Origin of the sequence: Blastococcus sp. VKM Ac-2987 (assembly GCF_026967805.1) — a bacterium.
In the GTDB taxonomy this organism is placed as follows: Bacteria; Actinomycetota; Actinomycetes; order Mycobacteriales; family Geodermatophilaceae; genus Blastococcus.
In genome coordinates this window covers 568,042-623,555 of the sequence record NZ_JAPVBG010000003.1, presented here as the reverse complement: position 1 = coordinate 623,555, position 55,514 = coordinate 568,042, and the positions used below count along the sequence as shown (strand labels likewise).

General features: G+C 76.0%; 57 protein-coding genes, 1 pseudogene and 3 riboswitches (2 of these 61 only partly in view). Of the genes and pseudogenes, 35 read left to right on the top strand and 23 right to left on the bottom strand.

Annotated features, from left to right (window positions below; genetic code table 11):
* The 4 genes from aztD to O2W17_RS18230 all read left to right on the top strand — a co-directional run.
* Positions 1-550, top strand: the 3' end of a protein-coding gene (gene aztD / locus O2W17_RS18245; RefSeq protein ID WP_269193866.1) for a zinc metallochaperone AztD. Its footprint begins 800 nt before the window's first position; only the last 550 of its 1,350 coding nucleotides appear in the window; the start codon falls outside the window, past its left edge; it ends in the stop codon at positions 548-550.
* Positions 547-1,422 (top strand): metal ABC transporter substrate-binding protein, encoded by an 876-nt coding sequence (locus tag O2W17_RS18240; protein ID WP_269193865.1) that lies wholly within the window; start codon positions 547-549, stop codon positions 1,420-1,422. The genes aztD and O2W17_RS18240 overlap by 4 nt, the downstream gene beginning before the upstream one ends.
* A 127-nt stretch (positions 1,423-1,549) precedes the next feature.
* Positions 1,550-1,978: a DUF1622 domain-containing protein gene (locus O2W17_RS18235; protein WP_269193864.1), complete on the top strand. Its 429-nt coding sequence runs from the start codon at positions 1,550-1,552 to the stop codon at positions 1,976-1,978.
* A complete protein-coding gene (locus O2W17_RS18230) occupies positions 1,975-2,322 on the top strand; it encodes a DUF1622 domain-containing protein (protein ID WP_269193863.1) in 348 nt (115 codons plus the stop codon). The genes O2W17_RS18235 and O2W17_RS18230 overlap by 4 nt, the downstream gene beginning before the upstream one ends.
* Positions 2,323-2,335: 13 nt before the next feature.
* On the opposite strand, the gene cobN is transcribed toward O2W17_RS18230, so the two are convergent.
* Positions 2,336-6,043 carry a cobaltochelatase subunit CobN gene (gene cobN / locus O2W17_RS18225; protein WP_269193862.1) on the bottom strand — a complete coding sequence of 1,236 codons (3,708 nt, stop codon included), beginning with the start codon at positions 6,041-6,043 and terminating at the stop codon, positions 2,336-2,338.
* 29 nt (positions 6,044-6,072) lie between these two features.
* Positions 6,073-6,186, bottom strand: a riboswitch (cobalamin riboswitch).
* Between the two features lie 394 nt (positions 6,187-6,580).
* On the opposite strand from cobN, the gene O2W17_RS18220 reads away from it, so the two are divergent.
* The 5 genes from O2W17_RS18220 to O2W17_RS18200 all read left to right on the top strand — a co-directional run bounded on the left by O2W17_RS18220 (position 6,581) and on the right by O2W17_RS18200 (position 11,966).
* Positions 6,581-7,204, top strand: coding sequence for a DUF4383 domain-containing protein (locus O2W17_RS18220; RefSeq protein ID WP_269193861.1), 624 nt, complete (start codon positions 6,581-6,583; stop codon positions 7,202-7,204).
* Between the two features lie 11 nt (positions 7,205-7,215).
* Positions 7,216-8,376, top strand: coding sequence for a precorrin-3B synthase (cobG, locus tag O2W17_RS18215; RefSeq protein WP_269193860.1), 1,161 nt, complete (start codon positions 7,216-7,218; stop codon positions 8,374-8,376).
* Positions 8,377-8,536: 160 nt separating this feature from the next.
* Positions 8,537-9,157, top strand: coding sequence for a precorrin-8X methylmutase (locus tag O2W17_RS18210; protein WP_269193859.1), 621 nt, complete (start codon positions 8,537-8,539; stop codon positions 9,155-9,157).
* Complete coding sequence (locus tag O2W17_RS18205) at positions 9,154-10,686, top strand: precorrin-2 C(20)-methyltransferase (RefSeq protein ID WP_269193858.1); 1,533 nt, start codon at positions 9,154-9,156, stop codon at positions 10,684-10,686. The genes O2W17_RS18210 and O2W17_RS18205 overlap by 4 nt, the downstream gene beginning before the upstream one ends.
* 35 nt (positions 10,687-10,721) lie before the next feature.
* Positions 10,722-11,966: an MFS transporter gene (locus O2W17_RS18200; RefSeq protein WP_269193857.1), complete on the top strand. Its 1,245-nt coding sequence runs from the start codon at positions 10,722-10,724 to the stop codon at positions 11,964-11,966.
* A 7-nt stretch (positions 11,967-11,973) separates the two neighbouring features.
* On the opposite strand, the gene O2W17_RS18195 is transcribed toward O2W17_RS18200, so the two are convergent.
* On the bottom strand, positions 11,974-12,591 hold the full coding sequence (locus tag O2W17_RS18195) for a flavodoxin family protein (RefSeq protein WP_269193856.1): 618 nt from the start codon (positions 12,589-12,591) through the stop codon (positions 11,974-11,976).
* Between the two features lie 43 nt (positions 12,592-12,634).
* On the bottom strand, positions 12,635-13,372 hold the full coding sequence (locus O2W17_RS18190) for a cobalt-precorrin-6A reductase (RefSeq protein WP_269193855.1): 738 nt from the start codon (positions 13,370-13,372) through the stop codon (positions 12,635-12,637).
* A 125-nt stretch (positions 13,373-13,497) separates the two neighbouring features.
* Between O2W17_RS18190 and O2W17_RS18185 the strand changes: the two genes are divergently transcribed.
* Entirely contained in the window at positions 13,498-14,589 is a 1,092-nt protein-coding gene (locus O2W17_RS18185) for a cobalt-precorrin-5B (C(1))-methyltransferase (RefSeq protein ID WP_269193854.1), read from the top strand.
* Here O2W17_RS18185 and cobM read toward each other — a convergent pair.
* Complete coding sequence (cobM, locus tag O2W17_RS18180; protein ID WP_269193853.1) at positions 14,586-15,326, bottom strand: precorrin-4 C(11)-methyltransferase; 741 nt, start codon at positions 15,324-15,326, stop codon at positions 14,586-14,588. The two genes, O2W17_RS18185 and cobM, sit on opposite strands and share 4 nt — an antisense overlap.
* Entirely contained in the window at positions 15,323-16,555 is a 1,233-nt protein-coding gene (gene cbiE / locus O2W17_RS18175) for a precorrin-6y C5,15-methyltransferase (decarboxylating) subunit CbiE (RefSeq protein WP_269193852.1), read from the bottom strand. Before cbiE ends, cobM begins: the two co-directional genes overlap by 4 nt.
* Positions 16,556-16,629: 74 nt before the next feature.
* A riboswitch (adenosylcobalamin (AdoCbl) riboswitch) is annotated at positions 16,630-16,722 on the top strand.
* A 64-nt stretch (positions 16,723-16,786) separates the two neighbouring features.
* On the opposite strand from cbiE, the gene O2W17_RS18170 reads away from it, so the two are divergent.
* The 18 genes from O2W17_RS18170 (at position 16,787) to O2W17_RS18085 (ending at position 35,709) form a co-directional block, all read left to right on the top strand.
* Positions 16,787-18,856 carry a putative cobaltochelatase gene (locus O2W17_RS18170; protein WP_269193851.1) on the top strand — a complete coding sequence of 690 codons (2,070 nt, stop codon included), beginning with the start codon at positions 16,787-16,789 and terminating at the stop codon, positions 18,854-18,856.
* Positions 18,857-18,929: 73 nt separating this feature from the next.
* A complete protein-coding gene (gene cobO / locus O2W17_RS18165) occupies positions 18,930-19,544 on the top strand; it encodes a cob(I)yrinic acid a,c-diamide adenosyltransferase (RefSeq protein WP_269193850.1) in 615 nt (204 codons plus the stop codon).
* 97 nt (positions 19,545-19,641) lie between these two features.
* On the top strand, positions 19,642-21,030 hold the full coding sequence (locus tag O2W17_RS18160; protein WP_269193849.1) for a cobyrinate a,c-diamide synthase: 1,389 nt from the start codon (positions 19,642-19,644) through the stop codon (positions 21,028-21,030).
* Positions 21,017-21,709, top strand: coding sequence for an energy-coupling factor ABC transporter permease (locus tag O2W17_RS18155; protein WP_269193848.1), 693 nt, complete (start codon positions 21,017-21,019; stop codon positions 21,707-21,709). The genes O2W17_RS18160 and O2W17_RS18155 overlap by 14 nt, the downstream gene beginning before the upstream one ends.
* Positions 21,706-22,014: an energy-coupling factor ABC transporter substrate-binding protein gene (locus O2W17_RS18150; protein ID WP_269193847.1), complete on the top strand. Its 309-nt coding sequence runs from the start codon at positions 21,706-21,708 to the stop codon at positions 22,012-22,014. Before O2W17_RS18155 ends, O2W17_RS18150 begins: the two co-directional genes overlap by 4 nt.
* Complete coding sequence (gene cbiQ / locus O2W17_RS18145; protein WP_269193846.1) at positions 22,011-22,748, top strand: cobalt ECF transporter T component CbiQ; 738 nt, start codon at positions 22,011-22,013, stop codon at positions 22,746-22,748. Before O2W17_RS18150 ends, cbiQ begins: the two co-directional genes overlap by 4 nt.
* Positions 22,745-23,590 carry an energy-coupling factor ABC transporter ATP-binding protein gene (locus O2W17_RS18140; protein WP_269193845.1) on the top strand — a complete coding sequence of 282 codons (846 nt, stop codon included), beginning with the start codon at positions 22,745-22,747 and terminating at the stop codon, positions 23,588-23,590. The genes cbiQ and O2W17_RS18140 overlap by 4 nt, the downstream gene beginning before the upstream one ends.
* A 5-nt stretch (positions 23,591-23,595) precedes the next feature.
* Positions 23,596-25,266, top strand: coding sequence for a uroporphyrinogen-III C-methyltransferase (cobA, locus tag O2W17_RS18135; RefSeq protein WP_269193844.1), 1,671 nt, complete (start codon positions 23,596-23,598; stop codon positions 25,264-25,266).
* Between the two features lie 145 nt (positions 25,267-25,411).
* Positions 25,412-25,564: riboswitch (cyclic di-AMP (ydaO/yuaA leader) on the top strand.
* Between the two features lie 14 nt (positions 25,565-25,578).
* Entirely contained in the window at positions 25,579-26,748 is a 1,170-nt protein-coding gene (locus O2W17_RS18130) for a C40 family peptidase (protein WP_269193843.1), read from the top strand.
* Between the two features lie 124 nt (positions 26,749-26,872).
* A complete protein-coding gene (locus O2W17_RS18125) occupies positions 26,873-28,102 on the top strand; it encodes an MFS transporter (protein WP_269193842.1) in 1,230 nt (409 codons plus the stop codon).
* 145 nt (positions 28,103-28,247) lie between these two features.
* Complete coding sequence (locus O2W17_RS18120; RefSeq protein ID WP_269193841.1) at positions 28,248-29,387, top strand: globin domain-containing protein; 1,140 nt, start codon at positions 28,248-28,250, stop codon at positions 29,385-29,387.
* Positions 29,384-30,187 carry a DivIVA domain-containing protein gene (locus O2W17_RS18115; RefSeq protein WP_269193840.1) on the top strand — a complete coding sequence of 268 codons (804 nt, stop codon included), beginning with the start codon at positions 29,384-29,386 and terminating at the stop codon, positions 30,185-30,187. The genes O2W17_RS18120 and O2W17_RS18115 overlap by 4 nt, the downstream gene beginning before the upstream one ends.
* A gap of 97 nt (positions 30,188-30,284) precedes the next feature.
* Positions 30,285-30,899 (top strand): DUF4178 domain-containing protein, encoded by a 615-nt coding sequence (locus O2W17_RS18110; protein WP_269193839.1) that lies wholly within the window; start codon positions 30,285-30,287, stop codon positions 30,897-30,899.
* Complete coding sequence (locus O2W17_RS18105) at positions 30,896-31,405, top strand: DUF2617 family protein (protein WP_269193838.1); 510 nt, start codon at positions 30,896-30,898, stop codon at positions 31,403-31,405. The genes O2W17_RS18110 and O2W17_RS18105 overlap by 4 nt, the downstream gene beginning before the upstream one ends.
* Positions 31,406-31,410: 5 nt before the next feature.
* Positions 31,411-31,806: a DUF4247 domain-containing protein gene (locus O2W17_RS18100; RefSeq protein WP_269194400.1), complete on the top strand. Its 396-nt coding sequence runs from the start codon at positions 31,411-31,413 to the stop codon at positions 31,804-31,806.
* Between the two features lie 50 nt (positions 31,807-31,856).
* A complete protein-coding gene (locus O2W17_RS18095; protein WP_269193837.1) occupies positions 31,857-32,321 on the top strand; it encodes a DUF350 domain-containing protein in 465 nt (154 codons plus the stop codon).
* A gap of 4 nt (positions 32,322-32,325) precedes the next feature.
* Positions 32,326-33,894 (top strand): polyamine aminopropyltransferase, encoded by a 1,569-nt coding sequence (locus O2W17_RS18090; protein WP_269193836.1) that lies wholly within the window; start codon positions 32,326-32,328, stop codon positions 33,892-33,894.
* 195 nt (positions 33,895-34,089) lie between these two features.
* Complete coding sequence (locus O2W17_RS18085; protein ID WP_269193835.1) at positions 34,090-35,709, top strand: peptide chain release factor 3; 1,620 nt, start codon at positions 34,090-34,092, stop codon at positions 35,707-35,709.
* A gap of 10 nt (positions 35,710-35,719) precedes the next feature.
* Here O2W17_RS18085 and O2W17_RS18080 read toward each other — a convergent pair whose 3' ends face one another.
* Positions 35,720-36,592 carry an alpha/beta fold hydrolase gene (locus tag O2W17_RS18080; RefSeq protein WP_269193834.1) on the bottom strand — a complete coding sequence of 291 codons (873 nt, stop codon included), beginning with the start codon at positions 36,590-36,592 and terminating at the stop codon, positions 35,720-35,722.
* A 117-nt stretch (positions 36,593-36,709) separates the two neighbouring features.
* Here O2W17_RS18080 and O2W17_RS18075 point away from each other — a divergent pair, with 117 nt between their 5' ends.
* Positions 36,710-37,072, top strand: coding sequence for a DUF1330 domain-containing protein (locus tag O2W17_RS18075; RefSeq protein WP_269193833.1), 363 nt, complete (start codon positions 36,710-36,712; stop codon positions 37,070-37,072).
* Positions 37,073-37,105: 33 nt separating this feature from the next.
* On the opposite strand, the gene O2W17_RS18070 is transcribed toward O2W17_RS18075, so the two are convergent.
* From O2W17_RS18070 to O2W17_RS18055, 4 genes and pseudogenes are all read right to left on the bottom strand, one after another.
* Positions 37,106-38,758, bottom strand: a complete 1,653-nt coding sequence (locus O2W17_RS18070; RefSeq protein ID WP_269193832.1) for a thiamine pyrophosphate-binding protein — start codon at positions 38,756-38,758, stop codon at positions 37,106-37,108.
* Entirely contained in the window at positions 38,755-39,531 is a 777-nt protein-coding gene (locus O2W17_RS18065; RefSeq protein ID WP_269193831.1) for a cyclase family protein, read from the bottom strand. The genes O2W17_RS18070 and O2W17_RS18065 overlap by 4 nt, the downstream gene beginning before the upstream one ends.
* Before the next feature lie 78 nt (positions 39,532-39,609).
* Positions 39,610-39,792: a PspC domain-containing protein gene (locus O2W17_RS18060; RefSeq protein ID WP_269193830.1), complete on the bottom strand. Its 183-nt coding sequence runs from the start codon at positions 39,790-39,792 to the stop codon at positions 39,610-39,612.
* Between the two features lie 49 nt (positions 39,793-39,841).
* Positions 39,842-40,477: pseudogene (locus O2W17_RS18055) on the bottom strand (alpha/beta fold hydrolase); the annotation flags it as partial.
* A gap of 219 nt (positions 40,478-40,696) precedes the next feature.
* Here O2W17_RS18055 and O2W17_RS18050 point away from each other — a divergent pair.
* Positions 40,697-40,891, top strand: coding sequence for a hypothetical protein (locus tag O2W17_RS18050; protein WP_269193829.1), 195 nt, complete (start codon positions 40,697-40,699; stop codon positions 40,889-40,891).
* Between the two features lie 7 nt (positions 40,892-40,898).
* On the opposite strand, the gene O2W17_RS18045 is transcribed toward O2W17_RS18050, so the two are convergent.
* On the bottom strand, positions 40,899-42,257 hold the full coding sequence (locus O2W17_RS18045) for an alpha-amylase family glycosyl hydrolase (protein ID WP_269193828.1): 1,359 nt from the start codon (positions 42,255-42,257) through the stop codon (positions 40,899-40,901).
* Positions 42,258-42,517: 260 nt separating this feature from the next.
* Here O2W17_RS18045 and O2W17_RS18040 point away from each other — a divergent pair, with 260 nt between their 5' ends.
* A complete protein-coding gene (locus O2W17_RS18040) occupies positions 42,518-42,721 on the top strand; it encodes a cold-shock protein (RefSeq protein WP_269193827.1) in 204 nt (67 codons plus the stop codon).
* A gap of 524 nt (positions 42,722-43,245) precedes the next feature.
* Here O2W17_RS18040 and O2W17_RS18035 read toward each other — a convergent pair.
* Positions 43,246-44,025 (bottom strand): alpha/beta hydrolase, encoded by a 780-nt coding sequence (locus tag O2W17_RS18035; RefSeq protein ID WP_269193826.1) that lies wholly within the window; start codon positions 44,023-44,025, stop codon positions 43,246-43,248.
* Positions 44,026-44,193: 168 nt separating this feature from the next.
* Here O2W17_RS18035 and O2W17_RS18030 point away from each other — a divergent pair, with 168 nt between their 5' ends.
* Positions 44,194-45,975: a SpoIIE family protein phosphatase gene (locus O2W17_RS18030; protein WP_269193825.1), complete on the top strand. Its 1,782-nt coding sequence runs from the start codon at positions 44,194-44,196 to the stop codon at positions 45,973-45,975.
* Here the strand turns inward: O2W17_RS18030 and O2W17_RS18025 are convergent.
* The 5 genes from O2W17_RS18025 to O2W17_RS18005 form a co-directional block, all read right to left on the bottom strand.
* Positions 45,965-46,405, bottom strand: a complete 441-nt coding sequence (locus O2W17_RS18025; protein WP_269193824.1) for an NAD(P)H-dependent oxidoreductase — start codon at positions 46,403-46,405, stop codon at positions 45,965-45,967. The genes O2W17_RS18030 and O2W17_RS18025 overlap by 11 nt on opposite strands.
* 7 nt (positions 46,406-46,412) lie before the next feature.
* Positions 46,413-46,958: a G/U mismatch-specific DNA glycosylase gene (mug, locus tag O2W17_RS18020; protein WP_269193823.1), complete on the bottom strand. Its 546-nt coding sequence runs from the start codon at positions 46,956-46,958 to the stop codon at positions 46,413-46,415.
* A 68-nt stretch (positions 46,959-47,026) separates the two neighbouring features.
* The gene (locus O2W17_RS18015; RefSeq protein ID WP_269193822.1) at positions 47,027-47,749 is read right to left on the bottom strand and encodes a GAF and ANTAR domain-containing protein; all 723 of its coding nucleotides are present in this window, start codon (positions 47,747-47,749) and stop codon (positions 47,027-47,029) included.
* 50 nt (positions 47,750-47,799) lie between these two features.
* Entirely contained in the window at positions 47,800-48,459 is a 660-nt protein-coding gene (locus tag O2W17_RS18010) for a histidine phosphatase family protein (RefSeq protein ID WP_269193821.1), read from the bottom strand.
* Complete coding sequence (locus O2W17_RS18005; protein WP_269193820.1) at positions 48,450-49,517, bottom strand: phosphotransferase family protein; 1,068 nt, start codon at positions 49,515-49,517, stop codon at positions 48,450-48,452. Before O2W17_RS18005 ends, O2W17_RS18010 begins: the two co-directional genes overlap by 10 nt.
* A gap of 237 nt (positions 49,518-49,754) precedes the next feature.
* Here O2W17_RS18005 and O2W17_RS18000 point away from each other — a divergent pair, with 237 nt between their 5' ends.
* The gene (locus tag O2W17_RS18000; protein ID WP_269193819.1) at positions 49,755-50,210 is read left to right on the top strand and encodes an STAS domain-containing protein; all 456 of its coding nucleotides are present in this window, start codon (positions 49,755-49,757) and stop codon (positions 50,208-50,210) included.
* Between the two features lie 9 nt (positions 50,211-50,219).
* Here the strand turns inward: O2W17_RS18000 and O2W17_RS17995 are convergent, their stop codons facing one another.
* The 4 genes from O2W17_RS17995 to O2W17_RS17980 form a co-directional block, all read right to left on the bottom strand.
* Complete coding sequence (locus O2W17_RS17995; protein WP_269193818.1) at positions 50,220-50,453, bottom strand: hypothetical protein; 234 nt, start codon at positions 50,451-50,453, stop codon at positions 50,220-50,222.
* Positions 50,454-50,492: 39 nt separating this feature from the next.
* On the bottom strand, positions 50,493-51,788 hold the full coding sequence (locus tag O2W17_RS17990; protein ID WP_269193817.1) for a S8 family serine peptidase: 1,296 nt from the start codon (positions 51,786-51,788) through the stop codon (positions 50,493-50,495).
* 151 nt (positions 51,789-51,939) lie between these two features.
* Positions 51,940-52,335 carry a VOC family protein gene (locus O2W17_RS17985; protein WP_269194399.1) on the bottom strand — a complete coding sequence of 132 codons (396 nt, stop codon included), beginning with the start codon at positions 52,333-52,335 and terminating at the stop codon, positions 51,940-51,942.
* Positions 52,336-52,450: 115 nt separating this feature from the next.
* Positions 52,451-52,918, bottom strand: a complete 468-nt coding sequence (locus tag O2W17_RS17980; protein WP_269193816.1) for a winged helix-turn-helix transcriptional regulator — start codon at positions 52,916-52,918, stop codon at positions 52,451-52,453.
* Between the two features lie 156 nt (positions 52,919-53,074).
* Here O2W17_RS17980 and O2W17_RS17975 point away from each other — a divergent pair, with 156 nt between their 5' ends.
* The gene (locus O2W17_RS17975) at positions 53,075-53,218 is read left to right on the top strand and encodes a hypothetical protein (protein WP_269193815.1); all 144 of its coding nucleotides are present in this window, start codon (positions 53,075-53,077) and stop codon (positions 53,216-53,218) included.
* A 92-nt stretch (positions 53,219-53,310) separates the two neighbouring features.
* Here the strand turns inward: O2W17_RS17975 and O2W17_RS17970 are convergent, their stop codons facing one another.
* Positions 53,311-53,832 (bottom strand): hypothetical protein, encoded by a 522-nt coding sequence (locus O2W17_RS17970; RefSeq protein WP_269193814.1) that lies wholly within the window; start codon positions 53,830-53,832, stop codon positions 53,311-53,313.
* A 420-nt stretch (positions 53,833-54,252) separates the two neighbouring features.
* Here O2W17_RS17970 and O2W17_RS17965 point away from each other — a divergent pair, with 420 nt between their 5' ends.
* On the top strand, positions 54,253-55,131 hold the full coding sequence (locus O2W17_RS17965) for a metallophosphoesterase (RefSeq protein WP_269193813.1): 879 nt from the start codon (positions 54,253-54,255) through the stop codon (positions 55,129-55,131).
* A gap of 9 nt (positions 55,132-55,140) precedes the next feature.
* On the opposite strand, the gene O2W17_RS17960 is transcribed toward O2W17_RS17965, so the two are convergent.
* On the bottom strand, positions 55,141-55,514 hold the 3' portion of the coding sequence (locus O2W17_RS17960; protein WP_269193812.1) for a potassium channel family protein. Its footprint extends 631 nt past the window's final position; 374 of the gene's 1,005 nt are visible here — the last part of the coding sequence; its start codon lies off the right edge, out of view; the stop codon is at positions 55,141-55,143.

Here is a 55,514-nt window from a genome sequence, read left to right as displayed (position 1 = left end):
CACCAAGATCCAGAGCCCGGACGAGTACGGCCGCATCGGCAACCAGTTCGGGACCGAGTCGTCGCCGATCGTGCTCGGCGACTACGAGCGCAGCGCGGAGGACCGCTCCAGCACCGTCGCGCTCCTCGACACCACGACCGCCTCGCTGCGACTGGTCGACCTGCCGGCGCCGTACTGGTACCGCTCCTTCGGCCGCGGCCCGAACGGCGAGGGCCTGGTGCTCACCTACGACGGCGCCCTCCAGGTGATCGACCCCGTCACCGGCACCGTCACCCGGTCCATCCCGGTGACCGGCGCATGGGAGGAGTCCGACGACTGGCAGGACCCGCACCCCAACGTCGTCGTGGTCGACGGCATGGCCTACGTGACCGACCCGGCCACCCAGCAGATCCACGCCGTGGACGTCGAGGCCGGCGAGGTGTGGAAGTCCGCGAGCCTGGACGTCACGCCGAACGAGCTCTCCGGCGTCTCCGGTGACGTCGAGGAGCACGCCGACCACGACCACGAGCACGACGGCGAGCAGGCGCACGACGACGAGCACGACGAGTGACCCGCCCAGGACGTCTGGGCGTATTCGCGCTGGCCGGCTGTCTCGGCTGCGGGCTCACCGGGTGCGGCGGCGACCAGGCCGGCGCCGCCGACGACGGCCGGGTGGACGTGGTGGTGAGCTCGTACCCGCTGGAGTACGTCGCGGCGGAGGTGGGCGGGGACCGCGTGGACGTCACGAACCTCGTCCCGGCCGGCGGGGACAGCCACGGGCTGGAACCCACGCCCCGCGACGTCATGACGCTGACCGAGGCCGACGTCGTCGTCCACCTCTCCGGCGCGCTCCAGCCGGCGATCGACGACGTGCTCGCCCAGCAGGAACCCGAGCACGTCGTGGACGCCACGGCGCTGGCCGACCACGGCGAGGATCCGCACTTCTGGCTCGATCCCGTGCGCCTGGCCCCACTGGGCACGCAGGTGGCCGACGAACTGGCGGTGGTCGACCCGGATCACGCGGACCGGTACGCCGAGCGGGCCGAGCGCCTCGCGGCGTCGCTCCAGGAGATGGACGAGGAGTACGCGACGGCGCTCGCCCCGTGCCGCGGGGCGACGCTGCTCGCCTCGCACGAGGCCTTCGGCTACCTGACCGAGCGGTACGGCCTGCGCCAGGTGGGGGTCGCCGGCCTCGACCCGCACGTCGAGGTCTCCCCGACCCGGTTGCGCCGGGTGGTCGACGACGTGCGCGACACCGGCGCGCGCACGATCTTCTTCGAGGCGGCGGCGGGGCTCGGCGTGGCGGAGACGCTCGCCGACGAACTGGGCCTCGCCACCGACGTGCTGCACCCCATCGAGCGGGTGGCCGACGAGGAGAGCTATCCCGGCCTGATGACGGCGAACCTCGCCGCCCTGCGCCGCGGGCTCGTCTGCACCGGCTGATCGGCGTCGCGGAGCAGCGTCTGGGCGCTGTGGCCACTTCGGGACTCGCTCTGCACCCACGCCCGACGCCGCCCGGTCCGCGCCACCGCAGGGGTGAGCGCGGGCCGGCCGCGGGTATGCGCGCCGCGTGGAGACGCTGCTGGAAGAAGTCGTCAACGTCCTCGTCGTCATCGTCGAGGCGTGCGGCGCCGCGGTCATCATCATCGGCGCCGTCTACGCGTTCCTCCGGTTCCTCTGGGCGGGATTGCGGCACCGCGGGGCCGCGGGCTTCGTGCCGGTCCGGTTGACGCTGGGGCGCTTCCTGGCCCTGGGCCTGGAGTTCCAGCTCGCCAGCGACGTCCTGCGCACCGCCGTGGCGCCCAGCTGGGAGGAGATCGGGCAGCTCGCCGCCATCGCCGCCATCCGGACGGTGCTGAACTACTTCCTGGGCAAGGAGATCGCCGAGGAACGCCGCCAGGTCGAGGAGGACCGCGACCGGGACCGGCCGTCCGGCACCTCGTCGTCGGACGAGAAGGACCGGGATGCGTCGTCGTCGCGCTCCGGGCAGGCGGGGTGAGCTCGACGCTGGCCGCCGTCACCGGGACCGCCGCGCAGTTCGTCGCCGGAGTCGCGGTCGTCAGCGGCCTGGTTGCCCTGGCCGCCACCCGCCGCCCGGCGCTGGCGCTCGGCATCCTGCTGGACCTGCTGGTCGCCGCCGGCCTGCTCCGGCTGGCCGGGGACCCCAGCTGGCAGGCGATCGCCACCACGGCCGTCGTCATCGCGCTGCGCCACCTGGTGGGTTACGGCCTGCGGACAGGGGCGCGCTCCTGGGAGGAGGGCCGCAGCCCCCGGCCCCCGCGGCCGGCCCGGCGGTACGACGAGACCGCCCGCCGGCTCCTCCACCCCGCCTGGCGGCAGTGACGGCGGGCGGGCGTCAGGCCCGGCCCGCCTCGGCGGCGGCCGGCGTCTCCCCGCCCTCCAGGTCCCCCTCGGTGTCCAGGTAGGCCTGCTGCAGCTCGGCGAGCAGCGCCGGGTCCGGCTCGGCCCACATCTTCCGGTCCACGGCCTCGAGCAGCCGCTCGGCGATGCCGTGCAGCGCCCAGGGGTTGGACTGCTCCATGAACTCCCGGTTCTCCGGGTCCAGCACGTAGCTCTGGGCCAGCTTCTCGTACATCCAGTCGGCGACCACGCCGGTGGTGGCGTCGTAGCCGAACAGGTAGTCGACGGTCGCGGCCATCTCGAATGCGCCCTTGTAGCCGTGCCGGCGCATCGCGGCCAGCCACTTGGGGTTGACCACCCGGGCCCGGAACACCCGGGAGGTCTCCTCGACCAGCGAGCGGGTGCGCACGTGCTCGGGCCGGGTCGAGTCGCCGATGTAGGCCTTCGGCGAGCTACCGGTCAGCGCGCGCACCGTGGCGACCATCCCGCCGTGGTACTGGAAGTAGTCGTCGGAGTCGGCGATGTCGTGCTCGCGGGTGTCGATGTTCTTGGCCGCCACCGCGATCCGCCGGTAGGCGGTCTCCATGTCCGGGCGGGCCTGCACGCCGTCGAGGTCCCGGCCGTAGGCGTAGCCGCCCCACACCGCGTAGACCTCGGCCAGATCGGCGTCGGTGCGCCAGTCCCGGCTGTCGATGAGCGACAGCAGCCCGGCCCCGTACGCACCGGGCTTGGACCCGAACACCCGGGTGGTGGCGCGGCGGCGGTCCCCGTGCTCGGCGATGTCGGCCTCGACGTGGGCGCGGACGTAGTTCTGCTCCGGGCTCTCGTCCAGCCCCGCCGCCAGGGTGACGGCGTCGTCGAGCATGGTCACCACGTGCGGGAAGGCGTCCCGGAAGAACCCGGAGATGCGCACCGTGACGTCGATCCGCGGCCGGCCCAGCTCGGCGAGCGGGATCGGCTCGAGCGTGGTGACCCGGCGGGAGGCCTCGTCCCAGACCGGGCGGACGCCGAGCAGCGCCAGCACCTGGGCGACGTCGTCGCCGGAGGTGCGCATCGCCGAGGTGCCCCACACCGAGAGCCCCACCGAGCGCGGGTGCTCCCCGGTCTCGGTGACGTACCGCTCGACCAGCGACTCGGCCAGCCCCTGCCCGGTCTCCCAGGCCAGCCGGGAGGGCACCGCGCGCGGGTCGACGGAGTAGAAGTTGCGCCCGGTCGGCAGCACGTTGACCAGCCCGCGCAGCGGCGAGCCCGATGGTCCGGCCGGCACGTAGCCGCCGTCCAGGGCGTGCAGGGCCATGTCGATCTCGTCGGTCGTCCTCGCCAGGCGCGGCACCACCTCGGTGACGGCGAAGTCGAGCACCTTCGAGACCTCCGCGTGCGGCCCGCCCAGCACGCGCTCGACGACGGCGGGCACCGCACCGGGTGCCCAGCCGGCCTCCTCCATGGCGGTGACCAGGGCGAGCGCCCGGGCCTCGACCTCGTCGGTCTCGTGCAGCCCGGCCGAGCCGTCCTCCACCAGGCCGAGCGCCTCGCGCAGGCCGGGCATGGCGACCGAGCCGCCCCAGATCTGCCGGGCCCGCAGGATGGCCAGCACCAGGCCCACGCGCGCGTCGCCCTCCGGCGGGGAGCCGAAGACGTGCAGCCCGTCGCGGATCTGGCTGTCCTTGATGGCACACAGCCAGCCGTCGACGTGCAGGATCATTTCGTCGAACTCGGCGTCGTGCGGCCGGTCGTCCAGGCCCAGGTCGTGGTCGAGCTTGGCGGCCTGGATCAGCGTCCAGATCTGCTGCCGGACGGCGGGCAGCTTGGGCGGGTCCATCGCGGCGATGTTGGCGTGCTCGTCGAGCAGCTGCTCCAGCCGCGCGATGTCGCCGTAGGTGTCAGCGCGGGCCATCGGCGGGACCATGTGGTCGACCAGCACCGCGTGCGCGCGGCGCTTGGCCTGCGAGCCCTCGCCCGGGTCGTTGACCAGGAACGGGTAGACCATCGGCAGGTCGCCCAGGGCGGCGTCCGGCGCGCAGGACGCGGACAGCCCGACAGTCTTGCCGGGCATCCACTCCAGGTTGCCGTGCTTGCCCACGTGCACGACCGCGTGCGCGCCGAAGGACGAGCGCAGCCAGTGGTAGGCGGCCAGGTAGTGGTGGGACGGCGGCAGGTCGGGGTCGTGGTAGATCGCGATCGGGTTCTCCCCGAAGCCGCGCGGCGGCTGGACCATCACCACGACGTTGCCGGCGCGCAGCGCGGCGAACACGATGCAGTCGTCGGTCGGGTCCACGAAGAGCTCACCGGGCGGCGGACCCCAGTGCTCCACCATCCGGTCGGTCAGCTCGGCGGGGAGCGTGTCGAAGAACCGGCGGTACTCGGCGGCCGGGATGCGGACCGGGTTGCCGGACAGCTGTTCCTGGGTCAGCCAGTCCGGGTCCTGGCCGCCGGCCTCGATGAGGGCGTGCACCAGTGCGTCGCCGTCCAGGTCGGCGACGCCGGGCAGCGAGCCCGCGCCGTCGAACGGGCCGATGTCGTAGCCCTGCCCGGCCATCGCGGCCAGCAGCCGGACCACCGAAGCGGGCGTGTCCAGGCCCACCGCGTTGCCGATCCGGGAGTGCTTGGTCGGGTACGCCGACAGCATCACCACGATCTTCCGGTCCGCCGGCGCGGTGTGCCGGAGCCGGGCGTGCGCGACGGCGGTGCCGGCCACCCGCGCGGCCCGCTCCGGGTCGGGCACGTAAGAGGTCAGCCCCTCGTCGTCGACCTCCTTGAAGGAGAACGGCACGCTGATGATCCGGCCGTCGAACTCGGGGATGGCGACCTGGTTCCCCACGTCCAGCGGGGAGAGGCCGTCGTCGTTGGCCGCCCAGGTCTCCCGCGGCGTCCCGAGCACCAGGCCCTGGATCACCGGGACGTCCAGCCGGGCCAGCTCGCCGACGTCCCAGGCACCGTCGTCCCCACCGGCCTGCGCGGTGGCGGGCTTCGAGCCGCCGGCCGCCAGCACGGTGACGACCATGGCGTCGACGGTGCGCAGCACGTCGAGCATCTCCGGGTCCACCGACCGCAGCGACGCGGTGTAGACCGGCACCGGCACGCCGCCGGCGGTCTCGATCGCCTCGCACAGCGTGTGCACGAAGGCGGTGTTCCCGGCCAGGTGGTGCGCCCGGTAGTAGAGGACGGCGACCCGCGGGCCGGTTGCGGTGTCCTCGCCGCCGTTCCGGACTCGCTCCGCTCCTCGGTCGCCGGCGCTCCCTGCGATGCTCACCCCCCCGTCACCGGCGGGGGCCGGGCGGTCCAGCAGGCCCCAGTCCGGTGCGACGGCCGGGGCCTCGAAGCCCTCGCCGTCCAGCAGCACGGTGTCGGCGAGGAAGCGGTGCAGCTGCACCATGTTCTCCGGACCGCCCTGGGCCAGGTAGGTGTGCGCCTCGGTGGCCACGCCCATCGGCACGGTCGAGAGCTCCATCAGCTCGGCGTCGGGCAGCTGCTCACCACCCAACACGACCACCGGCACGCCCAGGCCCAACAGGGGCGCGACCATGTCCTCGTACTTCCGGCGGGACCCCAGGATGCGGACCACGACGAGATCGGTACCGGCGGCGAACTCGGCGAGGTCGCCGGCGCGGTAGGGGTTGCCCAGCCGCCAGTCGGCGGTGCTCGACCGGGCCGACAGCAGGTCGGTGTCGGAGGTGGACAGCAGGGTGAAGGAGCGTGTGCTCACGGCAGTGCCTCCCTCGGGGTCCGCGCCCCGGGTCGTCGAGCACGGCAGCCGGAGTGTCTGGCTCGCCCGCGAGGGCTGACAGTGGCGGGACCGCACCGGATTCGCACCGGTTTCCTCGCTGGACTGCCGTGATTGACCGCAGACGCTACCGGGTGCCCCGGGGCGGGCCTCGGACGACAGGGCGGCCCCGGCCGCAGGACGTGCGGTCGGATGCGGGCCCCCGGCGGGTGACGGGCGTGCCCACCGGGCGGCGGTGCAGACGGTCGCATCCGCCCGGTGTGCCGGAGGGGAAGGAGGGGTACAGACCGGTTCTTCGAGGGAGTCGCCATGGCACTGCGTCCGCACCTCCACCGCACGCGAACCCGCACCGCACCCGACACCCCATCCGCCCCGCCGGGGCCGGCCGCCCCGTCCGAACGCGCCGGCGAGCCGGCGGGCTCCCGGGGGCTCGGCCCAGCCGGCTCCGAACGGCTCGAGCCCGCGAGGCCGCAGCGGCGGGACACCGAGGACGGCCCGGCCGGCAGCCGGGTGCCGGCCGTGCACCGGATCGGCGCGGTGGTCGTCGCCGCGGTGATCGCGGTGTTCGGCATCCTCGGCTTCGCCGACGGCCTGGACTTCTTCTCGACCGACGGCGAGCGGGTCCTGGGCCTGTCCTCGAACGGCCTGCTGTCGACCATCTCGGTGGTCACCGCCGCCGTGCTCATCGCCGCCGCGGTGCGCGGGCCGCGGATCGCCTCGACGGTGATGATCGTCGTCGGCGTGCTGTTCCTGATCTCCGCGCTGGCCAACCTCGCCGTGCTGGAGACCGACCTGAACTTCCTGGCCTTCCGCTTCGCCAACGTCGTCTTCTCGGTGGTCGCCGGTCTGGTCCTGCTGATCCTCGGCGCCTACGGCCGGGTGAGCGGGAACCTGCCGTCCGACAGCCCCTACGCCCACCCCTCCGGGAGCGAGGACGACGACTCCGACGACGGGTTCCCGTCCACCCCGGCCGAGTTCGCCGCCGAGCGGGCCATGCGGGACGCGGAGTTCGCGGTCGTGCAGCACACCGCCACCCCCGACCAGCAGCGCCGGGTGGCGGCCATGGCCGACGCACGGAGCCGGTCGGACCGCCGCCGGATCTGGATGTCCTTCGACGCCGGCGGGTCGGGCGCCACGAAGTAGCCTTCGGCGCCATGACCGTGCAGGCGCCCGCCCGCGACCGGGCGGACTCCTGCCCCGGCGCGCTGCAGACCCATCCGGCCGCCGACGGCGCGCTCGCCCGGGTGCGGGTACCCGGCGGTGCCCTCACGATCGCCCAGCTCCGGGTGCTCGCCGCCGCGGCGCGGGAGCTGGGCGACGGAGCGCTGGAGCTCACCAGCCGCGGCAACGTGCAGCTGCGAGGGCTGGCGCCGGGTGCGGAGACCGCGCTCGGCGACCGGCTGGCGGTGGCGGGGCTGCTCCCGAGCGCCACGCACGAGACGGCCCGCAACGTGCTGGCCAGCGTGCTCAGCGGCCGCGCGGGCGGGCTGCTGGACGTGCGCCCCTGGCCGCCGGGCTTCGACGCCGCGCTGTGCGCGGACCCCGCCCTCGCCGAGCTGCCCGGCCGCTTCCTCGCCGCGTTCGACGACGGCCGCGGCGACGTCGCGGGGCAGGCCCCGGACGTCGGTCTGCTCGCCCTCGACCCGGGCACCGTGGCGCTGCTCCTCGCCGGCGCCGACAGCGGCCTGCGCAGCACGCCGGCGGACGCCGTCCCGCTCGCGCTGGCGGCCACGCGCGCCTTCGTCGCCGAGCGCCGGGCGCAGGGCGGCTCCGCCTGGCGGGTGTCCGAGCTGGACGAGGGGCCGGCGCGGATCGCCGCCGCGATCGGCGGCCCCCGCTCCGCGCCCGTCGCCGTCCCCGCTGCACCCCCGCACGGGCCGGCCGGGGCGCTGCGGCAGGACGACGGGCGGACGGCGCTGGCCGCGGTCGTGCCGCTCGGCCGGCTGACGGCCGACCAGGCAGACCTCCTGGCGTCGGTCGCGGCGGACGGGGTCCAGCTCACGCCGTGGCGCAGCGTCGTCGTCCCCGACCTGCCGGACGCCGCGTCCGCCCGGGCCCTCGCCGCCGCGGGGCTCGTGCTCGACCCCGGCAGCGCCTGGCTGCGCGTGACCGCCTGCGCGGGTCGGCCGGGCTGCGCGAAGTCGCTGGCCGACGTGCGGTCCGACGCGACCCGTGCGGTCGCCGACGGGGCGCTGCCCGCGAGCGGCGCCCGGCAGCACTGGGCCGGCTGCGGCCGGCGCTGCGGCCGCCCCTCCGGCGAGGTCGTCGACGTGGTCGCGACCGGCAGCGGCTACCGGATCGACAGCTCCGGCTGACTTCTCCGGATGCTGCTGTGGCAGGCCCGGCTCGGGTCCGGCCGGCCGCCTCGCTCTCCCCCGGAGCTCGCGGCCGCAGCGGTCGGGACCACGCTGGAGCGGTGCTGCCCACCGTTGCCCGCGGCAGGCGGTCGGACGACGGGACGTAGCCTCCTCGCCGATGTACGACTACGAGAAGGACGGCGCCGAGATCTACCGGCGATCGTTCGCCACCATCCGTGCCGAGGCGGACCTCGCGAGCCTGCCCGCCGACGTCGCCCAGGTCGCGGTGCGGATGATCCACGCCTGCGGGCAGGTGGACCTGGTCGCCGACGTCGCCTACTCCTCCGCGGTCGTGCAGCGGGCCCGCGAGGCGCTGGACGCCGGCGCGCCGGTGCTCTGCGACGCCCAGATGGTCGCCAGCGGCATCACCCGCCGGCGGCTGCCGAAGGACAACGACGTCGTCTGCACGCTCAACGACGCGCGCACCCCCGCCCTCGCCGCAGACCTGGGCACCACCCGCACCGCCGCCGCGCTGGAGCTGTGGCGCGACCGGCTCGACGGCGCCGTCGTCGCCATCGGCAACGCGCCCACCGCGCTGTTCCACCTGCTGGAGATGGTGGCCGCCGGCGCCCCCCGGCCCGCCGCCGTCATCGGCATCCCGGTCGGGTTCATCGGCGCGGTCGAGTCCAAGGAGGCGCTGGCCGCCTCCGACCTGGAGCACCTGGTCGTCCGGGGCCGGCGCGGCGGCAGCGCGATCACCGCGGCCGCCGTCAACGCGATCGCGAGCACCGAGGAGTGAGCGGCGCGGCCCGCGGGAGCGGGGAGCAGGGCGGAACAGGTCGCCTCTACGGGGTGGGGCTGGGCCCCGGCGACCCGGAGCTGGTCACCGTCAAGGCCGCCCGGCTGATCGGTGCCGCCGACGTCGTCGCGTTCCACGCCGCCCGGCACGGCCGCTCGGTCGCCCGCGCGCTGGCCGAGCCCTACCTGCGCGAGGGCCAGGTCGAGGAGCTGCTGGTCTACCCGGTCACCACCGAGACCACCGACCACCCCGGCGGCTACCAGGGCGCGATCGACGAGTTCTACGAGTCCGCCGCAGCAAGGCTCGCCGCGCACCTGGACGCCGGCCGGGACGTCGTCGTGCTCGCCGAGGGCGACCCGCTCTTCTACGGCTCCTACATGCACATGCACAAGCGGCTGGCCCACCGCTACCCGACCGAGGTGGTCCCCGGCGTCACCAGCGTGAGCGGCGCGGCCGCCGCCGTCGGGCGGCCGCTGGTCGAGCGCGACGAGGTGCTCACCGTGCTGCCCGGCACGCTGCCCGCCGACGAGCTCGCCGCGCGGCTGGCCGCCACCGACTCCGCCGCCGTCATGAAGCTCGGCCGCACGTTCCCGCAGGTGCGCGAGGCCTTCGAGCGGGCCGGGGTCATGGACCGCGCCCTCTACGTCGAGCGGGCGACCACCGACCGCCAGCGCTGCCTGCCGTTGGCCGACGTCGACCCGGCGAGCGTCCCGTACTTCTCCCTCGCCCTGCTGCCCAGCCCGCTCACCCCGCAGGGAACCGAGCCGGCCCGGCCGTCCGGCGAGGCGGCGGTGCACGGCGAGGTGGTCGTCGTCGGTCTCGGTCCCGGCGCGCGGAGCTGGACCACCCCGGAGGCGGCCGAGGCCCTGTCCTGCGCCGACGACCTCGTCGGCTACGGCCCCTACCTGGACCGGGTGGCGGCGAACCCGCGCCAGACCCGCCACCCCAGCGACAACCGCGTCGAGGCAGACCGCGCCGCGCACGCCCTCGAGCTGGCGCGCTCCGGCCGGCGGGTGGCGGTCGTCTCCAGCGGCGACCCGGGCGTCTTCGCGATGGCCGCCGCGGTGCTGGAGGTGGCCGAGCGGCCGGAGTTCGCCGGGGTGCCGGTGCGCGTGGTGCCGGGCCTGACCGCCGCCCAGGCGGTGGCCTCCCGGGTGGGGGCGCCGCTGGGCCACGACTTCTGCGTCATGTCGCTGTCCGACGTCCTCAAGCCGTGGGAGGTGATCGTCGGCCGGCTGCGGCACGCGGCGGCCGCCGACCTGGTCATCGCCCTCTACAACCCGCGGTCCCGGCACCGCCCGCACCAGCTCGGCGAGGCGCTGCAGGTGCTGCTGGAGACGCGTGCACCGGAGACCGTGGTGGTCGTCGGCCGGGACGTCGGCGGCTCCGAGGAGACCGTCCGGGTCACCACCCTCGGTTCGCTGGACCCCGCGACGGTGGACATGCGCTGCCTGGTGCTGGTCGGCTCCTCGCAGACCCGGGTCACGCCCTCGGGCGCGGTCTACACCTCGCGCAGCTACCCGGGCTGACACGCAGGGCGGGAATGCGCGGGAGATCGTTGCCCTTGCCCACTTCCGTGGCCGCCCCGACGCTCTCCCGCACCCCGGCGTTCTGGACCACGGCCGGCCTGCTGCTGCTCGTGCTCGCCGCCTCCGGCGTCCCGACGCCGCTGTACCGCGTCTACCAGGAGCAGTTCGGCTTCGGTCCGGGCATCCTCACGACCGTCTTCGGCATCTACGCCGTCGCCCTGCTGGCCGCGCTGCTCGTCGCGGGCGGCCTCTCCGACCACGTCGGCCGCCGGCCGGTGGTGGCCGGCGGGCTGCTGCTGCAGGCGGCGGCCATGCTCGTCTTCCTGACCGCGGACGCCGTGGGCTGGCTGCTGGTGGCCCGCGTGCTGCAGGGCCTGTCCATGGGGGTGCTGACCGGCACGCTCGGCGCGCTGCTGCTGGACACGCAGCGCCCGGGCCGTCCGCTGGGCGCCCTGCTGAACAGCGCCGCCCCGGGCCTGGGTCTGTCGCTGGGCGCGGTCGGCGCCGGCCTGGTCGTCGAGTACGTCGCGACGCCGTCCCGCTGGGTCTTCGGCGTCCTCGCCGTCGTCGTGCTGCTGGCGACGGCCCTCGTCCTGGTGCTGCCCGAGACCTCGCCGCGGTCGCCCGGTGCGCTGCGATCGCTGCGCCCGACCGTCCGGGTGCCCCGGTCCCAGCGAGCCGCCTTCCTCACCGCGCTGCCGGTCATCGTGGCGGCCTGGGCGCTGGGCGGCCTCTACCTGTCCCTCGGGCCGTCGCTCGTCGCCGCCGTCTTCGGCATCGAGGACCACCTGGTCGGCAGCCTGCTGGTGCTGGCCATGCACGGGTCCGGCGGGATCGGCGCGATCCTCGGCCGGAACCTCGGCGCGGAGCGGGCCATGCTCCGCGGCGCGACGCTCTTCGCCGGCGGGGTCGCCGGCACGATCGCGGCTCTGCTCACCGGGTCAGTCCCCCTGCTCTTCGCCTCGGCGGTCGTCTCCGGCCTCGGCTTCGGCCTGTCGTTCCTCGGCTCGGTGGCGACCGTGAGCGCCGGCGTCTCCCCGGCCGAGCGCGCCGGCCTCCTGTCGAGCGTGTTCGTCGTCGGCTACCTCAGCTTCAGCGTGCCGGCGGTGATCGCGGGATCGGCCGCGACGTCCGTGGGGCTGGAGACCGTCGCCGAGATCTACGCGGCGGTGCTCGTCGTCCTGGCGCTGCTGGCGATCGGCGGGGTCCGGCTGCGCCGCCGCCGCGCCGGGCTGCCCGAAGGGGCGCCGGGCACGGCGGCGGAGCGGCTGCCGGCCTGACCGCCGGTCAGCGACCCGGGTACGGCGTGGCCTGGAGCGCCCGCGCCAGCCGGGCAGCGTTCTCCGCCAGCGTGGCGGTCGTCGAGGCGACGGCCTCCGGGGTCTCGTCGAGGTCCATGTAGTCGGTGCCGCCCATCGCCTGGTCGTTCCAGTAGGTCGACCCCTGCGACGGGATGGTGAAGCCGATGTCGTTGAGGCCCTGGAAGAGGTCGGCGACGATCTTGTGCGCGCCGTCCTCGTTGCCGACGACGGACACCACGGCGACCTTGCCGGCGACCAGCGGGCGCCCGGACCCGTCGGTCTCCGACAGCTCGCCGTCCAGCCGCTCCAGCACCCGCTGGGCCACGCTGCTCATGTGACCGACCCAGGTCGGCGTGGACACGATCAGGATGTCGGCGGCCATCATCTGCTCGCGGATCGCGGGCCACTCGTCGCCGTCGCCCATGTCCACCTCGACGCCGGGCTTGACGTCGGAGTCCACGACCCGCACGACGTTCCCGGTGACGCCGTGCTTCGCCAGCTCGCCCAGGATCTGCCGGGCGATCAGGTCGCTGCTCGAGGGAGCGGGCGAGGGCTTGAGGCTGCAGACGAGGGCCAGGGCACGGAGGGACGCGGTTTCGGTCATGACCGTGGACTGCCCCCGCGCCCCCGGCCGTCACACATGACGATCAGATTGCGCACGACCGGATCCACTCCACCGCCTCCCCCACCGTGGCCACCACCGGCACGCCGGGCGGCAGCGGCGGACGGCGGAGCAGCACGACGGGCAGGCCCAGCTCGCGGGCGGCGGTGAGCTTCGCGGCCGTCATCGGCCCCCCGCTGTCCTTGGTGACGACGACCTCGACGGCGTGCTCCCGCATCAGCGCCCGCTCGCCGGCCACGTCGAACGGCCCGCGGGCGAGCAGCACGGTGACCCGGTGCGGCAGCGGGGGCGCCGGCGGGTCCACCGAGCGCACCAGGCAGTGCCCGGGGACGTCGGCGAACGCGGCGAGCCCCTGGCGGCCGGTGGTGAGGAACACCGAGCCGTACCCGGCGACCGCCGCGGCCGCGTCGGCCGGCGAGTCCACCCAGCGCCAGTCGTCGCCCGGTCCGGCCGTCCAGCCGGGGCGCTGCAGCCGCAGCAGCGGGATGCCGGTGGCCGCCGACGCCTCGGCCGCCGCGGCCGTCATCCCGGCCGCGAACGGGTGCGTCGCGTCGACCACCGCGGCGGGGGCCTCGTCCCGCAGCCAGGCCACCAGCCCGGCCACGCCGCCGAACCCGCCGATCCGCACCCGCCCCGCCGGCAGCGCCGGATCGGCCACCCGGCCGGCCAGCGAGCTGACCACGTCGACCCCCGCCCCGGCCAGCGCCGCCGCCAGACGGCGCCCCTCCCCGGTGCCGCCCAGCACCAGCACGCCCCCGGTCACGCGGGGTGCTCCGGCCGGGATCCGCCCCGATACGCCTGCGCGCGGTTTCGGCGGCACGGATTCCCGCGCTCGTGCGCATGCGGGCGGTCGCGACCGCCCGGGGGACCGCCGTGCATGCTGGTCCGGTGACGACGGCGGACCGCGCGGAGGGCACCGGCCTGCGCTCCGGCTGGACCACCGGGGCCTGCGCCACCGCGGCGGCCACCGCCGCCTACACCGCGCTGCTCACCGGCGAGTTCCCCGACCCGGTGACCATCGACCTGCCCAAGGACCGGCACCCGTCCTTCGCCCTGGCCACCGAGCGGCTGGAGGACGGCGCCGCCACCGCCGGCGTGGTCAAGGACGCCGGCGACGACCCCGACGTCACCCACGGCGCGCTGGTCTCGGTCCGCGTGACGCACGGCGCACCGGGCCGCGGGGTGGCCTTCCGGGCCGGCGAGGGCGTGGGCACGGTGACCAAGCCGGGGCTGCCGCTGCCGGTGGGCGAGCCGGCGATCAACCCGATGCCCCGCCAGTTCATCCGCGCGCACGTCGCCGCGGTCGCCGCCCGGCACGGCGGCACCGGCGACGTCGTCGTCGAGGTGTCCGTGGAGGACGGCGCGGAGCTGGCCCGCCGCACCTGGAACCCGCGGCTGGGCATCCTCGGCGGGCTGTCCATCCTCGGCACCACCGGCGTCGTCGTGCCCTACTCGTGCTCGGCCTGGATCGACTCGATCCGCCGGGGGGTCGACGTCGCCCGCGCCGCCGGGTACGCGCACGTTGCCGCCTGCACCGGCAGCACCAGCGAGCGGGTGGCGGTGGAGACCTACGGTCTGCCCGAGGACGCGCTGCTGGACATGGGCGACTTCGCCGGCGCCGTCCTCAAGTACCTGCGCCGGCACCCGGTCGAGCGGCTGACCGTCGCCGGCGGCATCGGGAAGCTCGCCAAGCTGGCCGACGGCCACCTGGACCTGCACTCCGGCCGCTCCCAGGTGTCCACGGAGTCGCTGGCGGCGATGGTGCTGGGGGCCGGCGGGCCGGCCGCGCTGGCCGAGCGGGTGCGGGCCGCCAACACCGCCCTGGACGCGCTGCAGCAGTGCCAGGCCGCCGGGCTGCCGCTGGGCGACCTGGTGGCCGCCGGCGCCCGCGAGACCGCGCTGGGCGTCCTGCGCGGCGCCCCGGTGGCCGTCGACGTGCTGGTGATCGACCGCGCGGGCACGGTCGTCGGCCGCGCCTAGCGGCATCGCGCGGTCGAGTACAGGTGGCTGTCGGGGAACTCCCCGGCGGTGAGCACCGCGCCCACGATCACCACGGCGGTGCGGGTCACCCCGGCCGCCTCCACCTGACCGGCGATGTCGGCGAGCGTGCCCCGCAGCACCAGCTCGTCGTCCCGGCTGGCCCGCGCCACGACGGCGACCGGGCAGTCCGCCCCGTAGGAGGGCACCAGCTCGGGCACCAGCACCGCGATCCGCTGCACCGCCAGGTGCAGCACGAGGGTGGCCCGGGACGCCCCCAGGGTGGCCAGGTCCTCCCCCGGCGGCATCGGCGTGGACCGCGCGGACGTGCGGGTCAGGATCACCGTCTGGCCGACGCCGGGCACGGTCAGCTCCCGCTTCAGGGAGGCCGCCGCGGCGGCGAACGCCGGCACCCCGGGGACGACGTCGTAGGGGACGCCGGCCGCATCCAGGCGGCGCATCTGCTCGGCCATCGCGCTGTACACCGACGGGTCGCCGGAGTGCAGCCGGGCGACGTCGAGACCGGCCTCGTGCGCAGCCACCAGCTCGGCGGTGATCCGGTCGAGGTCGAGGTCCGCCGTGTCGACCAGCCGGGCGCCGGGCGGTGCGGTGTCCAGCAGCTCGCGCGGCACCAGCGCGCCGGCGTACAGGCAGACCGGTGCGGCGGCGATGAGCCGCGCGGCCCGCACGGTGATCAGGTCCGCCGCGCCCGGACCGGCTCCGATGAAGTGCACCGTCACGGCTTGACCCCCGACCAGATCGTCACGGGCATGGCCGCCCGCCACCCGCTGAAGCTCCCCACCGGCACGGTCTGCGCGACGCCGAGCCGCACCAGCTCGCCGCCGTGCCGGGCGTACCGCTCGGCGAGCACCGCCTCGCTCTCCAGCGTGACGGCGTTGACCACCAGCCGGCCGCCCTCGGGCAGCGCCGCCCAGCAGGCGTCGAGCACGCCGGGGACGGTGGCGCCGCCGCCGACGAAGACCGCGTCGGGCGCGGGCAGCCCGGCCATTGCCTCCGGGGCGCGCCCCTCCACCACGTGCAGGCCGGGCACGCCGAGCCGGAGCGCGTTGCGGCGCACCCGCGCGGCGCGGTCCGGGTGGGCCTCGATGGCGACCGCGCGGCACGACGGGTGCGTCCGCAGCCACTCGATGCCGATCGAGCCGGCGCCCGCGCCGACGTCCCAGAGCAGCTGCCCGGGCAGCGGGGCGAGGCGGGCGAGGGTCACCGCCCGCACGTCGCGCTTGGTCAGCTGCCCGTCGTGCTCGTAGGCGTCGTCGGGCAGGCCGGGCACGGGAGGCAGCGGCACGGTGCCGGGGTCGGCGACCACCTCGACGGCGGTGACCACCAGCGGATCGGTCGCCGCGTGCGGCCAGTCGGCCGCGGTGCCGGGGAAGCGCCGCTCCCCCGGGCCACCGAGCTGCGCCAGGGCGACCAGCCGGCTCGCCCCGTAGCCACGACCGGAGAGCAGGGCGGCCACCGCGGCCGGTGTCGTGGAGTCCGAGCCGAGCACCAGCAGCCGGCGCCCCGGCGTCGCGTGCGGCACCAGCAGCTCGACCGGCCGGCCGACGACGGACACCACCTGCGTCTCCTCCACCGCCCAGCCGAGCCGGGCGCAGGCCAGCGACACCGACGACGGGTGCGGCACGACGTCGACCGCCTCCGGGCCGAGCAGCCGCACCAGCGAGGTGCCGATGCCCGACAGCATCGGGTCGCCGCTGGCCAGCACCACCACGCGGCGGCCAGGGTGATCACCGGGCAGGACCTGGATCGCCGGTCCCATCGGCGAGGGCCACGGCACCCGCTCGGCGGTCACCTCGGCCGGCACCAGGGCCAGCTGGCGGGCGCTGCCGCGGAGGACGTCGGCCGCGGCGATCGCGCTCCGGGCGCGCGGGGACAGGCCGTCCCAGCCGTCGGCGCCGACGCCGACGACGACGATCGGGCGGTCCGCGGGGACCTCGGGCGCTGGCACGGGCGCCGATCCTAGGGACGCGCCGCCCCCGCGTGACGGCTGCGGGGTGGTCGTGGTCTGATGACGCCGCCACACGCGACGGCAGTGGAGGAAGCCCGGTGAGATTCCGGCGCGGTCCCGCCACTGTGAGCCGGTTCCCCGGTCAGTCAGGAACTCCCGCCGTCGCGACCTGCCACCTCCGGGCGTGGACACCCGGGGAGAGGACGCGTGCTCCGTGCGCCGTACCCGCGCATGACCTATCCCTTCACCGCCGTCGTCGGCATGGACGACCTGCGCCTGGCCCTGCTGCTGAACGCCGTCTCACCCGCCGTGGGTGGCGTGCTGGTGCGGGGTGAGAAGGGCACCGCGAAGTCGACGAGCGTCCGCGCGCTGGCCGCCGTCCTGCCCCCGGTCGCGGTGGTGGCCGGCTGCCGCTTCGGCTGCGACCCCGGCGCTCCTGACCCGGCCTGCCCCGACGGCCCGCACGAGCCCGGCACCGCCGCCCGCACCCGCCCGGCGCGGCTGGTCGAGCTGCCGGTCGGCGCCTCGGAGGACCGGCTGGTCGGGTCGCTGGACCTCGAGCGGGCGCTCACCGAGGGCGTGAAGGCCTACGAGCCCGGCCTGCTCGCCGCCGCCCACCGCGGGGTTCTCTACGTCGACGAGGTCAACCTGCTGCACGACCACCTGGTCGACCTGCTGCTGGACGCCGCCGCGCTGGGCACCGCGTACGTCGAGCGGGAGGGCATCTCGGTGCGGCACGCCGCCCGCTTCCTGCTGGTCGGCACCATGAACCCCGAGGAGGGCGAGCTCCGCCCCCAGCTGCTCGACCGGTTCGGGCTCACCGTCGAGGTCGCCGCCCCGCGGGACCCCGACGTGCGCGCCGAGGTGGTGCGCCGGCGGTTCGCCTCCGACGCCGATCCGGCCGGGTTCGCCGCCGCCTGGGCCGCCGAGGAGACCGCCCTGGCCGAGCGGATCGCCGCCGCCCGCGCCCGGCTGCCGCGGGTCGTCCTCTCCGACGCCGCGCTGCGCCAGGTCACCGCCGTCTGCGCCGCCTTCGACGTCGACGGCCTGCGCGCCGACCTGGTCACCGCCCGCGCGGCGATCGCGCACGCCGCCTGGTGCGGCCGCGACGAGGTCACCGAGGACGACGTGCGCGTCGCCGCCCGGCTGGCGCTGCCGCACCGCCGCCGGCGCAACCCGTTCGACGCCCCCGGGCTGGACGACGGGACGCTGGAGCAGGCGCTGGCCGACTCGCGCCCCGAGGACGCCGGCGGCCCCGACGACGAGCCGACCGACCCGACCGACGGCCCCGGCGACGGCGGTGGCCCGCCCCGCGACGGCGGTGGTCCCGACGGTCCAGGCATAGGAAGCAATGCCTACGGATCGGACGGCGAATCCCGGGCAAAGCCTCCTATGCCTGGGGAGAGCGCGGGTGACGACGGCCCGACGAGCGCCCCGCGCGGGGAGGGCGGCGGGCGCACCGACGCCGCCGCTGCCGAGCGCCCGGCGGTCGCGCCGGCGGACCCGTTCCGCGCCCGCCGCCTCGAGGTCCCCGGCCTCGGCGCCGGCGCGGCCGGCCGGCGGTCGCGCGCCCGCAGCGAGCACGGCCGTGTCGTGGGTGCCACCCGCCCGGCCGGCACCGTCACCCGCCTGCACCTGCCGGGCACCGTGCTCGCGGCCGCCCCGCACCAGCTCGCCCGCGGGCGCACCGGGCCGGGCCTGACGCTCGCCCGCGAGGACCTGCGGCAGGCCACCCTCGAGGGCCGCGAGGGCAACCTGGTGCTCTTCGTCGTCGACGCCAGCGGCTCGATGGGGTCGCGGGCGCGCATGGCCGCGGTGAAGGGCGCCGTCCTGTCGCTGCTGCTCGACGCCTACCAGCGCCGGGACAAGGTCGGGCTGGTCACCTTCCGCGGCGCCGGGGCCGACCTGGTGCTGCCGCCGACCTGGTCGGTGGAGGCCGCCGCCGCCCGGCTGACCGAGCTGCCCACCGGCGGGCGCACCCCGCTGGCCGCCGGGCTGCTCCGCGCGCACGAGACGCTCCGGGTCGAGCGGGTGCGCGATCCGCGCCGCCGCCCGCTGCTGGTCGTCGTCACCGACGGGCGGGCCACCGGGGCGCGCGGGAGCGACTCCCTCGGCGACGCCCGCCGCGCTGCCGGGCTGCTGGCCGCGGCCGGGGCGGCGAGCGTCGTCGTCGACTGCGAGTCGGGGCCGGTGCGGCTGGGGCTGGCCGCCTCCCTGGGCACGGCCCTGGGCGCGCGGACGATGCGGCTCGAGGAGCTCGGCGCGGAGTCGCTGGTCCGCACGGTCCGGGAGGCGGCCTAGTGAGCGAGCGTGCGAGCTCACCGATGAGCACGGTGCCAGGCTCTCGGCCGACGAGCGCCGGCGAGGAGGACCAGTGCCCCAGGGGCAGGTGACCGCCGTCCCGGTCGACGGGCTGACCACCCGGCAGCGCCGCAACCGGCCGGTGCTGGCCGTGCACACCGGGGAGATGAAGGGGAAGTCCACCGCCGCCTTCGGGATGGCGATGCGGGCGTGGAACCAGGGCTGGTCGATCGCGGTCTACCAGTTCGTCAAGAGCGCCAAGTGGAAGGTCGGCGAGGAGAACGCGCTGACCGCGCTCGGCCGGCTGCACACCGAGACCGGCGAGGGCGGGCCCGTCGTCTGGCACAAGATGGGCTCGGGCTGGTCGTGGTCGCGCAAGCACGGCGACGAGACCGACCACGCCGCGGACGCCGCCGAGGGCTGGGCGCAGATCAAGCGCGACCTCGCCGCCGAGGCGCACCGGTTCTACGTGCTCGACGAGTTCACCTACCCGCTGAAGTGGGGCTGGGTGGACATCGAGGACGTGGTCGCGACGTTGTCCGCCCGGCCCGGCAACCAGCACGTGGTCATCACCGGCCGCGACGCACCCCCGGCGCTCCTCGAGGCCGCTGACCTGGTCGTGGAGATGACCAAGGTCAAGCACCCGATGGACGCCGGCCAGAAGGGCCAGCGGGGCATCGAGTGGTGATCCCCGTGACCCCCTGCCGAATTGATCATCGGCGAACGGTCGATCCGGTCGGCGCGTCGGGCGACCACACGCCGATGATCAACGCCGGGTCGGTCTGATGAGCGCCCAGCGCATCCCGCGCATCGTCGTGGCCGCGCCGTCGTCCAACGCCGGGAAGACGTCGATCACCACCGGCCTGATCGCCGCGCTGACCGCCCGCGGGCTCACCGTGAGCCCGCACAAGGTGGGCCCGGACTACATCGACCCCGGCTACCACGGCCTCGCCGCCGGCCGCCCGGGCCGCAACCTGGACCCGTGGCTGGTCGGCGACGACCGGATCACCCCGCTGTTCCTGCACGGCGCCCGGGGCACCGACGTCGCGGTCGTCGAGGGCGTGATGGGGCTGTTCGACGGCGCCGCGCACGCCAGCGTCGAGCCCGGCTACGGGTCCACCGCGCAGGTCGCCGCGCACCTGCAGGCCCCGGTCGTGCTGGTCGTCGACGCGGCGTCCCAGGCCCGCAGCGTGGCCGCGCTGGTGCACGGCTTCGCCACGTTCGACCCGACGGTGCGCATCGGCGGCGTGGTGCTCAACCGGGTCGGCAGCGACCGGCACGAGGCGATCCTGCGCGAGGCGCTGGGGGCGGCCGGGGTGCCGGTGCTCGGCGCGGTCCGCCGGATCGCCGAGCTGCAGACGCCGTCCCGGCACCTGGGCCTGGTGCCCGCCGCCGAGCGGTCGGCGGAGGCGGTGCGCACGGTGCGCGCGCTGGGCGCGGTGGTCGAGTCGAGCGTCGACCTGGACGCCGTCCTCCGGCTGGCCCGCACCGCGCCGGACCTGGCCGGGCAGCCGTGGGACCCGGCCGCCGAGGTCACCCGCGTGGCGGGCCGGCCGGTGGTCGCCGTCGCCGGCGGACCGGCCTTCACCTTCGGCTACGCCGAGACCGCCGAGCTGCTCACCGCGGCCGGCGCCGAGGTGGTGACCGTCGACCCGCTGCGGGACGCCGCGCTGCCCGAGGGCACCCGGGCGCTGGTCGTCGGCGGCGGCTTCCCCGAGGTGCACGCTCCCGCGCTCAGCGCCAACGTCGGCCTGCGGACGGCGATCGCCGACCTCGCATTCCGCGGCGGCCCGATCGCCGCGGAGTGCGCCGGGCTGCTCTACCTCTCCGAGGAGCTGGACGGCGAGCCGATGTGCGGCGTCCTGCCGACGACGACGGCGATGCACCCACGGCTCACGCTCGGCTACCGCGCCGCGGTGGCGCTCACCGACAGCGTGCTGGCCCCGGCCGGCACCCGGGTGCGCGGGCACGAGTTCCACCGCACGACGGCCGCACCGGCCGCCGGCCCCACCCCGGCCTGGCAGTGGAACGCCGACGGGCCCGAGGGTTTCGCCAGCGGGAACGTGCACGCCTCGTACCTGCACCTGAACTGGGCCGGTTCCCCCGGGATGGCCACCCGCTTCGTCGCCGCCGCCGCGCGGCTCCCCCAGGAGGTCGGCCGTGCACATCGCTGAGGGGTTCCTCCCTGCTCCGCACGCCCTCGGCTGGACGCTCGCTGCCGCACCCTTCGTCGCGCACGGGGCGCGGGCGGTCGTCAAGGAGGTGCGGGAGAACCCGGAGTCGACGCTGCTGCTGGGCGCCGCCGGGGCGTTCACCTTCGTGCTCAGCGCGATCAAGCTGCCCTCGATCACCGGCAGCTCCAGCCACCCGACCGGGACCGGGCCGGGAGCGATCCTCTTCCGCCCACCGGTCATGGCGCTGCTGGGCACCGTCGTCCTGCTGTTCCAGGCGCTGCTGCTGGCGCACGGCGGCCTCACCACCCTGGGCGCGAACGCCTTCGCCTTCGCGGTGGTCGGCCCGTGGACCGGCTACCTGGTCTACCGGCTGACCCGCGCGACGGGGGTGGGCCTGCTGCCCGCGGTCTTCGCCGGGGTCGCGCTGGCCGACCTCGCCACCTACGTCACCACGTCGCTGCAGCTGGCGCTCGCTTTCCCCGACGCGAGCACCGGGTTCGCCGGCGCGCTGGTCAAGTTCCTCGGCGTCTTCGCCCTCACCCAGGTCCCGCTCGCCGTCGGCGAGGGCCTGCTCGGCGTCCTGCTGTTCCGGGTGCTGACCGTCAACGCCCGGCCCGAGCTCGAGCGGCTCGGCATCCTGCGGCCCGCCCCGCTGGCTCCCACCGGGGGTGCCGCGTGAGCCGGCGGGCGCTGGTCACCGCGCTGCTCGTCCTCGCCGTCGTCGCGCTCTTCGCCGTGCCGCTCCTGCTCGACGGCGGCGCCTCCGAGTACGGCGGCACCGACGCCGCCGTCACCGAGGAGCTGGCGGCCGACGGCCACGCGCCCTGGGCCGAGTCGCTGTTCAGCCCCAGCGGTGAGGTGGAGTCGGGGCTGTTCGCGCTGCAGGCGGCGATCGGCGGCGGCGTGCTGGGCTACGTGCTCGGCCGGCTGCGCGGCCGCCGGTCGGCCGGACGACCGGGCCCCGCGGGAGCCGACGCCCGGTGACCGGCCTGGCCGTCGACGACGCAGCGTGGGCCAGCGCCTGGCGCCGTCGCGCCCCCGGCGACAAGCTGCTGCTCTGCGCCGGCCTGGTCGGGTGCGCGCTCCTGCTCCCACCCTGGCCCGGCGCCCTCCTCGTGGCGGCGAGCGCCGTGGCGCTGGCGCTGGGGCCGGCGCGGGTCCCGGCCGGCACGTTCCTCCGCGCGATCCGGTGGCCGCTGGCGTTCATCGCCATAGGCGCGGGAACGGCGGTCGTCACGGTGGACGGCGGCGGGCTGGGCTGGGCCCCCGACGCCGCGGAGCGGGCGGGTGCGCTCGCCGGGCGGGCGGTCGCCGGCAGCGCCGCGGTGCTGCTGCTGGCCACCACCACCCCGATGTCGGACCTGCTCCCGCAGCTGCGCCGGCTGCGGGTCCCGGCCGCCGTGGTGGAGATCGCCTCGGTCACCTACCGGCTGCTGTTCGTGCTGCTCGACAGCCTGGGCACCGTGCGGGAGGCGCAGGCCGCCCGGATGGGCTGGTCCTCGCCGCGCCGCTCGTACCGGTCGGCGGGGATGCTGGCCGCCGCCGTGCTGACCCGGTCGTGGGACCGCGCCCGGCGCATGCAGGAGGGGCTGGCCGGCCGCGGGATGGAGACCGGGCTGCGGGTGCTGCCGGACGCGCAGCCGTCGTCGCGGCCCTTCCTGGCGCTGGGCCTCGCCCTGCCCGTCGGCATCGCCGCGGTCACCCTGGTGGTGCGGTGAGCCACCGCACGCTGGCCGCCGCGGGGCTGGTCGCCGGCTACCCCGGCGCGGCGCCGGTGCTCTCCGGCGCCGCGGTGCGGATCCCGCCGGGCCGGCGGCTGGCCCTGCTGGGCGCCAACGGCTCGGGCAAGACCACGCTGCTGCGCTGCCTGTCCGGGGCGCTGCGCCCGGCCGCCGGCACGGTCACCGTCGACGGCGAGCCGCTGGTGCACACCCGGCGCGGCCTGCGCGCCCACCGGCAGGTGGTCCAGCTGGTGCTGCAGGACCCCGACGACCAGCTGTTCAGCGCCTCGGTCGGCCAGGACGTCTCCTTCGGGCCGCTGAACCTCGGTCTGGCCGAGGACGCCGTCCGCAGCCGGGTGGCCGAGGCGCTGGAGCTGCTCGGCGTCGACTCCCTGGCGGAGCGGCCGACGCACCAGCTCTCCTACGGCGAGCGCAAGCGGGTGGCGATCGCCGGCGCGGTCGCCATGCGGCCGTGCGTGCTCCTCCTCGACGAGCCGACCGCCGGGCTGGACCCGACCGCGGTCGCCGACACCCTGGCCGCGCTGGCCCGGCTGCAGGAGCACGACTCGACGGTGGTGATGAGCACCCACGACGTCGACCTGGCGCTGCGCTGGGCCGACGAGGTCGCGGTGGTCGTCGACCGCACGGTCGTGCAGGGCACCCCGGGCGCGGTCCTCGGCGACGGCGACCTGCTCGGCCGGGCCCGGCTGTCCCGCCCGTGGGCGCTGGAGGTCGGGGCCCGGCTGCGCGACCTCGGGCTCCTCCCGGACAGCCCGCTCCCCCGGGACGCCGCGGCGCTGCTGGCCGCTCTCCCCGACCGCCCGGCGGTGCCCAGGTGAGGACCGTGGGCATCGGGCTGACCTCGGGCGTGAGCGCGGCCGAGGTGCTCGCCGCCGTGGACGCCGTCCTGCCCGGTACCGGAGGTCCGGTGCGGCTGGCCACCCTGGACAGCCGGTCGGCCGAGCCCGGGCTGGTCGCCGCCGCGGCGCGGCGCGGCTGGCCGCTCACCGGCCACCCGGCGGCGGACCTCGCCGCGGTCCGGGTGCCCTCGCCCTCGGCCGCCGTCGCGGACCGCGTCGGCACGCCCTCGGTGGCCGAGGCGGCCGCCCTGCTCGGCGGCGGGGTCCTCGTCGTCGGCAAGACCGTCCACGGCCGGGTGACGGTCGCCGTCGCCCGCCCGCCGGACGCCGGCGCGCTGCCCGATCCCGACCCCGACCGCTCCGACCGAGGAGGCCCCGTGACCACCGACGCTGCCGGCGAGGTGCTGCACCCCGTGGGGCTCCGGCTGGCCCGGCGGCACGTGGTCGTGGTCGGCGGGGGCGCGACGGCGCACCGCGGGGTCGCCGGTCTGCTCGCGGCGGGCGCGGTGGTCACCGTGGTCAGCCCCGCGGTCACCCCGGCGCTGGAGTCGCTGGCGACGGCCGGCGCGCTCACCTGGCGCGCGCGGCCCTACGCCGCAGGCGACCTCGACGGCGCGTGGTTCGCCCTCGCGGCGACCGGCCACCCCGGGGTGGACGCGGCGGTCGCGGACGAGGCGGAGCGGAGCCGCACCTTCTGCACCAGGGCCGACGACCCGGCGCTGGCCAGCGCCGCCCTGCCGGTCACCGGGCGGGCGGGCGACCTGGCGGTGGCGGTGCACGGCGCCGCGGACCCTCGGCGGGCCGCCGGCGTGCGGGACGCCCTGCTGGCCGGGCTCGGGGACGGGACGCTGCCGGTCCGGTCCTGCGGCGGGGGCGGCGGCGCCGGGAGCGTGGTGCTCGTCGGGGGCGGCCCCGGCGATCCGGGGCTGATCACGGTGCGCGGGCGGCAGGCGCTCGCCGAGGCCGACGTCGTGCTGGTCGACCACCTGGCGCCCCAGTCGCTGCTGACCTCCCTCGCCCCGGGCGCGGAGGTGATCGACGCCTCGAAGCTGCCCCGCGGCCGGTTCATGGCCCAGGAGCGGATCAACGCGCTGCTGGTCGAGCACGCGCGGGCCGGCAAGCGGGTGGTGCGGCTCAAGGGCGGCGACCCGTTCGTCTTCGGGCGCGGCTTCGAGGAGCTGCAGGCCTGCACCGCCGCCGGCATCCCGGTCGAGGTGGTCCCCGGCACCACCAGCGCCGTCGCCGTGCCCGCGCTGGCCGGCATCCCGGTCACCCACCGCGGGCTCACCCACGAGTTCGTCGTCGTCTCCGGCCACCTGCCGCCGGGGCACCCCCAGTCGCTGGTCGACTGGGCCGCACTCGGCCGGCTGCGCGGCACCCTCGTCGTCCTCATGGGCGTGGAGACCGCCCCGGCGATCGCCGCGGCGCTGGTCGAGCACGGCCGGGCACCGGGGACACCGGTCGCCGTCGTGGCCGACGGCTCCACCGCCACGCAGTGGTCGCTGCGGACGACGCTGGCCGAGCTGCCGGGGGCGATCGGCGCCGCCGGGATCCGCCCGCCCGCCGTCTGGGTGGTGGGCGACGTCGTCGACCTGGCCGCCCCGGGGCCCGTGCCGGCCACCGCCGCGGCGGCCGCGGCTCCGGCATGTCGGTGACCCTTCGTGTGCGGTCGATCCTGTTCCGCCTCAGTTCCGGACGAAGTCGCCCCCGCGCATGGTGGGAGACGGGAACGCCCCCTAGCGTGGGTCCGTCCGGACGGACCCGTCCGTCGCTCAACAGGCGACAGCCGCCCGGGCGCCGCCGAACCATCCGCCGGCACCGGCCGGCAGCAGGACCGGGGACCCATCGCACTCCCGGGGTGAAGCGACCGGAGGTCCCCTGGGGCCGCCGGACGCCGGGCGTCTTCCCGCCCGAACCCGTCAGCTAACCCGGTAGGCGGCCGTGGAAGAAAGGACCACCCGCCGAACATGGCGAGTTCGCTCACCCCTGCCCAGCGACGGATCACCGGCCGCCGGGCTCTGGTGGCCCTCGTGGCCGCCGGCGGCGTCGCCCTGACGCCGCTCCCCGCGTTCGCCGACCCGGAGCGGCCGACGACGTCCCAGGAAGCCGCGGAGCTGATCGCCGGCCGCGCGCACGACCTGGAAGTGCTCACCGAGCGGTTCAACGAGACCCGCGAGCAGCTCAAGTCGACCCAGGAGGCCGCCGACCGCGCCGCCGAGGAACTCACCGCCGCGCAGGCCGCCCTCGGGCAGGCCCAGGACCGGGTCCGCACCGTGGCCCGCAGCGCCTACACCGGTGACGGGCTCGGCACCCTCGAGGCGATGCTGACCAGCGAGTCGGCCGGCGACCTGGTCGACCGGGTGGGGCTGCTCGACACCATCGCCCAGCACAACAACGGCGTGCTGGGTGAGGCCCGCCAGGCCGGCGCCGACGCCGACCGCGCCCAGGCGTCGGCCCAGCAGGCGGCGCAGGACGCCCAGGCGCAGGTCGACCGCGTGACCGCCGAGCGCACCCGCCTGGACCAGCAGATCGCGGAGTACCAGGCGCAGTACGAGCGGCTCACCGAGGAGGAGCAGCGCGCCTCGCGCGCCGCCGCGGAGCGGCACGCCGCCCAGGAGGCCGCCGCCCAGGAGGCCGCCGCGCAGGAGGCGGCTGCTGCGGACGAGGCCCCGGCCGCCGCCCCGGCGGCACCGCGCGCCTCGGCACCCGCCGCCCCGGCCCCCGCTGCCGCTCCGGCCCCCGCCCCGGCGCCTCCCGCACCCCCGGCACCGGTCGGCGGCGGGAGCGGTGCGGCCCAGACCGCGGTCAACACGGCCCTGGCCCAGGTGGGCGACCCCTACGTGTGGGCCGCCGCCGGACCCAACGCCTTCGACTGCTCGGGCCTGGTCCAGTACGCCTACGCCGCGGCGGGCATCTCCGTGCCGCACTCGAGCCGGATGCAGTCGACCATGGGCACCCCGGTGTCCCGGTCGGCCCTGCAGCCGGGCGACCTGGTGTTCTTCTACAGCCCGGTCAGCCACGTGGGCATCTACATCGGGAACGGGCAGATGGTGCACGCCGCGACGTTCGGCGTGCCGGTGAAGGTCGCCTCGGTCGACTCGATGGGCGGCTACAACAGCGCCCGGCGGATCGCCTAGCAGCAGTTCCAGGGCGCCCGGGCGGATCGCCGGGGTGGTCTCCCGGCGCGCGGGGCGGTCAGCCGCCCCGCGCGCCGGCGCCTGCCCGGACACCCCGCGGCCCGGCGTGCGACGATCGCGTTCCGTGCGGGTCGGGACACGGGGAGAGCTGCCCCGCGAGGTCAAGGTCCTGGCGGTCATCGCCTTCGTGGTGGCGCTCGGGTTCGGCATCGTCGCCCCGGCGATCCCGCTGTTCGCCCGCTCCTTCGGCGTCGGCACCACGGCCATCGGGCTGGCGGTCAGCGCCTTCGCGTTCTTCCGGTTCGTCTCCGCCTTCAGCGGCGGCACGCTGGTCGAGCGGTTCGGCGAGCGGCTGGTGCTCACGTCGGGCCTGGTGATCGTCGCCGTCACCACCGGGGCGGCGGGGCTGGCCGGGTCGTTCCCGCTGTTCCTCGGGCTGCGCGCGGCCGGCGGCGTGGGCAGCGCCATGTTCACCGTGGCCGCGCTCTCGCTGCTGCTGCGGGTCGCTCCGCCGTCGCACCGGGGCCGGGCGGCCGCCACCTGGCAGGGCGGCTTCATCCTGGGCGGGATCGCGGGGCCCGCGGCCGGCGGCCTGCTGGCCGAGCTCTCCCCCCGGCTGCCGTTCTTCCTCTACGCCGGCTTCCTGCTCGTCGCCGGCGGCGTCGGCGTGCTCCTGCTGCGCTCGGCCGAGCCGGACCCCGCCGCCCCCGAGCCGGCGGACGTCGCCTCCCCCGACCTCGACGCCGGCCCGATGCCCCTGGGCACCGCCCTGCGCTCGCGGGTCTACCTCGCCGCGCTGGTGGCGAACTTCGGCGTCGGGTGGGTGCTCTTCGGGGTCCGCAACTCGCTCGTGCCGCTGTACGTGACCGAGGAGCTCGGCCGGACCGTCGCCTGGGCGGGTGCCGGCCTGCTGGCCGGGTCGGTGGCCCAGGCGCTGGGTCTGCTGCGGTCGGGCCGGCTGGTCGACGGCTGGGGACGGCGCCCCTCGCTCGTCCTCGGCGCCACCCTGGGCACCGCCGCCATGGCGATCCTCGTCCTGCCGCCGGTGATCTGGGCCTTCCTGCTCTCCATGGCGGTCTTCGGGCTGGCGGCGTCGCTGCTGGCCAGCGCCCCGGCCGCCCTCGTCGGCGACATGAGCGCCGGGCGGGGCGGGCGGGTCGTGGCGGTGTTCCAGATGTCGGCCGACCTCGGCGCGATCGCCGGTCCGCTCGTGGCCGGCTGGCTCACCGACGTGGTGTCCTTCCAGCTGGCGTTCGGGGTGAGCACCGCCGTCCTCGCGGCCGGTCTGGTCGGGGCCCTCGTCATGCCGCGCGAGGCCCCTCGCCCGGTACCGGCCGGTACGACGGCCGCCTGACCTGGGCCGATGAGAAAGATCGGCGGCGTCCGTGTGGCGGCCGCCGGGCCGGGGAAGGGCAAGCCGAGCGCGCAGGCGTGGTCGCACTCCGGAGCCGGGGCGGGCGCTCGCGCAGCCGGATCGACCACGCCGCGAGGAGGCACGCATGGACATCGCCGCGATGCGGGCCAGCTTCGCCAAGGCCGCGGCGACGGGCGACGAGGCCCCGCTGTACTTCTACTCGCACCTCTTCCTGAGCCACCCGGAGACGCGGGCGATGTTCCCGGTCTCGATGGCCCACCAGCGGGACCGGTTCTTCCACGCCCTCGGAGAGGTCGTCTCGCACGTCGACGACCTCGAGGGTCTCGTGCCCATCCTCAAGCAGCTCGGCCACGACCACCGCAAGTTCGGCACCCTCCCGGCGCACTACCCGGCGGTCATGCCCAGCCTGCTGGCGACGCTCGAGCACTTCGACGACGAGTGGGACGAGCACCGCGCCCGCACCTGGACCGAGGCCTACGAGCTCGTCGCCTCGGTGATGATCCAGGGCGCCGAGGAGTCCGCCGACCACCCCGCCACCTGGCGGGCCGAGGTCGTGGCGCACGAGCGGCGCGCCATCGACGTGGCGGTGCTGCGGATACGCCCCGAGGTACCGGTGAACTACCTGGCCGGCCAGTCGCTGTCCCTGGAGATCGACCGCCGTCCCCGGCTCTGGCGCTACTACTCACCGGCCAACGCCCCCCGGGAGGACGGCACCCTCGACCTGCACGTCAAGGCCCGCCCGGGCGGCCCGGTGAGCACCGCCCTCGTGCGCAGCACCGAGGTGGGTGACCTGATGCGGCTGGGCCCCCCGCTGGGCGACCTGACCCTGGGCGAGGGCTCCGACCGCGACCTGCTGCTCGTGGCCGGCGGCATGGGCCTGGCCCCGCTCGAGGCCCTCGTCGACCAGGTCGACCGGCAGGGACCTCCCCGCCGGGTGGATCTCTTCGTCGGTGCCCGCACCGAGGACCAGTTCCACGACCGCGCCGCGCTTGACGCGTTGCAGCAGTCCTGCCCCTGGCTGAGCGTGACGTACGCGGTGTCGGCCGACGAGCGGTCGGGTCTCGAGCGGGGCGACATCGGGGACGTGGTGCTCCGGCACGGTCCGTGGCTCAGCCGCGAGGTGTACGTGGCCGGCCCGGCGCCCATGGTGGAGCAGACCGTCGACGGGCTGCTCCAGCACGGCGTGCCGCGGGAGCGGGTGCGCAGCGAGGTGTTCGCCCCCAGCCGACCGGGGCCCAGTGCCGAGGGGAAGGTGACCGAATGACCACCACCGATGTGTCCGGTACCGGAGGGCACGACCGACGGCTCACACCGGCGCAGATCCGCGGTACGCGGTTCGCCACCGGATCCATGCTGCACCCCGGCTACGACCAGGCCTCGGTCGACCGCTTCCAGCACCTCGTCGCGGCGGAGGTGGGCACGCTGGCCGCCGAGGTGCAGGCGCTCGCCGGGGAGCGCGCCTTCCTGCAGGAGCAGGTCACCGCACTCCAGCAGCGGCTGGACGGCGCGCCCATGCCCCAGCCGCCGAGCGAGCAGGCAGTCAAGATCCTGGCCAGCGCCCAGCAGACGGCCGACGACTACGTCGCCGAGGCCGAGGACTTCAGCCGGCAGATGACCACCGAGGCCCGCGACCAGTACGAGGAGCAGCTGCGGCTCGCCCGGGAGAACGCCGGGGCGATCATGCAGGCGGCCCAGGAGGCCGCCGCCCGGCTGACCGCCGGCGGGAAGGCGCTCGAGGACGACGACGCCGCGCCCGGCTCCCGGACCGCCGCCGAGCTCGAGGAGCAGGTCGCCTTCCTCAAGGCGTACGCCCAGGCCTGCCGCGCCCAGCTGCGCGCCTACCTGGAGGCGCTGCTCACCGACGTCGAGACCGAGTGGGGCCGGGTGGACCCCGCGTTGGCCCCGCAGGCGCTCGCCTCCGCCGGGCAGGCCGGCCGGCGCCCCGGGGGGACCGCGGCACCGCAGACGTCGTTCCACGGCAACAGCGCCGGGAACGCGGCGCAGGAGGACGGCGCGGACGCGGACCGGGCGGCGCCCGCGGCGGCGCACTCCCCCGGCGGCTGACCCGGGGCTGACGGCGGCGGGCGCGGCGCCCGGCCCGGAGTGCCGGCGCGATAGGTTGCTCCCGGCCCGTCCGCCGACCGCCAGGAGGCCACCCGCCATGTCCGACGTGCTCCTCGTCCTGCTGATCGTCGTGCTGGTGGCCCTGGCCGTCCTCGCCGCGGTCATCCTGGTGCTGCGCCGGCGCAACCTCGCCCGCGCCGCGGGTCCCCGCCCCCGGGTCGACCCGCTCGCCGACGAGCCCGACGTCTACGACCCGCACCGGATCGGCGTCGGCGACGTGATCACCTACGCCGGGATCGACCACGTCGTCCGCGGCACGATCGTCCTCGAGGAAGGCGGGATGACCTGGCGCGAGCACCTGCTCGACGGGTCCACCGGCCGCCGCTGGCTCACCGTGGAGGACGACGAGGGCGACCTGGAGATGACTCTCTGGATGCGCCGCGAGGGCACGAACCTCACGCCGGAAGGCGACGTCGTCCTCGACGACCGGGTGCACCGGCAGATCGAGCGGGGCCGGGCCGCCTACACCGCCGAGGGCACCACGGGCACGCCGCCCACCGGGACCGTCGACTACGCCGACTACGCGACGGCGGACAAGACCGGCCTGCTGGCCTTCGAGCGCTGGGCGCCCACCCAGTCGTGGGAGGTCTCCACCGGCCGCGCCGTCAGCCGCGGCGAGCTGACCGTCTACCACCGGACGCCCGAGGCATGAGCCTGCACCAGCTGGACGTCCAGCCGCGGGACGTCTCCGCCGCCGCCCTGGGTCTGCTGCTCGACGGGCCCCCGCCGGCGACGCTGGCCCGGCTGCGGCTCCCCGGTGCCGACGGCAGCTCGATCACCCTCGGGGTGCTCGGCGCCTCGCACGTGGTCACCGTCGAGACCGGCGGCCACCGGCTCACCGAGGAGGTCTCCTGCGACGCCGTCGGCGCCGGCGGCCGCCCGCTGCCCCGCGCCGCCCGGTCCGGCGGCTACCGGCTCACCTCCGAGGTGACCGCCACCGACCACCGCGACCTGGACGCGACCGCCGACCGGCTGCGGGCGCTCGCCGCGGCCGATCCGACCTGGCTGTGCGGCACCTTCCCGGGATCGGCCGGGGCGCTGACCGCCATGACCGCGCAACCGCTCGCGGGCGGCGGCTGGGCCTGGCAGACCTGGCACCTCTACCCCGCCGGCACCAGTGGCGAGGTCGTCACGACCCGGAGCAGGTGGACGCCGTGAGGCCGATGTCCCGCGTGCTGGCCGCGCTCCTGGTCGCCGTCCTGCTGGCCGGCTGCGGCAGCGGCACCCGCATCCGCGACTTCCTCGAGAACACCTACGAACGGACCGAGATCGTCGGCGACGCGTCGGTCTACGCCTCGCCCGACCCGGTCGGCACCACCACCGAGGCCATCGTGGACGCCGTCCCGCCCGCGGAGCGGCAGGCCGACGGCGGCAACGAGTACCTGCGCTACGACGACGACATCGTCATCGTCAGCGCGGCCCCGGGCGGCAGCTCGGTGCGCGTCGAGGACCTCGACGGCCGGTACCGCGGGGGCTTCTTCGCCTTCCTGGGGCCCGGCTTCCGGCCCGGCTCCCCGGTCGGCACCGGCGGCGGCGGCGGGCCCGGCGACGTCAAGTGACCGCCTCCCGCAGCTCCTCCCCGTCCCCCATCCCAGGAGAGAACCCCGACATGAGCACCTCGTGGCAGGCGCTGGAGTTCGGCAACGTCGACAGCGACCTGCTGGTCCAGGGCGTCGTGGCGACGCTGCTCTTCTTCGCCATCGGCTTCGGCGTGCTCGCGCTCGGGTTCCTCGCGCTGGACCTGCTCACGCCCGGCAACCTGCGCACGCAGGTCTACACCGACCACAACCCGAACGCCGCCATCCTGCTCGTCGCCAACCACCTGGCGCTGGCGATCATCGTGGTCACCGCCATCATGACCAGCGCCGACAGCCTCGGCCAGGGGCTGGTCGACACCGCCGTCTACGGCCTGGTCGGCGTCGTGCTGCAGGCCGTGGCGCTGCGGCTGCTGGACGCGGTGATCCCCGAGCACCTGCGGGACCTGGTCAACGAGCCGCGGATGCGCGGCTCGGCCTGGGCCGTCGGCGCCAGCCTGGTCGCCATCGGCGCGGTCAACGCCGCCGCCCTGTCCTGACGCCGTGACCGCGTCGGCCCCGGGGCTGGCACCGGCGGCGGGCCGCGGCGCGGTCCGCTCCCGGCCGCTGCTGCTGGCCGCCGTCGGCGTCTGCGCCGCCTGCGGGCTCATCTACGAGCTGGTCCTGCTCACCCTGTCGGCCAGCCTGGTCGGCGGCGGGATCACCCAGACCTCGCTGATCGTCGCCGGGTTCGTCGCCGCGCTGGGCGCCGGCGCCCTGCTGGTCAAGCCGTTCCTGCCGCACGCCGCGACGACGTTCGTCGCGGTCGAGATCCTGCTCGGCGTCGTCGGTGGGCTCAGCGCCGTCACGCTGTACGTGTCGTTCTCCTTCTACGGCACCAGCAACGCCGTCCTGCTGGTCGCGACCGGGGTGATCGGCGTGCTCGTCGGCGCCGAGGTGCCGCTGCTGATGACGCTGCTGCAGACCGGCCGGGCCGGGATCGACGCCGAGGGGTCGGGCAAGGTGCTCGCCGACCTGAACGCCGCCGACTACGCCGGAGCGCTGCTCGGCGGGCTGGTCTGGCCCTTCCTGCTGCTGCCGGTGGCCGGGCAGGTGCGCGGTGCGGCGATCACCGGCCTGGTCAACCTGCTCGCCGCCGCCGTGGTCGCGGGCCTGCTGCTGCGGCCGCAGATGAGCACCCGCGCGCGCCGGTCCGCCACCGCCGCGCTGCTGGTGGCGGCCGCCGGGCTCGGCTTCCTGCTGCTGCGGGCGCAGGACATCGAGACGACGGCGCGGCAGCGGCTCTACGCCGATCCGGTGGTGGCCGCCGAGCGGTCGGACTACCAGGAGATCGTGCTCACCGACCGCTCCGGTGACCTCCGGCTGTACCTCGACGGCGACCTGCAGTTCTCCAGCCGGGACGAGCACCGCTACACCGAGTCGCTGGTGCACCCGGTGCTGTCCCGCGACCCCCGCCGGGTGCTGATCCTCGGCGGTGGCGACGGGCTGGCCGCCCGCGAGGTGCTGCGCCACCCCTCGGTCGAGGAGATCGTGCAGGTGGAGCTCGACCCCGCCGTCATCGAGCTGGCCCGCACCCGGCTGGCCGCGCTCAACGACCGCGCGCTCGACGACCCCCGGGTCGAGGTCGTGGCGGCCGACGCCTTCCGCTGGTTGCGCTCGCCGGCCGCCACCGGCTTCGACGCGGTGGTCGTGGACATGCCCGATCCGGACACCCCGGTGCTGGGCCGGCTCTACTCCACCGAGTTCTACGGCCTGGTCGCCGCCGCGCTGGCCCCCGACGGGCTCGTCGTCGTGCAGGCCGGCAGCCCGTACTCCACCCCCACGGCGTTCTGGCGGACCGTCGCCACCCTGGACGCCGCCGGGCTTGCCGCGGTGCCCTACCACGTGCACGTGCCGAGCTTCGGCGACTGGGGCTTCGCGCTGGCCCAGCGTGGTGCGCAGCCGCCGGCCCTCGCCCTCTCCCCCGCCGTCCCGGCCACCCGGTTCCTCGACCGCGCGGTGCTGGCCGCCGCCGCGGTCTTCCCCCTCGACCGGCCCCGGCAGCAGCTGGCGCCCTCCACGCTGGACCGGCCGCGGATCGTGGCGGACATGCGGGCGGGCTACACCGGCTGACGCGAGCAGGCCGCGGCGGCCGGGCGCACGCCTGTAGCGTTCTGGTCCTCGGACACCGACGCCACGCGCCCGGCCCTCCGGACCCCCGGGGCCCGGCCGGCGCAGCGCCCCGGCCGCGGTGCCCGGCGCGCCACCCGGCGCACGCCGTCCCGCGAGACGGCGGCGCGCACCCCCGTCCCGCGAGGAGAACCACCCGTGACTGCCGCTCCCACCCCCGGCGACGCGGACCGGACCGCCCGCTCGGCGCTCGCGGAGGCCGGCCGGCGGCGCACGTTCGCCGTCATCAGCCACCCCGACGCCGGCAAGTCCACGCTGACCGAGGCCCTGGCCCTGCACGCCCGGGTGATCGGGCAGGCCGGCGCGGTGCACGGCAAGGCCGGCCGGCGCGGCACCGTCTCGGACTGGATGGACATGGAGAAGGCGCGCGGCATCTCCATCACCTCGGCGGCACTGCAGTTCGAGTACCGCGACGCGGTGATCAACCTGCTGGACACCCCGGGTCACGCCGACTTCTCCGAGGACACCTACCGGGTGCTCACCGCCGTCGACGCCGCCGTGATGCTCGTCGACGCGGCCAAGGGCCTGGAGACGCAGACGATGAAGCTGTTCGCCGTCTGCAAGCACCGGGGCATCCCGATCGTCACGGTGATCAACAAGTGGGACCGGCCCGGCAAGGACGCCCTCGAGCTGATGGACGAGATCAGCGAGCGCACCGGGCTGACGCCGACACCGCTGACCTGGCCGGTGGGCATCGCCGGTGACTTCCGCGGCGTCCTCGACCGGCGGGACGGCACCTTCCGCCGGTTCACCCGCACCGCCGGCGGCGCGACGATCGCCCCGGAGGAGCTGCTGACCGCGGCCGAGGCCACCGCCCGGGAGGGCGAGGTCTGGCAGCAGGCCGAGGAGGAGGCCGAGCTGCTCGAGGCCACCGGGGCCGAGCACGACCAGGAGTCGTTCCTCTCCGGGGTGACCACGCCGGTGCTGTTCGCCTCCGCCGTCTCCAACTTCGGCGTCGGCGCGCTGCTGGACACCCTGGTCGACCTCGCCCCGCCGCCGGCCGGGCGGCCGGACGCCGACGGCGCGGTTCGCGCCCTGGGCGACCCGTTCAGCGCCTTCGTGTTCAAGGTGCAGTCGGGGATGGACGCCGCCCACCGCGACCGGCTGGCCTACATCCGGATCTGCTCGGGCGTCTTCGAGCGCGGCATGGTGGTCACCCACGGCCGCACGAAGCGGCCGTTCGCGACCAAGTACGCCCAGCAGGTGTTCGGCCGCGAGCGGGAGAGCGTCGACGTCGCCTACCCCGGCGACGTCGTCGGTCTGGTCAACGCCTCGGCGCTCGGCGTCGGCGACAGCCTCTACACCGACCGGCCGGTCAGCTACCCGCCGCTGACCACGTTCGCGCCGGAGCACTTCGCGGTGGTGCGCAGCCGGGACACCGCCAAGCACAAGCAGTTCCGCAAGGGCATCGAACAGCTGGACTCCGAGGGCGTGGTGCAAGTGCTGCGCTCCGAGCGACGGGGCGACGGCTCACCCGTGCTGGCCGTCGTGGGGCCCATGCAGTTCGAGGTCGCCACCCACCGCATGGAGCACGAGTTCAACGCCCCCGTTGCGCTGGACCGGCTGCCCTACAACATGGCGATGCGCACCGACGAGGCGTCGCTGCCGCTGATCGCGACCTCGGGCGGGGTCGAGGTGGTGCAGCGGACCAACGGCGAGCTGCTCGTCCTGTTCCCGGACAAGTGGGCGCTGCGGATCCTCCAGCAGCGGCACCCGGACCTGACGCTGGAGCCGCTGGTGGCCGCGCAGCTGGCCTGAGCCGCCGCGGTCACTCCCGGAGCGCCGCGTACACCTCCTCGGCGTGGTCGAAGACGGCGAAGTGCCCCTCGCCGGCCAGCCAGTGCGCGGTGCCGTCGGGGAGCATCGCGCTCAGCACCTGCCCGAGGACGACGGGCACCTGCCAGTCCTGCGTCCCGTGCCAGACGTGCACGTGCTGGCGGACCTCCGACAGCGGGAACCCCCACGGCCGGAAGAGCAGGGCGCGGTCCTCGGCCAGCACGGCGGTCCCGTTCCGCAGCCCCTCGCTGAACGTCGCGGCCATGATCCGGCGGACCGCGGGCCGCCCGAGGACCCGTCGGTCGGCCGCGTTGAGCCGCAGCTGCAGGTAGCGCGGGATCATCGCCGGCCGCAGCCCGACCGGGGCGAGCACCGGACGCAGCACCGCCGCGAGCCGCGCAGGGCGGTGCACGGTGTCCCGCAGCCGCCGCGACACCCACCGCGGCCACGGCCACGGCACGTCCGGCGGCGGCGCACCGCCGAGGATGCCGACGGCCCGGACGCGCTCGGCGAAGACGTGCGCGCACGCCAGGGCGTAGGCGGCCCCGCCCGACAGGCTCACCACGGAGAAGCGGTCGACGCCGAGGTGGTCGAGCAGCTGGCCGACGTCGTCGGGCCAGTCCATCACCCGGCGCCCGGGATGGGGGTCCGAGCGCCCGAAGCCGGGGCGGTCGGGGACGATCACCCGCATCCCCCACCGCTGGTAGGCGTCCGGGTCCTCGACGTGCCGCTCCAGCCGCGAGCTCGGTGAACCGTGGCAGCCCAGCACCGGCCAGCCGGCCGGATCGCCGTACTCGGCGTACGCGAGCATCCGGCCGTCGCGCAGCCGGATCCTGTCCTCCCGGGGCGGCGTGTACTCGACCATGGGGCTCCCCTACCCGGGGATGCCGACCTCACCCGGCGGACCCGGGGACGAGCGGCCCGCGTCCACCGCCCGGCGCACCGCCTGCCCGCCCTCCCGCCGGGTTGCTAGCTTGCCCGCATGGCGATCGATCCCCGCGGTGCGGACCTCAAGCGCTACCTCTCCGAAGACCCGGGCGGGCCGGTGGTGATGCTGAACCTGCTGCGCTACGCCGAGGGCGGCCGCGAGCTGTACGCGCAGTACGCCGAGGCGCTGTCGACGACCTTCCTGCCCCGGTACGGCGGCGAGGTGCTCTACGCCGGCGACGGGTCGACGGCGCTGGTCGCCGAGTCCGGGCAGGCCTGGGACACCGTGCTGCTGGTCCGCTACCCCTCGCGGGAGGCGTTCAGCAGGATGGTCGCCGACCCCGAGTACCAGCAGGTGACCGAGCTGCGCACCCGCGCGCTCACCGAGGCCGTCCTCCAGGCCACCACCGCCTGGTAGCCGGGCCGACACCCGACCAGTGCGTCCGGCTGGTCAGTGCCCGCGGAAGGCCTCCTCCAGCCACCACGAGGGCTGGTCGCGGGTCACCTTGGCGTCGACCAGGAGCGGCGCCGACCGCGGACCGGCCAGCCACGCCGCCACGCCGTCCAGGTCGGCGGGACACCGCACGGTCACCGCCGCGTAGCCGTGGCCGCGGGCGATCGCGGCGAAGTCGGTCTCCGGGAAGCGGACGATGTCCAGCGGGTGACCGTCCGGGCCGAAGTGGTGCACCTCGGCGCCGTAGCCGGCGTCGTCGTAGACCACGACGACCATCGGCAGCCCCAGCCGGACGACGGTCTCCAGCTCCGCGGCGCCCATCAGCGCCCCGCCGTCGCCGAGGGCCGCGACCGGCATCCGGTCGGGCCGGGCCAGCGCCGCGCCGACCGCCGTCGCCAGCCCCAGGCCGACGGACTGGAAGGCCTGCGTGAAGCAGAAGCCCTGCTCGTCGGGCACGTCGAGGAACATGCTCGGGTAGCCCATGAAGTTGCCGGAGTCGACCGCCACCACCCGCTCGGCGGGCAGCAGGTCGTCGAGCGCGACGGTCAGGGTCCGGGGGTCGATGCGCTCGCCGTCGCCCGGACCGGGTAGCGGCTCGTCCCGCCAGCGGCCCCGTTCGGCCAGCGCGGCGCGCACCTGCGGCGTGCGGTAGCCGGCGGCCGCGGTCGGCCCCAGCCGGGCCGCCGCCGCCTCGGCGACGGCGCGCACGTCACCGGGCACGCCGAAGGCGACCTCCCGCTGCGCGCCGATCGCCCCGGGATCGGAGTCGACCTGCACGACGGTGGCGTCGTCGGCGATCAGCCGCCCGTGCCGCATCGTCCACATGTTCAGCTGGCAGCCCCAGCCGACGATCAGGTCGGCGTCACCGATCAGCTCGGCGGCCAGCGGCGTGGCGAAGCCGCCGGAGACGTCGAGGTCCCAGTCGCTGCCGCGGAACAGGCCCTTGGCCACCGCCGAGGTCGCCAGCAGCGCCCCGCAGCGGGTGGCCAGCTCCTCCAGCGCCCGGCGCGCGCCCGGACCCCGCGAGCCGCGGCCGGCGACGAACACCGGCCGGCGGGCCGCGCGCAGCGCCTCGGCCAGCCGCGCCACATCGGCATCGCCGGGCACGGGGTCGGGCCGGTGCGGCGCGGGCGGGAGCTCGTCGTCACCCGCGGCGAGGGACTGGACGTCCAGCGGCAGGTTCAGCACGACGGTGCGGCGCTCCTGCCGGGCGGTGTCCACCGCGGCGGCGGCCGTCGCAGCCGCGCCGGCCGCCGACGTCACCCGCATCGGCACCGCCCCGACCGCCGTGGCCAGGGCGAACTGGTCGACGAAGAAGTTCGACCGCGGTGAGCCGGCCTCCGCCGTCAGCACCACCAGCGGGGTCCGGCTCTTGGCCGCCTCGGTGACGCCGGTGAGCGCGTTGGTGAGCCCGCAGCCCTGGTGCAGGCTGAGCACCGCCGGCCGGCCGGTGGTCCGGGCGTGCGCGTCCGCCATCGTGGCCGCGCCGCCCTCGTGCCGCGCGGCGACGTACCGGGCGCCCGCGGCGACCATCGCGTTGGTCGCCACGAAGTTCCCGGAGCCGACGACGCCGAAGACCGTGTCGACCCCGCGCCGGACCAGCGTCTCCCCGACGGCGGCCGCGACCGTGCGCCCGGTAGCCGGCGTCATCCCCGCTCGACCAGCGCCAGCACCCGCGACGGCGAGCCGGAGCCGGAGACGATCGGCAGCGGCGCGGCCACGAGGAGAGCACCGGTGGCCGGCAGCCGGTCGAGGTTCTGCAGCTGGGTCAGCCCGTACTTGCCGCTGCCCATCAGCGCCGCGTGGCACGGGAACGGCGGGTCGAAGGAGTGCGCGGCGCCGGCATCGGTGCCGACGGTCTCGACCCCGAGCCCGAGCACCGGCGACTCCTCGGCCAGCCAGCGCGCGCAGGCCGGGGAGAGCCCCGGCGTGTGCGGGCCGGTGTCGTCGGCGTTGAGGAACGCCTGCTGGGAACCCGACCGGGCGTCCCAGCCGGTGCGGAACAGCAGCCACCCGCCCTCGGGCAGCGGCCCGTGCTCGGCCTCCCACGCGCGGACGTGCTCCACCTCGAGCAGGAAGTCGGGGTCGGCGGCGGCCTGCGCGGAGAAGTCGAGGACCACCGCTGGGGCGATCAGCCGCCCGGCCGGCACCGAGGCGACGTCGTCACCGTCCCGGCCGGTGACCCAGTGGTTGGGCGCGTCGAAGTGCGTCCCGGTGTGCTCGCCGGTGCGGAAGTTGTTCCAGTACCAGGCCGGGCCGCGGTCGTCGTAGCGGCTCAGCTCCTCCAGCTCGAAACGGGCGGTCTGGGCGAACTGCTCCGGCAGCTGGATGACCGGCGTCTCCGCCGACAGGGGCGCGGTGAGGTCGACGACCTCGACCCGCGCGGCGGCGAGCGCCTCGGCGAGGCTCTCCAGGATCGACATCGCTGTCCCTTCGCGGGAGGGCGGGAACGGCGGACAGTCAAGCATGATCGCCGGGCCCCGGCCCTCCCCGGGAGCGGGTCAGCGCTCCTTCGGGATCATCAGCCACAGCGCGATGTAGACGATCTCCCCGACCCCGAACAGCCCGAAGAGCACGAACCCCAGCCGGACGATGCCCCGGGAGACGCCGAACCGGTTGGCCAGGGCGGCGCACACCCCGGCGATGATCTTCTGCGAACGCGGCCTGACCAGCGGTGATGTCATCGGTGACCCCTACCCGCGGCCGGTCGGCAGGACACCTCCTCCGGCCCGGTCAGGCCCGCGCCACCAGCCGCAGCACCGCGTCCACCACGACGTCGGGCCGGTCCGCGGGCACGAAGTGGCCGGCGTCGTCGACCCAGGTGAGCCGCGCACCGGGGATGTCGTCGGCGAGCCGCTGCCCGTAGCCGGGCTCCAGCTGGTGGTCGCGGCGACCCCACACCACCTCGGCGGGCAGGTCCAGCCGGGGCAGGAACGGGGCGACCGTCTGCGTGTACACCGAGTCCAGGGACCGCAGGTGCCGCGCGAGCTGGGCCGGACCGCCCGGGCGGGACCAGGGCTCGACGAAGCGGTCGAGGAACCGGGCGGCCCGCTCCTGGGAGGCGAACAGCGTGCGCAGCGCCGGGCGCAGCAGGGTGGCCAGCGCCGGCGGCGGGAGGAACCGCAGCGCGGGCCACGTCGCCTTCAGCGCGCGCACCAGGGGCACCGGCCACGCGTCGTAGCAGACCCCGTTGACCACGCCCAGCCCGGCGACGCGGTCGGTGCTCGTGGTGGCCAGGATCTGCGCCACCCCGCCGCCGAGGTCGTGACCGACGACCACCGCGCGCGCCACGTCGAGGGCGTCCAGCAGCCGCAGCAGCAGCGCCGCCTGGGCGGCGAGGTCGGCCGGACACCTCCGGCACCACGTCGTGCCACAGCCGGGAGTTGGTCGGGATGCCGTGGACGAGCAGGACCGTCGGTCCGGCCTCGCCGGCCTCCCGGACGTTCAGCCGGCGACCGCCGACGTCGACCGTGCGGGTGCCACCGATGGGGAGATCCATGATCGGGCCAGTGCCCCCCCCCCCCCCCCGTGGCCGGTGATGCGCCGGAAGCCCTGTTCACCTCGCCGTCGGCGGGGTAGGGACCGGCGATGGACGCAGTCACTTTCGGGAAGGCCGGCCTCAAGGGCTGGCGCGCACGCGTGGCCGACACCGTGGCCGGGCCGGTGGCCCAGCGGACGTCGGTCTCCGACGACCAGGTGCGGGCCGCGATCGGGGCGCTGTTCCTGGCCCTGTCGGTCATGTACGTGGCGAAGGCGGTGAAGGACCTGGCCACCAGCCGCTGAGCGGGCGTCAGCCGGTGAGCACCGCCCAGCCGTGCGGGCGCAGCCGCACCCGGGCGCCGCTCGTCCCGGCGGCGAGGACCTCGGCGTCGCCGGCCAGCACGCGCCCGGCGCCCGGGGCCGGCAGCTCGGTCGCGCCGTCGCCGACCGACAGCGCGACCACGAGCCGCTCGCCGTCGGCCCGGGTCTCGTAGACCACCTGCTCGTTGGCCAGGTGCAGGGTCGCGGTCCGGGCGGTGTGCAGCCAGCGGTGCCGGCGGCGCAGCCCGATCAGCTCCTGGTGCAGGTGGTAGACGGGCAGGCCCACCGGCGAGAGCTCCTCGGGCGAGGCCGGGAACGGCGGGCGCACGGCGTCGTCGCCGCCGGCCCGGTCCTCCTTCACGCCGCGGAAGGCGTGCTCGTCGCCGGCGTAGACCGACGGGGTGCCACCGGTGGTGAGCAGCACGACCAGCGCGTGCGCGAGGTGCCGGTCGTCGTCCAGCCGGCTGGCGATGCGGGTGACGTCGTGGTTGCCGACGAAGGTGTAGGGCACGAAGCGGCCGAGGACGTCGTCGTGGCGGGCCAGCGCGGCGTCGAGCTCGAAGAAGTTGCCGTCGTTGAGCGAGCTCCAGACGGCCTTCCAGAGCTCGTACTGGGTCACCGCGTCCAGCCCCGACTCCGCGACGAAGCGGCCGTAGTCGCCGTGGATGACCTCGCCCATGAGGTAGGCGCCGGGGTGCCGGGCGCGCACCCGCGCGGTCACCTCCGCCCAGAACGGCGTCGGCACGGCGTAGGCGGCGTCCAGCCGCCACCCGTCGGCCCCGCGGTCCAGCCAGTGCGCCATCACCTCGCTCACGTGGTCGACGACGTCCGGCGACCCGTGGTCGAGGGCGACCAGCGCGGAGTGGCCCTCGAAGTCGTCGTACCCGGGCTCCGTGCCCGGGGCCCACGCCTGCGGTCCGCCCGGCCAGCGCAGCCGGAACCAGCCCGCCGTGCGCGCCGCGGGCCCCTCCGCCAGCACCTGCTGGAACGCGGGGTGACCGCGGCCCACGTGGTTGAAGACGCCGTCGAGCAGCAGGCGCAGACCGCGGGACCGGCAGGCGGCGACCAGGTCGTCGAAGTCGGCGTCGTCGCCCAGCCGGGGATCGATGCGCAGGTGGTCGGTGGTGTCGTAACCGTGGCTCTCCGAGGCGAAGACCGGGCCGAGCGCCAGCCCCGAGGCGCCGAGCTCGACGGCGTGGTCCAGCCACCGGACCAGCTGCGGGAGCCGGTGGCGGACCGGCCGGGCGGGTTCGGCGCCCGGCTCGGCCCCGACGAAGCCCAGCGGGTAGACGTGCCACCAGATCGCGTCGTGCACCCAGCCCGGCTCGCCGGCATCCGGAGGAGTCATGCCGGCGATGCTCGCGCACCGCCCCGTGGCGCCCGTCGGGCGGGTCACCCCCGTCGAGGGGGGCCTCCGAGCAGGCCCTTCCCAGGACGGCCGCGAAGGGCGTACAGTTCACCTCGGTCGCTGTTGCGCCTCTGCTTTCGTTCTTGGACGTCCGCAGTCGTCTCTGCCTGACGTTCCTCTCGGTCCTGCCGGTCGGTGCGGCGGCCCCGCACCCGGTACGTACCTGTGCGGTCACCCCCCAGCACGGAAGAAGATCGAACATGGCTCAGGGCACTGTGAAGTGGTTCAACGCGGAGAAGGGCTTCGGGTTCATCGCCCAGGACGGCGGCGGCGCCGACGTCTTCTGCCACTACTCCGCCATCAGCGGCAACGGCTACAAGTCCCTCGACGAGGGCCAGCAGGTCGAGTTCGACGTGACGCAGGGCCAGAAGGGCCCGCAGGCGGAGAACGTCCGCGCGATCTGATCGACGCGTGAGGAGGGGGCCACGGCGCACTGCGCCGTGGCCCCCTTCGCGTCCGGTCCCGGCGCGATCGCCGCACCGGCCACGACGACGGGCGCCGCGGGCGCACCGCCGACCACCATCTGCGAGGAGACCCCCCATCGCCGGACACGCCGGACGCTGTGCGGAAGCCCATCTCGGGTGCCCCTGCCGGGGCGACGAGCGGATCCACGAGGAGCGGACGCGCGCCCTCAGCGACGCTCGCGCCAGCTCCGAGGGGGCCGTCGAGTGCCCCGAGTGCGGCGGTCCGACGACCCCGCTGGCCATCGTCTCCTGGGGCAACTGCCGGGCCTGCCGCACCGCGCACTCGCGGTCCACGCACCCCCTGCGCTGGTGACGCCGCAACTGCCGGCTCCCTGAAGCTGCTGCATCGCGGGTGTCCCGGCCCCGCCCTGCAGCATCCCCGGCCGGACGCCGTCGTCGCCCCGCAGCGGTCGCCGGCGGCATCCGGCCGGGGAACCACCTCCCGGCCGTCGGCTCGGCGCGGGTCAGCCCCCGACCAGCCACGCCACGGCCTCGCCGACCACCTCCGGCGGCACGGTGTGCGGCCCGGGGAACTCCCGGTAGGTGACGTCGTAGCCGTCCTCCTCGAGCGCGGGCACGATCCGGCGGCTGGTCCGGTCGATCGGCAGCACCTCGTCGTCCACCCCGTGGGAGATGAACACCGCGGGCGCGCCCGCCCGCGGGGCGGGCGGGACGTACCCCGGGGAGAAGGCGAGGATCCGCGAGAAGAGGCCGCCGTTGGCCAGGCCCAGGCCCAGCGCGTACGAGGCGCCGTCGGAGAACCCGGCGACGGCGATCCGCGCGGGGTCGACCGGCACCGTGCGGAAGACCTCGGCGAGCGCGCGGTCGACCAGTTCGGCGTCCGGGCCGTAGTCGCCCCCGACCGCGTCCCAGGTCGGCCCTCGCGAGGACGGCGCCAGCACCGCCGTCCCGTGCTCGTCGGCCGCCGCCCGCACCAGGCCCAGGCCGGCCTCGGCGTCGCCCCCGGCGCCGTGCAGGGAGACGACCAGCGGGAGCGGGTTCGGGCCCGGCTCCGGCGGGACGTGCAGCAGCGCATCGCCGGAGGACGCGAGGCCGAGGGAGCGGGTACCGGGCGCGGGCGGCCCCACCGGCGGTCGCGCGGGCGGCCGGGCCGCGAGCGCGGCGCCGTCCCGCCCCGTCGTCGAACCGCCGGACGGTCCCGGCGACCGGGGCGCGCACCCGGCCATCAGCACTGCCAGCGAGGTCGCGGCCCCGGCTCCCAGCACAGCTCGTCGGGTCGGCACGGTCGGCCTCCTCCCCCGCAGGTCCGGTCCCCGGGTACCCCCCGCCCGGCCGGCGACACCGCGGGTCCGGGGCCGCCCGTCACCGGGTCCCGTGATCGGGGAGGATGTCGGGGATCCGGGCACCCGGAAACGGCGAGAGCAGGGAGTGGCGTCATCCGCGAGCTGCCCGTGCCGGATTTCCGCCGCGTCTTCGACGTCGCCCCTACGCCGTTCCTGCTGCTGACCCCCGACCTCGTCATCGTGCACGCCAACCAGGCGCGCCTGGACGCCACGGCGACGACCCTGGCGGGGACCGTCGGTCGGTACCTGTTCGACGTCTTCCCGCTGAACCCCGACGACCCGCACGCCGACGGTCCGGTCAACCTTCGCGCGTCGCTGGAGCGGGCGCGCGACACCCGGCAGCCACACACGATGGCGCTCCAGAAGTACGACATCCGGCTGCCCGACGGCAGCTACGACGTGCGCTTCTGGAGCCCGCGCAACGTGCCGGTCCTCGACGACGACGGCGAGGTCGTGCTGCTGCTGCACCGGGCGGACGACGTCACCGACTACATCCGTGCCCGAGCCGGGGTGGCCGCCGCCGCGGCGGAGGGCCGGCTGGACGACCGGGCGATGCAGGTGGAGTCCGACCTGCTGACCCGCACCCGGGAGCTGGAGCAGAGCAACGCGCAGCTGCGGGCGCTGCGCGAGCGGGAGCAGCGCACCGCGCGCGCCCTCGCCGGGCTGGCGCGCACCGTCTCCGCGCTGGCCGCGGCCGAGACGCGGGCGGAGCTGCTCCGGATCATGGCCGACCTGGGCGGCCCCGGTCTCTCCGCCGACTTCCTCGCGGTGGCCCTGCACCGGCCCGGCTCCTCGGAGCTCACCGTGGTGGACGCCGGCGGCGGGACGGGGCCGGGCGCCCGGCAGCTGCCCGGCGACGCCCCCTCACCGCTGGCCGTCGCCGCCGCCGGCCGCAGGGTGCTGGTGGCCGACGCCGGCACCTCTCCGGCTCCCCCGCCCGGCCCGGGCCTGCGGGCGTGGGCGGCGCTGCCGCTGCGGAGCGCCGAGCGCGCGCTCGGGTCGCTGGCCGTGGGCTGGTACCGGCCGCAGCCGCTCGAGGACGACGACGTCCGGGTCCTCGAGGCGTTCGCCGCCCAGTGCGGCCAGGCGCTGGACCGGGTCGCGCGGCTGGAGCAGGAACGCCGGCAGGCGCGGGCCACCCGCAGCCTCGCCGAGGCGCTGCAGCGCTCCATGCTCACCGACCCGCCCCGGCCCGAGGGGCTGGGCATCGCCGTGCGCTACCGGCCGGCCGCCCAGGAGGCCCGGGTGGGTGGCGACTGGTACGACGCCTTCGGCACCCCCGACGGCGCCACCACCCTGGTCGTCGGCGACGTCACCGGCCACGACCGCACGGCGGCCGCGCTCATGGGGCAGCTGCGCAACGTCCTCCGCGGCATCGCCCACGCCCTCGGGTCCGATCCGGCGCGGGTGCTGTCGACCCTGGACCGTGCCATGGCCGGCCTCGGGATCTCGACGCTGGCCTCGGCGCTGGTGGCCCGGATCGAGTCGCCCTCCGGGCGGGCGCCCGGGAGCGAGCGGGTGCTGCGGTGGTCCAACGCCGGGCACCCGCCGCCGCTGCTGGTGGGGCCCGACGGCACCGTGGAGCTGCTGGAACGCCCGCACGACGTGCTGCTCGGGGTCCTCCCCGACGCGCGCCGGTCGGAGCACACGCTCCCGTTGCCGCCCGGCGCCACCGTGGTCCTCTACACCGACGGGCTGGTCGAGCGGCGCGGCTCGACCCTCGACGAGGGGCTGCACCGGCTGGCCGCCGCGGCCGGTGACCTGCCCGACCTGCCGGTCGAGGCGGTGGCGGACACCCTCCTCGCCCGCGTGGCGCCGGACTTCTCCGACGACGTCGCGCTCGTGGTCCTCCGCGTCCTCCGCGACGGCTCCGGAACCGTCAGAGGCTGACGGCCACCGTCGCCGCGAGCTCGCGGCAGGCCTCCAGGTCCGCCGGGCCGGGCGCCCCGGTGAGGCTCAGCGGCGCCGCGACCTGCTTCCAGCGCAGCGCCCCGGTGATCCGCTCGATGCTGCGCAGCGCGCCGGCCGTGTCGTCGTTGCCGTGCACGTAGACGCCGAACGCCAGCCCGGCCGTGGCGTCGAGGCAGGGGTAGTAGACGGTGTCGAAGAAGTGCTTGAGCGCCCCGGACATGTAGCCGATGTTCGCGGGGGTGCCCAGCAGCACCCCGTCGGCGGCGAGCAGGTCGGCGGCCCCGGCGGACAGGGCCGGCCGGACGGTCAGCTCGACGTCGTCGACGAGGGCGACGCCCTCCCGGACGGCTTCGAGCACCGCCTGCAGGGCCGGCGAGGGGGTGTGGTGGACGACGAGGAGGCGGGGCACCTCGGCATCATCCCGCCTCGGAGCCGGGCCGGAGCTCCCGGTAGACGCGGGTGAGGTCGGGCAGCTGGACGTGGGCGTTCAGCCCGCTCGGGTTCGGGACCACCCAGGTGTCGGCGCCGCCCAGCCGTTCGGGCTGCCGGCCGACGGCGGCCTTCGGCCGGCCGAACCCCTGCCGCCACGCGGTGATGCCCAGGACCGCCAGCACCCGCGGCCGGTACCGGGCGACCAGGCGTTCCAGCGCGACCGCGCCGGCCCGCAGCTCGTCGGCGGAGAGCTCGGCGGCGGTCCGCGTGGGCCGGTCCACCACGTTGGTCACCCCGAGCCCGTAGCGGAGGAGCTCCCGGTCCTCGTCCGGGGTGAGCTGCCGCGGCGTGAAGCCGGCGAGGTGGATCGCCGGCCAGAAGCGGTTGCCCGGCCGGGCGAAGTGGTGGCCGCGCTCGGCCGACAGCAGCGACGGGTTGATCCCGCAGAAGAGCACGTCGAGCCCGGGCGCCACGATGTCGGGCACCGGCTTGCGGAGGGCCGGGTCGTCGGCACCGGGCTCGTCGGGCACCGCTCCATCCTGACCCGCGCCGTCCCGGCCTGCCTCGTGGCCGACCAGGGGCCGGGAGCCGCCGCGGCTCAGTCGCGGCGGTCCGCGCCCGGCACCGCGCCGGTGTCGGTGAGCTCGCGGGCGACGTCGACCAGCTTCCGGTTCAGCTGCTGCGACACCCGGGCGAGGACGCCGAACGCCTGGTCGGCGGTGAGCCGGTGGCGCTCCATGAGGATGCCCTTGGCCTGCCCGATGAGGTCGCGGTTCTCCATGCCGGTCCGCAGGTTCGCCTCGTGCTCCGCGCCGGCCAGGGCCACCGCCGCGTGGCCGGCGAACATCTGGCCGATCTCCTCGCTCTCGGTGTCGAAGGCCCCCGGCGCGCGCGCGTAGAGGTTCAGCGCCCCCATGCGGTCGCCCTCGACGAAGAGCCGGAAGCACAGCATGCTGCGGGCGCCCAGGCGCGCCGCCTCGCGACCGAACTCGGGCCAGCGCCCGTCCGTGACCACGTCGTCGACCCGGACCACCTCGTACTGGGAGATCGCGTCCAGGCACGGGCCCTGGCCGAGCCGCCCCTGCAGCTCGTCGACGCGTTGCGGCAGCTCGCCGGTCGCCGCCCGCGGCTCGACCTCCGAGCGGGCGAGGACGTAGCTGATGCTGCCCTCCTCGGCGGCGGGCACCGCGCCCACGGCGGCGTCCGTGATGGCGTGCAGCGTCGCCTCGACGTCGCCGTGCTCCCCCTGCAGCTGCCGGGCGACCCGGCTCATCAGCTCACCCAGGTGGTGCAGGCCGACCTCGCCGCCGTGCTGGGTCATGCCGCGACCCTAGCCGCCGGGTCCGGCTGCGGGCAGCGACCGCCCGGCCTTCAGCGGTAGGAGAGCAGGTGCCGCCGGGTGCCGGTGGCGTGCGCGTGGTCGTTGAAGGCGAGCAGGGACAGCCCGCCTGCACCGGCCAGCACGGAGGTGATCCCGACGTTCACCGCGGCGCGGTTGAGCGCGACGACGCCGTCGGCCGGCGCCGCGAGCAGCGCGGCGGTCACGGCCGCGATGACCCCGGCCGAGGTGGCGACGACGGCGTCCCGGCCCCGCGGCAACCCGGCGGCCAGCTCCTCGACGACGGCCACCGCGCCCGAGGAGAACGCCGGCCACCCGTCGGCCGCACCGGCGGCCACCCACGAGCGCAGCGCGGCGTCGAGCAGTCGCTGCATCCGGCGGGACGCGGACTCGCCGGCCGGCTCGTTCGCGGGTTCGGTGGGATACCGCTTCAGCAGATCGAGGTGGTCGTACTCGTCGAGCCGCGGATCGATCTCGGCGGACACCGGCCAGCCGGCCGCCTCGGCCAGCAGCGCGGCGGTGTCCCGCTGGCGGCGCAGCGTCCCGGAGACGACCAGCGGATCGCGGAGCTCGCGCCGACGCAGCTCCTCGCCCAGGCAGCGGGCCTGCTCGCGGCCGAGCTCGCTGAGCACGTCGTAGTCGTCGGCACCGAAGGAGGCCTGCCCGTGACGGACGAGGCAGATCAGCGGCATCCGGCCAGCCTCTCCGCACGCTGGAGGAGGACCGCCGCCGCGATGCCGAAGGTGGCGAACCGCGGGTTGGTGCTGTGCCCGGAGCTGTACCGGGCCCAGATCTGCTGGATGATCACGGCGAGCCGGAACAGGCCGAAGACCTCGTAGAACGTCCAGTTCCCGGGCTGCAGACCGGTGCGCGCCAGGTAGCGCTCGACCAGCTGCTCCCGGGTCGGCATGCCCGGCAGGATGCTCGGCTGGGTGGAGATCAGCCCGAACTCCTCGTCGTCGTCGGCGGTCACCCAGTAGGCCAGCGACGCGCCGAGGTCCATGAGCGGATCGCCCACGGTGGCCATCTCCCAGTCCAGGACGCCGGTGATGCGCGGCGTGCCCGCGAGGTCGAGCACGAGGTTGTCCAGCTTCCAGTCGCCGTGCAGCAGGCTGGCGCGCACGTCCTCGGGCTGGTGTGCCGCCAGCCACGCCATGAGGTCCTCGGCGGCGGGCACGTCGTCGGTGCGGGCGTCGCGGAACCGGCGCGACCAGCCCTCGACCTGCCGGCGGACGTAGCCGGGGCCCCGGCCCAGGTCGGCCAGCCCGGCGGCGTCGACGTCGATCGAGTGCAGGTCGGCCAGGGTGTCGTAGGCGGTCTCGCCCAGCACCCGCGCGCGATCGGGCCCCAGCTCCACGCCCTCGGGCAGCTTCCGGGTCAGCACGACCCCCTCCAGCCGCTCCATCACGTAGAAGTCGCTGCCGATGACCGACCGGTCCTCGCAGAAGCCGTGGATCTGCGCGACCACGTCGAGGTGCGGCCGCAGCCGCTGCTGCACGCGGACCTCCCGGCCCATGTCGTGGGCCGACGCCGCCTTGTGGCCGTGCGGCGGGCGGCGCAGCACCAGGTCCAGGTCGCCGTAGTCCAGCAGGTAGGTCAGGTTGCTCGCGCCGCCGGTGAACTGCTGCACCTGGGGCGCGGGCCGCCCGTCGAGCGCCGGCACGCGCGGCGCCAGCCACGCGTGCACCGCCTCGACGTCGAAGGCGTCCTCGGGGCGGACATCACGCAGTCGGGTCGCGTTCTCGCTCATCGGCCCCATCCCATCACGGACGGGTGCGGCGCACGCGCCACCGGTCTCCGCAGCACCGTCATCGGCTGCTCGCGGACGGTGAGGGCCGGGCCGACACCGCGGCTGCGGAACTGTTCAGGTCCCCATCTCGGCGATACCGTGGCGCACGGGTCGACGCTCCGGCCCACTGCACGCCCGACCGCGTGCGACGCGCTCGGAGCAGCCGCTCCGGCACGATCGTCAGAGGGGAGATCGGCCATGGCAGCAGACGCCCGACCGCCGGCCGCCTCCCTGGATGCCGACTCGATCCCCTTCCACGTGTGCGTCGACCTGGTCCGTGCGACCGTCACGGTCTCCGGCGAGCTCGACCGCGAGAACGCCCACCACGTCCTCGACGGGCTGACGGCGCTCGTCGGCACCGGGCACGACCGCTGGGCCCTCGACGCCGCGGGGGTGGTCTTCTGCGACGCCGCGGGCCTCCGCTCCCTGGTCACCGCCCACCACCTGGCCCGCCGGCACGGGTGCGCGCTGGTGGTCGAGCGACCGAGCCCGAGCCTGCACCGGCTGCTCCTGCTCGTGGGCCTGGACCAGCTGCTCGAGCTGCGTCCCGCCACCGCTGCGGCGCCGCCCGCGGCCGGCGGCCACCGCCCGCTGCCGTCGGCCGGACCGCTGCGGGCCGGGTACCCGATCCGGGCCGTGCCGAGCCGGGTCTGAACCCGGCGGCTACTGGACCGGCGCGTCCGGCGGAGCGAGCCGGTGGGTCAGCTGCTCGTCCACCGACAGCACGCCGGCGACACCGGTCAGCGCGCCGAGGGTGCCCGACGGCACCGAGCCGGTGATGATGCCGAGCCCGTCGAGCACCTGGTCCACCCGCATGCCGCGGGCGCGCAGGCCCTGGACGACGCCGTCGAGGGCGGCCAGGTGCCGGTCGTCCACGGTGACGCTGACGTCGGTCATGCCCCGACGCTACGCGGGCCCGGCGCCGCCCGGAACCGGTCAGCGCGGGGCAACCCCCAGGCCGCAGCCGACGTCGACCGACGGCTGGAGCAGCCGCTCGCTCTCCTGGCACAGGGTCGCCCAGAGCTCCAGGCCCCGGCGGCCGGTCGCCTCCGCCCAGAGCGCGGCGACCCCGGCGACGTGCGGCGTGGCCATGCTGGTGCCGCTGATCGTCTGGTAGCGCACCGGCATGGGCCAGGCGGAGGAGACCTCCCAGCCGGGGCCGGCGATGTCCACCTGCCCGCCGCGGGACGGCAGGCTCCGGGCCGAGAAGTACGCCATCCGCAACTCCTGGTCGACCGCGCCGACGGCCATGATCTCCACGCTGTTGGCCGGGGCGCCGACGAAGCCGGCGTCCCCCGCCCGCCGGTCGGCGTTGTTGCCCGCCGCGGCGATGACCAGCGACCCCTGGCGCAGCGCACGCCCACCGGCGGCGGAGTAGGGCGGATGGGCCTGCACCACGTCCGCGCCCAGCGACATCGAGATCACCGGGCAGCGGCTGGTCACGGCCCAGTTGATCCCGGCCAGGATGCCCGCGTCCGTGCCGCTGCCGTCGGTGCCGAGCACCTTCCCGGCGTAGATCTCCGCCTCGGACGCGATGCCGTACCGCGGCCCGCTCGGCGGGGTCCGAGGCCCGCACGCGGTGCCGATGCAGTGGGTGCCGTGGCCGTGGCCGTCCTGTGCGTCCCCACCGGCCACGAAGGACCGCGCCGTCACCGCCCGGCCGGCGAAGTCGGGGTGGGCGAGGTCGAAGCCGGTGTCGAGCACCGCGACCCGGACGCCCCGGCCGGACCGGGAGGAGGCGTCGGCCCGGACGGCCTGCACCCCCCAGGTCGCGGAGGGCGTGTCCGCGAAGCGGGCCGCCGCCTCCTCCTCCGCCGCCCCGGGCACCAGCAGCCGACCGGTCAGGTCGGCGACGCCGTCGCGGTAGCCCCGCGCGTACTCCCCGGCGTCGGCCAGGACGGAGTGGACGAGTTCGGGCGAGACGGACAGGACGGGCCGGGCCGAGATCTTCCGCAGCGCGCCGATCTGCTCCGGCCCGGCCGCGACGACGGCGATGCCGAGCGCGGCGAAGACGGTGGCGCCCGCGTGTTGCATCGTCTCCGGCGGCACGTCCCCGTCCGCGAAGTCGCGGGAGTCGGCGACCTCGCGGACGCCGGCCCGGCCCCAGTCGATGCGGGCGTCGTCCCCCGTGTCGGCGAAGACGACGACCTGGCGGCCGGTCTGCCGGGCCATCGGCCCGACCGCCCCGTGCCGGACGCTGCCCGGCTCCCCCGGCTGCTGTGGATCGATCACTGCTCCCCCTCGGCGTCACGGCGGACCGCCCGATGTCCTACGACCGTAGGTGCGCGGCCGGAGACTCAGGGTGATCGAAGCCGGGCGGTCCCGCCATCCCGGTCCGCGGACCGCAGTGTCGCCGCGGGGTCCGACGCTTTCGCCGCGGCGCTCAGCCCTGGACCACCGACGGGTCCATCCACATGACCTCCCAGACGTTGCCGTCCGGGTCGGTGAAGCTGGCGCCGTACATGACCCCGTGGTCCTGCGCCGGCAGCCACGGCTTCCCGCCGGCGGCGATCGCCGTCGCGACCAGCCGGTCGACCTCCTCCCGGCTGCCGGCCGACAGGCAGTTCAGCACCGAGGTGGCCTGCGCCGGGTCGCCCACCTCGCCGGTCACGAAGTCGGCGAACCGCTCCCGCGTCAGGAGCATCACGGCGATGTTCTCCTCGACGGAGTACGAGACGCACCGCTCGTCGGAGAACTGGTCGTTGCGCCGGAAGCCGAGCGCTGCGTAGAAGGCGTCGGCGCGGTCCCGGTCGGCGACCGGCAGGTTGACGAAGATCATGCGCACGGGGGACTCCTCGGTCGGTGCTGCGGTGCCGCCGTCCGGGCGGACGACGCCGTCGCAGGGAAGACGCGCACGCGGCGGAGAACTCATCGGCCCGTACCTGCCGGAGGGCTCAGGCGCGGCGCTCCACGCCGGCGCCGGCGGCCCGGGCGGCCACCTCGTGCGGGCCGGCCACCTCGTGCCCGTCGTCGCAGACCAGCGCGACCCGGACCCGGGCGCCGCAGTCGCGGTGCTCCAGGGCGAGCGGTGGCGGACCGTCGGCGAGGTGGCGGTCGCCCCACTCCATGAGCGCCACCAGGGTCGGGTAGAGGTCGCGCCCCTTCCCGGTCAGCCGGTACTCGTGCCGCTGCCGCTCCCCCTCGTCCTGGTACGGCTCCCGGCGGAGGACGCCCTCCTGCACGAGGGTGGCCAGCCGGTCGGTCAGCACCGCCTTGGGGATGCCGAGGGCCCGCTGCAGGTCGGCGAAGCGGCGGACGCCGAGGAACGTCTCGCGGAGCACGAGCAGGCTCCACTTCTCCCCCACCACGGCGAGCGTGCCGGCGACGGAGCAGCGGGAACGGTCGAACGAGGCGTCGCTCACACGTGTGAGCCTAACCATGCTGGGTTCACTTGCCGAACCTCGTCCGGAGGAGCAGAGTTCAGGGTGCGAACCCAGGAGGCGGACGGTCTCCGGCCGGCCCGCCCGGCCCCCTGCAGAGCTCGCGGAACCACCACTGCTCTGACGACAGGACATGCCATGACCCGCATCCGCACCACCCTCGCCCGCCGGCACGCCGAGCGGGTCCACCTGCGCCAGGAGCGCGACCTCGCGCGGGCGCTCGCCACGGCGCCCACCCTCGAGTCGGCGCACGAGATCGCAGCGCTCGGCGCCCGCCGCTGAGCCACCCACCTGGCTCACCTCCTGTGGTCCTGGCTCACGGTCGACCGTGAGCCAGGACCCGGGACGACCAGGTCACCTGATCGAAACCGGGCTCAGTCGCCGGGCTGCACGAGCGAGGCGGCGAGGAAGGGCTCGTCGTCCCACTCGGCGTAGGCCTCGTCGGGCAGATCAGCACCCAGCGCCTCCTCGACCTCGGCCAGGTCGAACTCGTCGTCCGGCACGGCGCCGATCGCCACCTGCTCCCCCGGCATGAGCGCCGGTTCGGTCCGGGTGACGACGAGGATCGGCTCGACGTCGCCGCCGTCGGGCCCGGTCATGGTGAAGGCCACCGGCGAGACGATGCGGACCACCTCGCCGGTCAGCGTCACCTCCAGCCCGGCGTAGGCGTCGAGGTCCTCGCGGAACTCCGCGGTGTAGGGCCCGTCGTAGGGGTCCTCGAGGTCGTCGGGGGGCCGGACGTCGGGGTCGGCCGCCGTGGTCGGCTCACCGCCCACGGCCTCCTCGTCGTCGACGCCCGAGCAGCCGGAGAGGACGGCGCCGCCCACCGCCGCGACGAGGACGGCACCGGCCAGGCGTGGTGCGCGACGACGGACGGGCAGGACGCCGGACGACACCTCCGCTCACCCGGCCCGCAGGTCGAGGCGGTGTGCGGGCGGTGCCCCGGTCGGTCGCGGGCAGGTCCTCATGGCCGTCGGTCCTCTCCGTGCCGCGGGCCGGCCACGGTCTCCCCGTGGCCGATGGTCACGCTCGGTTCCTGCCCGGACGGCGGCGGCGCCGAGCGGTGCGCACCGCTTCGTCACCGATCCGCAATGACCGGGGAGCACCGGGCCGGACGGTGATTGCGGAACGGTGACAGCGGTGCCGCGCCGCGTCCACCGTGGTCGCGGTTCCGCGCCGAGGGCCGCCGGACCGGACATGACGAGCGCGTGGCGATCACTTCCGCCGGCGCATCCGCCGCCGGTTCCCGGGGCAAGCCCCGGACGATGCCGACCGGCGTCACGCCCGGCCCCCGTACCCCGGAGGAACCACCCCGCATGAAGCGCTGGACCCTGCGCATCGCCGCCCTCCTCGGCGGACTGCTGCTCCTCCTCGTCGGCTACGGCGTCCTGGTCGAACCGCGGCTGATCCTCGACGAGGAGCGGGCGGAGGTGCCGCTCCCCCGGCTCGCCGCCGCGGCCGACGGCACGGAGATCGCGATGATCTCCGATCCGCAGATCGGCATGTGGTGGGCCAACGAGGGGATGGTCGCCCGCGCCGTCGAGACGCTGGTCGAGGAGCAGCCGGACATCGCCCTCCTCGGTGGCGACTACGTGTACAGCACCGACCCGGGCATCCCCGAGCAGGTGGCGAACGTGCTCGACCTGCTGCGGCCGCTGATCGACTCCGGCATCCCCACGTACGCCGTCCTCGGCAACCACGACTACAAGGTCGGCGCGGCCGAGGAACTGGTCACCGCCTTCGAGGGCGCCGGCATCACCGTGCTCCGGAACGAGGCCGCCCCGGTCCCCGGTACGGGTGAGGGGGCGGACGCCCTGCACGTCGTGGGGATCGGGCCGGTCCGGCCGGGCGAGGCCGACGTCGACGCCGCGCTGGCCGACGTGCCCGACGGCGCGCCGCGCGTCGTCCTCTCGCACAACCCCACGGCGTTCCCCGAGTTCCCCGCGGGCACCGCGCCGCTGGTGCTCGCCGGGCACACGCACTGCGGTCAGGTGGCGCTGCCGGGCACCCCGCGCTGGTCCTACCTCGGGTTGACCGAGGAGGAGAAGATCGTCGCGGAGGGCTGGGCCCCCGAGGGCTACGGCGCCGAGGGCAACCGCATGTTCGTCTCGTGCGGTCTCGGGTTCAGCGTGGTGCCCATGCGCATCAACGCCCCGCCGGAGCTCGTCCTCTTCGAGCTCCGCGCCGGGGGGTGACCCGTGCGCTCACTCCCGCCACTCCCAGCCGGCGTCCTCGACGAGCCGGCGCAACCGGGCGCGGCGCGGGGCCGCGGCGTCCACGGCGCGCCGCCACTCCTCCCGGTCGCCGAGCGGGATCCCGGCGTCGGCCAGCCGGTCCAGCCCCGGGCCGGGCGGGGGCTCGGCGTCGTGCGGCGACTCCCGGCCGTGGGTCGCCGTCGCCACGTAGCGGTCGATGACCCGGCGGACCGGCAGCACGGCCGCGGCGGGCGGCCGCACGTCCGCGGCGACCGCCTTCCCGAGGAGCAGCATCGCGTCGTCGAGCCGGGCGATCGCCACCGGCGCCGACGCGGTGGCCCGCTCGCTGCGGAAGTAGTGCAGCACCGGGTAGGCCAGGTGCT

Bases quoted from the DNA above. Each gene is read 5' to 3' on its own strand.
- cobG (WP_269193860.1), top strand. From the start codon at position 7,216: ATGACCGTGCAGGCGCCCGCCCGCGACCGGGCGGACTCCTGCCCCGGC.
- O2W17_RS18210 (WP_269193859.1), top strand. From the start codon at position 8,537: ATGTACGACTACGAGAAGGACGGCGCCGAGATCTACCGGCGATCGTTC.
- O2W17_RS18195 (WP_269193856.1), bottom strand. From the start codon at position 12,591: ATGACCGAAACCGCGTCCCTCCGTGCCCTGGCCCTCGTCTGCAGCCTC.
- O2W17_RS18170 (WP_269193851.1), top strand. From the start codon at position 16,787: ATGACCTATCCCTTCACCGCCGTCGTCGGCATGGACGACCTGCGCCTG.
- O2W17_RS18160 (WP_269193849.1), top strand. From the start codon at position 19,642: ATGAGCGCCCAGCGCATCCCGCGCATCGTCGTGGCCGCGCCGTCGTCC.
- O2W17_RS18130 (WP_269193843.1), top strand. From the start codon at position 25,579: ATGGCGAGTTCGCTCACCCCTGCCCAGCGACGGATCACCGGCCGCCGG.
- O2W17_RS18120 (WP_269193841.1), top strand. From the start codon at position 28,248: ATGGACATCGCCGCGATGCGGGCCAGCTTCGCCAAGGCCGCGGCGACG.
- O2W17_RS18115 (WP_269193840.1), top strand. From the start codon at position 29,384: ATGACCACCACCGATGTGTCCGGTACCGGAGGGCACGACCGACGGCTC.
- O2W17_RS18110 (WP_269193839.1), top strand. From the start codon at position 30,285: ATGTCCGACGTGCTCCTCGTCCTGCTGATCGTCGTGCTGGTGGCCCTG.
- O2W17_RS18105 (WP_269193838.1), top strand. From the start codon at position 30,896: ATGAGCCTGCACCAGCTGGACGTCCAGCCGCGGGACGTCTCCGCCGCC.
- O2W17_RS18100 (WP_269194400.1), top strand. From the start codon at position 31,411: ATGTCCCGCGTGCTGGCCGCGCTCCTGGTCGCCGTCCTGCTGGCCGGC.
- O2W17_RS18095 (WP_269193837.1), top strand. From the start codon at position 31,857: ATGAGCACCTCGTGGCAGGCGCTGGAGTTCGGCAACGTCGACAGCGAC.
- O2W17_RS18080 (WP_269193834.1), bottom strand. From the start codon at position 36,592: ATGGTCGAGTACACGCCGCCCCGGGAGGACAGGATCCGGCTGCGCGAC.
- O2W17_RS18075 (WP_269193833.1), top strand. From the start codon at position 36,710: ATGGCGATCGATCCCCGCGGTGCGGACCTCAAGCGCTACCTCTCCGAA.
- O2W17_RS18070 (WP_269193832.1), bottom strand. From the start codon at position 38,758: ATGACGCCGGCTACCGGGCGCACGGTCGCGGCCGCCGTCGGGGAGACG.
- O2W17_RS18065 (WP_269193831.1), bottom strand. From the start codon at position 39,531: ATGTCGATCCTGGAGAGCCTCGCCGAGGCGCTCGCCGCCGCGCGGGTC.
- O2W17_RS18060 (WP_269193830.1), bottom strand. From the start codon at position 39,792: ATGACATCACCGCTGGTCAGGCCGCGTTCGCAGAAGATCATCGCCGGG.
- O2W17_RS18050 (WP_269193829.1), top strand. From the start codon at position 40,697: ATGGACGCAGTCACTTTCGGGAAGGCCGGCCTCAAGGGCTGGCGCGCA.
- O2W17_RS18045 (WP_269193828.1), bottom strand. From the start codon at position 42,257: ATGACTCCTCCGGATGCCGGCGAGCCGGGCTGGGTGCACGACGCGATC.
- O2W17_RS18040 (WP_269193827.1), top strand. From the start codon at position 42,518: ATGGCTCAGGGCACTGTGAAGTGGTTCAACGCGGAGAAGGGCTTCGGG.
- O2W17_RS18015 (WP_269193822.1), bottom strand. From the start codon at position 47,749: ATGACCCAGCACGGCGGCGAGGTCGGCCTGCACCACCTGGGTGAGCTG.
- O2W17_RS18010 (WP_269193821.1), bottom strand. From the start codon at position 48,459: ATGCCGCTGATCTGCCTCGTCCGTCACGGGCAGGCCTCCTTCGGTGCC.
- O2W17_RS18005 (WP_269193820.1), bottom strand. From the start codon at position 49,517: ATGAGCGAGAACGCGACCCGACTGCGTGATGTCCGCCCCGAGGACGCC.
- O2W17_RS18000 (WP_269193819.1), top strand. From the start codon at position 49,755: ATGGCAGCAGACGCCCGACCGCCGGCCGCCTCCCTGGATGCCGACTCG.
- O2W17_RS17995 (WP_269193818.1), bottom strand. From the start codon at position 50,453: ATGACCGACGTCAGCGTCACCGTGGACGACCGGCACCTGGCCGCCCTC.
- O2W17_RS17985 (WP_269194399.1), bottom strand. From the start codon at position 52,335: ATGATCTTCGTCAACCTGCCGGTCGCCGACCGGGACCGCGCCGACGCC.
- O2W17_RS17975 (WP_269193815.1), top strand. From the start codon at position 53,075: ATGACCCGCATCCGCACCACCCTCGCCCGCCGGCACGCCGAGCGGGTC.
- O2W17_RS17965 (WP_269193813.1), top strand. From the start codon at position 54,253: ATGAAGCGCTGGACCCTGCGCATCGCCGCCCTCCTCGGCGGACTGCTG.